General features: G+C 53.4%; 49 protein-coding genes and 2 pseudogenes (1 of these 51 running past the window's edge). 20 read left to right on the forward strand and 31 right to left on the reverse strand.

What is annotated here, in order from left to right:
* Window positions 1-16: 16 nt before the first annotated feature.
* The 8 genes and pseudogenes from AC1RVX_RS17890 to AC1RVX_RS17925 all read right to left on the reverse strand — a co-directional run bounded on the left by AC1RVX_RS17890 (window position 17) and on the right by AC1RVX_RS17925 (window position 5,399).
* On the reverse strand, window positions 17-481 hold the full coding sequence (locus AC1RVX_RS17890; RefSeq protein WP_493217958.1) for a hypothetical protein: 465 nt from the start codon (window positions 479-481) through the stop codon (window positions 17-19).
* A 2-nt stretch (window positions 482-483) separates the two neighbouring features.
* Window positions 484-1,146 carry a hypothetical protein gene (locus AC1RVX_RS17895; RefSeq protein WP_493217959.1) on the reverse strand — a complete coding sequence of 221 codons (663 nt, stop codon included), beginning with the start codon at window positions 1,144-1,146 and terminating at the stop codon, window positions 484-486.
* A 608-nt stretch (window positions 1,147-1,754) separates the two neighbouring features.
* A complete protein-coding gene (gene relB / locus AC1RVX_RS17900; protein ID WP_493217960.1) occupies window positions 1,755-1,940 on the reverse strand; it encodes a type II toxin-antitoxin system RelB family antitoxin in 186 nt (61 codons plus the stop codon).
* 155 nt (window positions 1,941-2,095) lie between these two features.
* A complete protein-coding gene (locus AC1RVX_RS17905) occupies window positions 2,096-2,503 on the reverse strand; it encodes a hypothetical protein (protein WP_493217961.1) in 408 nt (135 codons plus the stop codon).
* Entirely contained in the window at window positions 2,445-2,849 is a 405-nt protein-coding gene (locus AC1RVX_RS17910) for a methyltransferase family protein (protein ID WP_493217962.1), read from the reverse strand. The genes AC1RVX_RS17905 and AC1RVX_RS17910 overlap by 59 nt, the downstream gene beginning before the upstream one ends.
* 57 nt (window positions 2,850-2,906) lie before the next feature.
* Window positions 2,907-2,990 (reverse strand): annotated as a pseudogene (locus AC1RVX_RS17915) (Tn3 family transposase); the annotation flags it as partial.
* A 2-nt stretch (window positions 2,991-2,992) separates the two neighbouring features.
* On the reverse strand, window positions 2,993-4,762 hold the full coding sequence (locus AC1RVX_RS17920; protein ID WP_493217963.1) for an ATP-binding response regulator: 1,770 nt from the start codon (window positions 4,760-4,762) through the stop codon (window positions 2,993-2,995).
* Window positions 4,763-4,778: 16 nt separating this feature from the next.
* On the reverse strand, window positions 4,779-5,399 hold the full coding sequence (locus tag AC1RVX_RS17925) for a response regulator (RefSeq protein ID WP_493217964.1): 621 nt from the start codon (window positions 5,397-5,399) through the stop codon (window positions 4,779-4,781).
* Between the two features lie 305 nt (window positions 5,400-5,704).
* On the opposite strand from AC1RVX_RS17925, the gene AC1RVX_RS17930 reads away from it, so the two are divergent.
* Together AC1RVX_RS17930 and AC1RVX_RS17935 are read left to right on the forward strand one after the other, a co-directional pair.
* Complete coding sequence (locus AC1RVX_RS17930; RefSeq protein ID WP_493217965.1) at window positions 5,705-7,441, forward strand: hypothetical protein; 1,737 nt, start codon at window positions 5,705-5,707, stop codon at window positions 7,439-7,441.
* 159 nt (window positions 7,442-7,600) lie between these two features.
* Window positions 7,601-11,023, forward strand: a complete 3,423-nt coding sequence (locus tag AC1RVX_RS17935) for a hypothetical protein (RefSeq protein WP_493217966.1) — start codon at window positions 7,601-7,603, stop codon at window positions 11,021-11,023.
* Between the two features lie 478 nt (window positions 11,024-11,501).
* On the opposite strand, the gene AC1RVX_RS17940 is transcribed toward AC1RVX_RS17935, so the two are convergent.
* The 4 genes from AC1RVX_RS17940 to AC1RVX_RS17955 are packed head-to-tail and all read right to left on the reverse strand — an operon-like array spanning window position 11,502 to window position 15,649.
* Window positions 11,502-12,437, reverse strand: a complete 936-nt coding sequence (locus tag AC1RVX_RS17940; protein ID WP_493217967.1) for an electron transfer flavoprotein subunit alpha/FixB family protein — start codon at window positions 12,435-12,437, stop codon at window positions 11,502-11,504.
* Between the two features lie 31 nt (window positions 12,438-12,468).
* Window positions 12,469-13,218, reverse strand: coding sequence for an electron transfer flavoprotein subunit beta/FixA family protein (locus AC1RVX_RS17945; protein WP_493217968.1), 750 nt, complete (start codon window positions 13,216-13,218; stop codon window positions 12,469-12,471).
* 8 nt (window positions 13,219-13,226) lie between these two features.
* The gene (locus tag AC1RVX_RS17950; RefSeq protein ID WP_493217969.1) at window positions 13,227-14,459 is read right to left on the reverse strand and encodes a CaiB/BaiF CoA transferase family protein; all 1,233 of its coding nucleotides are present in this window, start codon (window positions 14,457-14,459) and stop codon (window positions 13,227-13,229) included.
* Between the two features lie 11 nt (window positions 14,460-14,470).
* Complete coding sequence (locus AC1RVX_RS17955) at window positions 14,471-15,649, reverse strand: acyl-CoA dehydrogenase (RefSeq protein ID WP_493217970.1); 1,179 nt, start codon at window positions 15,647-15,649, stop codon at window positions 14,471-14,473.
* Window positions 15,650-15,779: 130 nt separating this feature from the next.
* On the opposite strand from AC1RVX_RS17955, the gene AC1RVX_RS17960 reads away from it, so the two are divergent.
* On the forward strand, window positions 15,780-16,691 hold the full coding sequence (locus AC1RVX_RS17960; RefSeq protein ID WP_493217971.1) for a LysR family transcriptional regulator: 912 nt from the start codon (window positions 15,780-15,782) through the stop codon (window positions 16,689-16,691).
* Window positions 16,692-16,716: 25 nt separating this feature from the next.
* Here the strand turns inward: AC1RVX_RS17960 and AC1RVX_RS17965 are convergent, their stop codons facing one another.
* The 4 genes from AC1RVX_RS17965 to AC1RVX_RS17980 all read right to left on the reverse strand — a co-directional run bounded on the left by AC1RVX_RS17965 (window position 16,717) and on the right by AC1RVX_RS17980 (window position 19,646).
* Entirely contained in the window at window positions 16,717-17,310 is a 594-nt protein-coding gene (locus AC1RVX_RS17965) for a malonic semialdehyde reductase (protein ID WP_493217972.1), read from the reverse strand.
* Between the two features lies 1 nt (window position 17,311).
* Window positions 17,312-17,857: a cupin domain-containing protein gene (locus AC1RVX_RS17970; RefSeq protein WP_493217973.1), complete on the reverse strand. Its 546-nt coding sequence runs from the start codon at window positions 17,855-17,857 to the stop codon at window positions 17,312-17,314.
* 10 nt (window positions 17,858-17,867) lie between these two features.
* A complete protein-coding gene (locus tag AC1RVX_RS17975) occupies window positions 17,868-18,977 on the reverse strand; it encodes an alcohol dehydrogenase catalytic domain-containing protein (protein ID WP_493217974.1) in 1,110 nt (369 codons plus the stop codon).
* Window positions 18,978-19,064: 87 nt separating this feature from the next.
* Window positions 19,065-19,646, reverse strand: a complete 582-nt coding sequence (locus AC1RVX_RS17980) for an amino acid synthesis family protein (protein ID WP_493217975.1) — start codon at window positions 19,644-19,646, stop codon at window positions 19,065-19,067.
* A 206-nt stretch (window positions 19,647-19,852) separates the two neighbouring features.
* On the opposite strand from AC1RVX_RS17980, the gene AC1RVX_RS17985 reads away from it, so the two are divergent.
* The 5 genes from AC1RVX_RS17985 to AC1RVX_RS18005 all read left to right on the forward strand — a co-directional run bounded on the left by AC1RVX_RS17985 (window position 19,853) and on the right by AC1RVX_RS18005 (window position 25,165).
* On the forward strand, window positions 19,853-20,704 hold the full coding sequence (locus AC1RVX_RS17985) for a fumarylacetoacetate hydrolase family protein (RefSeq protein WP_493217976.1): 852 nt from the start codon (window positions 19,853-19,855) through the stop codon (window positions 20,702-20,704).
* 35 nt (window positions 20,705-20,739) lie between these two features.
* The gene (locus AC1RVX_RS17990; protein WP_493217977.1) at window positions 20,740-21,291 is read left to right on the forward strand and encodes a VOC family protein; all 552 of its coding nucleotides are present in this window, start codon (window positions 20,740-20,742) and stop codon (window positions 21,289-21,291) included.
* A complete protein-coding gene (locus tag AC1RVX_RS17995) occupies window positions 21,288-22,718 on the forward strand; it encodes an aldehyde dehydrogenase family protein (protein ID WP_493217978.1) in 1,431 nt (476 codons plus the stop codon). The genes AC1RVX_RS17990 and AC1RVX_RS17995 overlap by 4 nt, the downstream gene beginning before the upstream one ends.
* Window positions 22,715-24,346 (forward strand): bifunctional 3-(3-hydroxy-phenyl)propionate/3-hydroxycinnamic acid hydroxylase, encoded by a 1,632-nt coding sequence (locus AC1RVX_RS18000; RefSeq protein WP_493218216.1) that lies wholly within the window; start codon window positions 22,715-22,717, stop codon window positions 24,344-24,346. Before AC1RVX_RS17995 ends, AC1RVX_RS18000 begins: the two co-directional genes overlap by 4 nt.
* A gap of 117 nt (window positions 24,347-24,463) precedes the next feature.
* Entirely contained in the window at window positions 24,464-25,165 is a 702-nt protein-coding gene (locus tag AC1RVX_RS18005; RefSeq protein ID WP_493217979.1) for a GntR family transcriptional regulator, read from the forward strand.
* A gap of 62 nt (window positions 25,166-25,227) precedes the next feature.
* Here AC1RVX_RS18005 and AC1RVX_RS18010 read toward each other — a convergent pair whose 3' ends face one another.
* From AC1RVX_RS18010 to AC1RVX_RS18055, 10 genes and pseudogenes are all read right to left on the reverse strand, one after another.
* Entirely contained in the window at window positions 25,228-25,692 is a 465-nt protein-coding gene (locus AC1RVX_RS18010) for a cache domain-containing protein (RefSeq protein ID WP_493217980.1), read from the reverse strand.
* Window positions 25,689-28,121, reverse strand: coding sequence for an efflux RND transporter permease subunit (locus tag AC1RVX_RS18015; protein WP_493217981.1), 2,433 nt, complete (start codon window positions 28,119-28,121; stop codon window positions 25,689-25,691). The genes AC1RVX_RS18010 and AC1RVX_RS18015 overlap by 4 nt, the downstream gene beginning before the upstream one ends.
* A 2-nt stretch (window positions 28,122-28,123) precedes the next feature.
* Window positions 28,124-29,200 (reverse strand): WD40/YVTN/BNR-like repeat-containing protein, encoded by a 1,077-nt coding sequence (locus AC1RVX_RS18020; RefSeq protein WP_493217982.1) that lies wholly within the window; start codon window positions 29,198-29,200, stop codon window positions 28,124-28,126.
* 20 nt (window positions 29,201-29,220) lie between these two features.
* On the reverse strand, window positions 29,221-30,579 hold the full coding sequence (locus AC1RVX_RS18025; RefSeq protein WP_493217983.1) for a DUF1329 domain-containing protein: 1,359 nt from the start codon (window positions 30,577-30,579) through the stop codon (window positions 29,221-29,223).
* Window positions 30,580-30,597: 18 nt separating this feature from the next.
* The gene (locus AC1RVX_RS18030) at window positions 30,598-32,292 is read right to left on the reverse strand and encodes a DUF1302 domain-containing protein (RefSeq protein ID WP_493217984.1); all 1,695 of its coding nucleotides are present in this window, start codon (window positions 32,290-32,292) and stop codon (window positions 30,598-30,600) included.
* Window positions 32,293-32,630: 338 nt separating this feature from the next.
* Entirely contained in the window at window positions 32,631-32,903 is a 273-nt protein-coding gene (locus tag AC1RVX_RS18035) for a hypothetical protein (RefSeq protein WP_493217985.1), read from the reverse strand.
* Window positions 32,904-32,923: 20 nt separating this feature from the next.
* Window positions 32,924-33,040 (reverse strand): annotated as a pseudogene (locus AC1RVX_RS18040) (transposase); the annotation flags it as partial.
* 684 nt (window positions 33,041-33,724) lie between these two features.
* Window positions 33,725-34,777 (reverse strand): S41 family peptidase, encoded by a 1,053-nt coding sequence (locus AC1RVX_RS18045; RefSeq protein WP_493217986.1) that lies wholly within the window; start codon window positions 34,775-34,777, stop codon window positions 33,725-33,727.
* 107 nt (window positions 34,778-34,884) lie between these two features.
* Window positions 34,885-35,637, reverse strand: coding sequence for a LytR/AlgR family response regulator transcription factor (locus tag AC1RVX_RS18050; RefSeq protein ID WP_493217987.1), 753 nt, complete (start codon window positions 35,635-35,637; stop codon window positions 34,885-34,887).
* A complete protein-coding gene (locus AC1RVX_RS18055) occupies window positions 35,637-36,968 on the reverse strand; it encodes a sensor histidine kinase (RefSeq protein ID WP_493217988.1) in 1,332 nt (443 codons plus the stop codon). The genes AC1RVX_RS18050 and AC1RVX_RS18055 overlap by 1 nt, the downstream gene beginning before the upstream one ends.
* A gap of 620 nt (window positions 36,969-37,588) precedes the next feature.
* On the opposite strand from AC1RVX_RS18055, the gene AC1RVX_RS18060 reads away from it, so the two are divergent.
* Entirely contained in the window at window positions 37,589-39,100 is a 1,512-nt protein-coding gene (locus AC1RVX_RS18060) for an alpha/beta hydrolase-fold protein (protein ID WP_493217989.1), read from the forward strand.
* 62 nt (window positions 39,101-39,162) lie between these two features.
* Here the strand turns inward: AC1RVX_RS18060 and AC1RVX_RS18065 are convergent, their stop codons facing one another.
* On the reverse strand, window positions 39,163-39,600 hold the full coding sequence (locus tag AC1RVX_RS18065) for a hypothetical protein (protein ID WP_493217990.1): 438 nt from the start codon (window positions 39,598-39,600) through the stop codon (window positions 39,163-39,165).
* A 104-nt stretch (window positions 39,601-39,704) separates the two neighbouring features.
* On the opposite strand from AC1RVX_RS18065, the gene AC1RVX_RS18070 reads away from it, so the two are divergent.
* Window positions 39,705-40,073 (forward strand): VOC family protein, encoded by a 369-nt coding sequence (locus AC1RVX_RS18070; protein ID WP_493217991.1) that lies wholly within the window; start codon window positions 39,705-39,707, stop codon window positions 40,071-40,073.
* Here AC1RVX_RS18070 and AC1RVX_RS18075 read toward each other — a convergent pair.
* Together AC1RVX_RS18075 and AC1RVX_RS18080 are read right to left on the reverse strand one after the other, a co-directional pair.
* Complete coding sequence (locus AC1RVX_RS18075; protein ID WP_493217992.1) at window positions 39,995-40,360, reverse strand: AtaL-like protein; 366 nt, start codon at window positions 40,358-40,360, stop codon at window positions 39,995-39,997. The genes AC1RVX_RS18070 and AC1RVX_RS18075 overlap by 79 nt on opposite strands.
* A gap of 24 nt (window positions 40,361-40,384) precedes the next feature.
* Entirely contained in the window at window positions 40,385-41,254 is an 870-nt protein-coding gene (locus AC1RVX_RS18080; protein ID WP_493217993.1) for an SDR family oxidoreductase, read from the reverse strand.
* Window positions 41,255-41,358: 104 nt separating this feature from the next.
* Between AC1RVX_RS18080 and AC1RVX_RS18085 the strand changes: the two genes are divergently transcribed.
* Both AC1RVX_RS18085 and AC1RVX_RS18090 read left to right on the forward strand, forming a co-directional pair.
* The gene (locus AC1RVX_RS18085) at window positions 41,359-42,252 is read left to right on the forward strand and encodes a LysR family transcriptional regulator (RefSeq protein WP_493218217.1); all 894 of its coding nucleotides are present in this window, start codon (window positions 41,359-41,361) and stop codon (window positions 42,250-42,252) included.
* A 639-nt stretch (window positions 42,253-42,891) separates the two neighbouring features.
* The gene (locus tag AC1RVX_RS18090; RefSeq protein WP_493217994.1) at window positions 42,892-43,611 is read left to right on the forward strand and encodes a substrate-binding periplasmic protein; all 720 of its coding nucleotides are present in this window, start codon (window positions 42,892-42,894) and stop codon (window positions 43,609-43,611) included.
* A gap of 320 nt (window positions 43,612-43,931) precedes the next feature.
* On the opposite strand, the gene AC1RVX_RS18095 is transcribed toward AC1RVX_RS18090, so the two are convergent.
* The gene (locus AC1RVX_RS18095) at window positions 43,932-44,309 is read right to left on the reverse strand and encodes a LysR substrate-binding domain-containing protein (protein ID WP_493218218.1); all 378 of its coding nucleotides are present in this window, start codon (window positions 44,307-44,309) and stop codon (window positions 43,932-43,934) included.
* 199 nt (window positions 44,310-44,508) lie between these two features.
* On the opposite strand from AC1RVX_RS18095, the gene AC1RVX_RS18100 reads away from it, so the two are divergent.
* A complete protein-coding gene (locus tag AC1RVX_RS18100) occupies window positions 44,509-46,722 on the forward strand; it encodes a family 78 glycoside hydrolase catalytic domain (protein WP_493217995.1) in 2,214 nt (737 codons plus the stop codon).
* 230 nt (window positions 46,723-46,952) lie between these two features.
* On the opposite strand, the gene AC1RVX_RS18105 is transcribed toward AC1RVX_RS18100, so the two are convergent.
* On the reverse strand, window positions 46,953-48,539 hold the full coding sequence (locus tag AC1RVX_RS18105) for a GH39 family glycosyl hydrolase (protein ID WP_493217996.1): 1,587 nt from the start codon (window positions 48,537-48,539) through the stop codon (window positions 46,953-46,955).
* A gap of 290 nt (window positions 48,540-48,829) precedes the next feature.
* Here AC1RVX_RS18105 and AC1RVX_RS18110 point away from each other — a divergent pair, with 290 nt between their 5' ends.
* The 7 genes from AC1RVX_RS18110 to AC1RVX_RS18140 form a co-directional block, all read left to right on the forward strand.
* Entirely contained in the window at window positions 48,830-51,022 is a 2,193-nt protein-coding gene (locus tag AC1RVX_RS18110) for a beta-galactosidase (protein WP_493217997.1), read from the forward strand.
* A 165-nt stretch (window positions 51,023-51,187) separates the two neighbouring features.
* Window positions 51,188-51,364, forward strand: coding sequence for a hypothetical protein (locus AC1RVX_RS18115; protein ID WP_493217998.1), 177 nt, complete (start codon window positions 51,188-51,190; stop codon window positions 51,362-51,364).
* 458 nt (window positions 51,365-51,822) lie between these two features.
* Window positions 51,823-54,000 carry a glycerophosphodiester phosphodiesterase family protein gene (locus AC1RVX_RS18120; RefSeq protein WP_493217999.1) on the forward strand — a complete coding sequence of 726 codons (2,178 nt, stop codon included), beginning with the start codon at window positions 51,823-51,825 and terminating at the stop codon, window positions 53,998-54,000.
* A gap of 658 nt (window positions 54,001-54,658) precedes the next feature.
* Window positions 54,659-55,129 (forward strand): hypothetical protein, encoded by a 471-nt coding sequence (locus AC1RVX_RS18125; RefSeq protein ID WP_493218000.1) that lies wholly within the window; start codon window positions 54,659-54,661, stop codon window positions 55,127-55,129.
* The gene (locus AC1RVX_RS18130; RefSeq protein WP_493218001.1) at window positions 55,126-55,584 is read left to right on the forward strand and encodes a hypothetical protein; all 459 of its coding nucleotides are present in this window, start codon (window positions 55,126-55,128) and stop codon (window positions 55,582-55,584) included. The genes AC1RVX_RS18125 and AC1RVX_RS18130 overlap by 4 nt, the downstream gene beginning before the upstream one ends.
* A 229-nt stretch (window positions 55,585-55,813) precedes the next feature.
* The gene (locus AC1RVX_RS18135) at window positions 55,814-57,430 is read left to right on the forward strand and encodes a hypothetical protein (RefSeq protein WP_493218002.1); all 1,617 of its coding nucleotides are present in this window, start codon (window positions 55,814-55,816) and stop codon (window positions 57,428-57,430) included.
* Between the two features lie 186 nt (window positions 57,431-57,616).
* Window positions 57,617-57,671: the start of a hypothetical protein gene (locus AC1RVX_RS18140; RefSeq protein WP_493218003.1), read on the forward strand. Its footprint extends 1,406 nt past the window's final position; 55 of the gene's 1,461 nt are visible here — the first part of the coding sequence; its start codon is at window positions 57,617-57,619; its stop codon lies beyond the right edge, outside the window.

The raw sequence follows: 57,671 nt of genomic DNA on the forward strand, positions 1-57,671 counted from the left end.
GGATGAAGAAACAAATTCAAGAGAATCTGGCTGCATGACATTCACCTGATGGTGAACTAATTACCGAGGGAAGCTCATACAACCCTTCCACTTTTAATATGTATTTCAACCCACCTTTGCATTGTGATGCAGAAGGCTTTGCTCCTGACGGAAGGGGTTTATGCCTGGCAGTTTCCACAACTTGAAGATTTGGAATAAGTGCGCAGAATCCTAAAGGCAGATTATTCCCGTCTGGCTGCAATGCACGCCAAACCTGCTCTTGCACTTGAGAAATACACAAACTGTAACGTTGCTCAATCTCAGCGATTTTTTTCCCATCAAGGTAATCGATAATGGCTGCCTTGAAACGGGAGTAACGTTGTTCTTGTTTTTTACTCCATTCAGCGATATTTGGTTCCTGCCATCTTGATGTTTGAGATTGTTCCGGCGTTAAATCTCTGCGCGCTATTCGACGTGGCTGGCGTAATTGCATGGAGTCCATAATCAACTTCCCCGAACGATAGTGTCGAAACCAAACGGTTTTTCTGCCAAATCGGTCTCAATTTCAAGTCTTTGTGCTAGTTGGAAAATTGCTGCAATCAGCAAAGGCTCATTTTTTGTTGGATAGACATCGAGAATCTGTTTGAGCGACATTGGCTTATCGCGCGTAAGAACAATCCGTATGTCATAAATGTAGGGATGCAAATCGTATTGGGCTGCTGCCCACATATAAGCCAAACCGCGGCGCCAATTCTTGATAAGAGTCGCGTGTTGAGCGAGGTCCTTAGCGGTTATCAATCGCCATTTAGCACCATGTTCGGATACCGGAATTTTTTGCTCGAACTTTTTATAAACTAGCTCTTCGGCAACACCCTCGGGTTTGATTTTTCGCCATTCGACTTCGCCCGAACTCATCACACAGATGGCATCTGGAAAATCATCTTTTGAATCCTCTAGATCTTTATCAAGATGATTCGGAATTCGGTATTCCAAGACGTCTGGATCTCCTTCCATCCATATCAAATGTAAGACGTTTGGCGTTCCACCTAGAGAGAATTTGAACTGACCTTTTGATGCGAAGCCTGTCCAGACGCTATATTTGCATAAACCGCGTCTTTTGATCAGGGCGCGTACGTTCCGCCTAACATCTTGCGAGTACTCTGGCATGCTCCCTCCTGAAATGAAGGGTGCAAAAAATCTCCCTTGACAATAGAGAGACAACTGTCTATTGTCATAGCGTGTGAATAATAGTTTTTCTTTCGAGCTACCATTACCGTGGGCGCACGAAAAGATGTGTAATTGGACGCTATCTGATAGGGTGTCTCCTGCACGATTAATAGCCAGCAACCTTGCTGGCTATTGTTATTTATAGATCACCTTTTGGTTGCGTCAAGAAAAAAATGCTAGCAAGTTCGCAGAAAAGCATTTTATGTGATTCTTTTGCGTTCAATTTCTAAACGCAATACCTGCCCCTATTCTGTCTTGAATAAGATTCACGGTATTTGTGATAATTTCAGCTCAGCCCCCTGAAACCAAATCTGTGAAAGATGTGCAAACGACCTCCACAATAAATACATTTTTTGCCTTTTTTGCATTGCAGCCGACAACACACTAAGTAATCCAAAATCTCCCTTTTTGAAACACTTGCTAATCGCAGGAGTTTTTTTCGACCTCCACCAATCTATAAAATCGTCGTCGCCTTGCATCGTGAATTGCCGTTTTCCGACAGTCTCGAATGAACCAACGGCCACGTCGATACAAATAAGGATGGCCATTCAACCAGAATTGCGCTTTGGCTCCAACAATTTACGCATCTCAGCCATTACCTGATCATGCAGAACGCTAGGACGTGGGTCATCAATCGACTTTTGCACCTTGGCACGGAACCATGTGTCATAAGACGACGCAGCCTCTTCCGAAGTTGCAAATTCAGATTCTATGGGTGAAAGTACAGTAGTCATGTGGCAAGATTAGCATAATTTTCGTGATGCGCCATAAAAATGCAAGAAACACAATTTTACGTATGATTGACTGAGCCGCATATACTCCATGAAGCTCACAACATTCAATTGATTTTATGTTTCCACGCAGTCGGATAACTGGGCCGCTTGTACGCTCAACTGGACGATGCTCGACGTCGCATTATTGACAGTAAATACCCGGCCAAAAATAGGCCGGACATCGATATCACGAACGCAAAGAAGTAAAAAGCCAGGTCTTTTTTAAGCTGATAACCCCAAATATTGAAGGTAGACCCGACCGGACCATCATCTTTTTTGACTCCGGCCATAGCAAGCCCTTGATAGTCAAAGGGCTTGTTTTGGCTTAAATAAATTGTGTTATTACGAGGAACCGGCACATGAGGTGGTGGCGGATTTACAGTAGTAAATTGCAAAGGCGGGTCAGGAACACGTACGATTCTAGAAACCGTACTTCCTGGACATTCCCGATCTGTGTATGTTTTCTTACCGTCTGCATCTACACAAGCAGTTATATGAGCACGGCCAAGCAACGGCAGAAACATTACCAGAAACAAGAAAAACCGTACACTGAACATTTGACATAGTTATATCACCTAGGGATATGAAACGATAAGGCACATCTTTCATATATGTCAAGTATTCTGAATCTGTAAGGTGCTGTTCCTCCGTGATGGCACGTTGCGAGTAAATCCACGACCACACGGCTAGCGCGACGAACTGGAAGATGTAAGGTTTACCTGTCGCGGCGTTTTGATAGGCCGTACCTCCCGCAAATATCCACCATGCCAGATTTTTACAGACGTAAGCAGGGTGCCTGATGTACGCGTACAGCCCAGTGTCTACCACTCCCCTACTCGTCAAATTGGTGGCTTTGAATCCCAATGACACAGAGGCCGACGCGTAGCCAAGCTAAAATCAGCGTCGAGTTAGCATCCCGTTCACCGTTTTGCGCAACATCAGCGAAGTCGTGACTGTGCCATGCTTGATCGACGATGCTAGCCTGAGGATTTCGTTCCAATGGGCGCGTAAATTTACTGGCTTATTTCATGTACTTCTGGTTGTTCGTATTTGAATCCATATTGCGATTCATTCAGCAATTCAGTCATTCGCCGAAAAAGTAATGCTGGGGAAACTGGTTTATGCACTAACGGAATGCCAGAGGCGCTTGCTTCCCGAAGTCGTTCCGGGGCAGTGTCGCCAGTAATCAAGAGTGCGGGTATATCGTAGCTACATTGCTTGCGTATCATGTCAATAGCCTGCGCGCCATTGTACAGTTCTCGCAATCGGTAGTCGCTGATAATGATTTCCGGCGCAAGGACTTGTGATGTCATAAGCGCATCTTTTATGGATTCAACGGCGATACAGTTACAGCCCCATGCGTTCAACAATTGAACCATAGCGCTACGCACAGATTCATCGTCGTCGATTACCAATACCCTGGCACTAATTTTGTATGCATTGCTGAGAGTGTCGTCAATGTCACTTTGTGTCAAAACACGGTCATTGGTTAGAGGTAAAATAAGTCTGAATACACTGCCCTGCCCTGGAACGGACTTCAATTCTAATTGGTGTCCAAGTTTCTGCGCCAAGCCGCTCGCAATCGCGAGCCCCAATCCCAACCCTTTGCGACGATCTCGTTCAGGATTACCGAGTTGATGAAATTCTCGAAAAATTTCCTTGTGCTGAGATGCTGGAATACCTATACCAGTATCCCATATCTCAACCACGGCGCAACCACCACGTTTACGGCAGGCCACTAATACTCCACCGTGATCGGTATAGCGAATCGCATTTGATGTCAGATTACGTATGATCAAATCGACCAGTGCGGGATCAGACTGAACGGCAATGCTTGTTTCTCGCAAACGGTACACGATACCCTTGATGTTAGCTTGCGGTGCAAGATCATTTTCAATCTTGTTCAGCAAGGCTTGTAGGTGGAATGAGCGCACATTTGCTTCGATCACACCAGCTTCAATACGCGAAAAATCAAGCAAACTGTCGAGCATTTCAGCCGATGCTGTCGATGCCGAGCGAATGCTCATCAGAATCTGTCGCTGGTCCGCTGACAGCTCGCTACGTGCGAGAACCTCCAGAAACAAACCTTGTGCATGAATCGGCTGCCGTAAATCGTGACTGGCTGCCGCCATAAAGCGTGATTTTGCCAATGTCGCCGATTCAGCTACTTCTTTTTGTATCTTTAGTTCAGCGACTAGTTCAATATTCTCAAAACGTAGTTGTAATGAAGCGCTCACCATTTTACTAAGATAACGTGCGAATACTATAAGCGTAGGAATAAACATGGCAATTGACAGCACCAAGGGCAAAGCGAATGGCTTTTGGCCCCCCATAATGCAAATAGCTGATAAACCAAATGGAAGAAAGGTGCTCAGGAATGCGAGAAAATCATGTGCAAAGTAAATAGCAGTACAGACACCGAGCAAAATGACCGCACACAGAAATGCAAACTGCTCTAAGAGTTGGCCGTAAGAAAAAAAGGCAAACATGCCGACGGCCCAGGCTGTTCCGGTAGTAAAACCAAGCAATCTGATATAACTGAACAGGCGGTTTATCTGTTCAGGGTTCAATGAATGCCCACGAAATTTCCGGACAATGAAAAGCCAGATGACAGTTAAACCAACAAAAAAAACAACCCATTCGAACAAATAAACGTGGGAGACGAAGCCCCAAAACACCCATGCTGTTGCACATACGCCAGTCAGATTGATGAGCGCAGTTGCGAGGAAATTACTTTCCGCATACCGCACGCGCTCGTTGAGAATCGCCTGGCTAACTTGCATCCGTCCTTATCTCCGGCTAACCAACAAGCCCACGGCGATGAGCCACGAAAATTGCTTCGGAACGACTTGTAACCTGCAAAAATGCCAGCACCGCTTGCACATGAGCACGCACAGTATTTTCTGAAAGATTGAGTTGTCGGGCAATCACTTTGTTTGCCAATCCCTGGCAAAGTAAATTCAATACCTCGTTTTGTCGCGGCGTTAAATGTGTTTGAGCAAAACGATCTTCGATCGCACCCGCATCGCCGGGATGAGGGAATTTTATTACTTGTCCACTTAGGACCTGACCGACAAGCTTGAGTATGTTATCAGCCGAGTCCCCTTTGGAGACAAACGCGAGAGCCCCTCGCTCAAGTGCTTGTTGTACAGTTTTTGGTGACGAGTCCGAGGATAGCATGACGATGGGTACTTGTGGCCACCTACGCTTAAGCAGGTCAATTCCATCGAGACCATTCAACCCCTGTAACTGGATATCCAAAAGCACAATACTGGGCACATGAACGGTAACGTGCATGGCTTCAGTGAGTGAGGCGGCTTCCACAATTTGAATCCCGGGAATACCTGAGCACAAAAGCAATGCGAGGCCAGATCGCATCAACGCATGATCATCAATAAGGAGAATGGTGGTTGGCAGCATAGTGGCACACACAGAATCATGGTGGAACATAACAAGTAAATAAACTGCGTTCCTCTAGTCCAATCAGACTATTTAATGAGAATTATTGTCTCACTATAATGAAAATAAATAAATAAATGGATCGTACAACAATCGATAAACAAGCGCAGGTTGTACTGATATCCAGCAAAGAAATCCGATATGCCGGATTAATTCCTGCAGTCGTCTTGTCACCTGGAAGGTAGCGTTCAGTTATTCATGCAGTTGACAGTCGCCATGTTGTTAAATTGAAATTTTAACCGAAATACAACCGTTAAAGGAAAATCATGTCTGCTAATCAATCTTTTCTGTCCAATTCCAAATATGGCTACGATTTTGTCGTTGCCACTACCGAAGCCAGTATTAACGCCAGTTTGAAAGAGTATCTGAGTACGATCTCGCAACCCGAAACGGTGCTTTGTTTTCTTGCTGACGAGTCGGGTAATCCCACCATCATGATCAGTCTGGCTGACCTCAAGGCGCGTACCGATGGTATTGATCCCTTTTCGATACCTGACGGCACCAACTACAGCGACCCCCGCATCACCGCGCTGACGATGCGCCGCTTCATCGTCGGCATCAAAATGAAACTGGGCTTACCGCCAGACATCCTGCCGCGGGACTTGCCAGCCATTGTCAGCCTGGGGTCGTCGGCAAACAATGTTACCTTCAATCTCTTGTGCAGTCAGTTCCAGGTCATCCAGAATACGCCGCCCGGTGGGTTCAGCGGTGCTGGTGTGTGGAATGTCTGGACGCAACCAGCCGACCAATCCTGGCATTTCACGACCAAGGTCAATCTGGTCTACCAAGACCTCAATAGTGAGCTCAACACGCCTTACTTTAACAGCCATCCAGCAGAGAAAGCAGCGCTCCTCAATAAGCTGATCAACCTGGGTTCGGGCGCGTTCAGCCTGCAACAATTACTGTTTGACCTGGACAATGCAGCACTGGAATCTGTCCCTGTGATCAAAGGCCTGGCGCCGACTTCGGATGCCGCCACCGTGCTCACACGTGCCTTCGTGAACGGTTACTTTGCAACACTCAAAGCACAGGGCGAACCTGTGCTGTCCATCCACGCCGTCGCCAACACACCCGATGGCTCCACATTGCGGCTGACCGGCATGGAACGGGAAGTAGGCCTTTTCCTCGATGGCAACGGCGTCGTCATCCCCAATCCCACATCTGAACAAAAAAAAGTCACAACCCTGAATTACCTGTGCGCTGCCAACAATCATGCTTTGCCAGGGGTGGCCAGCTTTGACTGGAACTGGGTCGATCCCGCTGAGATGAACAACGAAAGTGGTGTGATCGCCATCAACCGTAACACGCTTGCAAGCTACTATCAAAACATCCTCATGCCCATCGTGCGCAGTTCCTGTATCGGCGTGAGTGTGTATGTCACTTGCGACCATACCTGGGCACCGATTACCGGTAAAGTCGATTACAACTGGACACTGAGTCCAGGAAAAACACCTCAAACCGTTACGATCCCTGCCACGGGCGACACCGTGCTGAGCATCAGCTATAACAGTTATGCCGAAGACGATACCAGCGCAGGAGCAACTTACGGGCAGTTGAAACTCTGGAGTAATTATGACTGCAACGTCAGTTTCAAAGGCAACCAGATCACCATCGTGCAACACCTGAAAATCAGGGCCCACGTGGCGTGGGATTTGTCGAGTACCACCTACAACCCGTTTGATAAAACCTTGACCGATGTCTACACACTATCCGTCGGGCAAAACGGGCAACTGCAAATCAGCAACCCGGTCAGCACCTCGGCAGACAATTCCGAATCACCAGACGCAGGCTGGTTTGCCAACCATTTCACCAGTGTCAAGGATATTGGCGAAGATATTAAACACAATGTTGCGGCTTACCTGTCCACCAGGATCACCGACATCCCCGGCCTGGGATTGCAAAGCTTCGTATTTCCCGGAGCGCGCGTATTTACCTATAGAGACGTGGCGTTTTCCGAGAACCAGGACCTGGTCACAAAAATTACCTATGTAAAACCGAATTGACGGATACATGGCTCGTGCCTGACCGCAGTGGAAGTGGCCCTGACCAAAAACTGAGCCAGAGCTGAGCGGATCAAGGCAGGACTGGTCTCACAAAATCGGACGGGGGTGTCTACCGTACGCGGACGCCTTACGTCCAAACCATACAGAAAAAGGAACACCATGTCTAACGCAAAACTTACATTTTCATCCGAGTTGATGAAAAATTATCTGCATGCCGAATCAATCTCACCGCAAAAGAAATTTGAAGCATTACAGACCGCCGATGGTCACACCCTGTTGTTTGCCATTGATACCAATGGCGTGTTTAACCTGATCCTCGAGAGCAGCGGCCAATCTGCAACTGGTTGGTCAAAAACCGACCTGAGCTCTGCACGCATCAGACAGGATTTCCCTGGGCAGGTCAGCGCTACTTGCCGCACTTTTGAAGCCGGTCAGAGTGCCAATGACGGCTCGCTCAGTATGGTCATGGTGGTGGCCGAGGATACTGGTGACCAGCTCTATCTTTGCCTGGGTAATTCCAACACGGACATCAGCTGGGCAAGCGCGCCCAACTGGCAGGCAATCCAGTTCGACAACTCGGTCACAAAGCCCTCCACATTAACGATCGTCAATGTTTTCCTGGGTGAGGCAGGCAGTGGTGGACAGTACATCGTTGTCGATATCCTGCGCGACCCTGCCAGTCCAGTCCAGGACGTGACCAGATTTTATATCGACCCCGCAAAAAAAGATGGCTATTACTGGCACCGCCACGATCTGCCCGTAGACATCGAAGCGGATCACTTCAGCAGCTGTATGGGGCGCTTGCCCGGCGGCATGGTGGACGGCATCTATACCGCTGGCAAAGCTGGCAGCAGCGGCCAGCTGGTATTTACTCCCTTGATCAATATTTTTGGTGATGGCCCTCCGCTTCCAACCCGGCTCGACTTGCCTGGCGGAGCCATTGCCGACGCCATCGCCGTAACCCGCAATCCCGACATGTCCACGGATTTATTCGTCGTCAGCGGCAGCGCGCTGTATTATGTTGCCAGCACGGCACAACAAGATTCTACCACCGCGACTTTGCTGTTTGAGCACAGCTTGCTTCTCGGTGTGACACGCCTGTTCGCCTATCGCGGCGACAGTCAGACCACCATCTGGGGCTTGAATCAGGACGACCAGGTGTTTTATTCCGCCTGCCCCAACCAGGCATTGACGACAGCCTCGGCCTGGAGCCACCCGCTGCCGATACTATCCGGTATCGATCAGGTGTCACCCTATGTCAACAGGGTCAATTCTGGCAACACCCTGTTTGCTGTCGGTGACGATGTCGTATTTAAGATGACGCGCTCGTCGCTGACCAGTCTATGGACCAGCAGCAGGATCAACATGCCAGCACCGGCACCCACAATCGCGCCACACAGTTTTTCTTCCTACACGACCCGGCTACAGTTAAGCGACGAGAATAACCGGCCAGTGGTCAATGCGCCCCTGATGCTGAGTGCATTGTCACGCGGCGGCTTCTTCATCAACAACCTGTATTACATACTCGACACCACGCCCGTTGCCGTGAGTACCGACCAGCTCGGCAGCGTCACCATCATCGAAAGCGTAAACAATACCATCCATGGCACACGGCTTAGCGTCTCTGTGCTGGGCGGAACGCCAGTCTCCATCAACCCCATGGACGGGCCGATGAACAAAGTGGCTCAGCTCAATTCCGAGGCCAGCCTGAGCAATGCCGTGATCACAAACGCCGACGGCAGTACACGCCCGCTGGTGCAGCCAGGCACACCGATTATTGACCTCAAGACCGTCGCAACATCCAATGGTAAGTTGATGACGGCCTACACCAGGCTCTCCAGTAGTGCGCCTCCCCACATGACACTCCTGGACCTCCCGATTGACAAGCTGTCCTTACCCAGGCGAACACTGGCGCTGGCCAGCTTCCCGGATGCTATCGTCGCCGATGCCGGTGACATCCTGCAATGGCTGGAATCGGGCGTGGAAAATGTTGTCGATATCGTCGAAGACGTCGCCAGCGGCGCATGGCATCTGATCGCCAGGATCGCAGGCAAGGTTTACCAGGGCCTTCTCGACAGTGCTGAAGCGGTTGTTGGGGCCGTCAAATGGGTGTTTAATGCCATCAAAACTGGAATTCAAGATTTAATACTCTTCCTGGAATTTCTCTTCCTCTGGAAAGATATTGTCTCTACCCATAGAGTGCTGAAGAATGTCTTTACTCAATATGTGCAACAAGCCATCATCAATTTGCGTGCTGATAAAGCAAATATTACAGCGGCCTTCACCAGCCTACAGAACGATATCAATAAATGGGGTGACCTCCCCCATTTTGGACAAACCCCTGACGCGACCGTTGCCGCGCACGGCCCGCTGGAAGGCCAGTACAGTGCAGCAGCTAACTTTGGCCTACACCATTTTCAGGGTAATGCCGGTACTGCTGATTCTGCCTATACTGCTCCCAGCTTTTCCGAGGCCATCTTCAAAGATTTGCTCGACCTGATTTCACGCGAACAATCCACGCTGACCGGTGCTGCCAATGCACTCAAGACCGACATCATCGACCAGTTCGGAACACTGTCACTGACGCAGATATTGCAAAAATTTCTCGCCATCGCCGCCGACGGTCTGTTACAAACCACAGAGAATATTATACTGGCCGTCGTAGACGTGCTCTCCCAACTGGCAGATGGCATAATGGATTTGCTTACGGCAAAAATTGATATCCCGGTGTTGTCGTGGCTATACCATGAAATTGCGGATGAAGATCTGTCCTTCCTTGACTTGATCTGCTTTATCAGCGCCATACCGGCCACCATCGTCTACAAAATCGCGGCAGGTTCTACACCTTTTCCACATAATGCGGCACTGACCAAATCACTGATCAGCGCGATCGGGATGACTGAAATTCAACAGATACTTGCGCCATCACGGCAACCAAGTGCGCCTCCGCAACACATAACGGCTGAAGCACACCTGGCTGCAACCAACCGTACGCCGTTGCTCCATGGAGATGCTTTGGGGACTTTTGCGTTTGTAGCCGGCTTTTGCACCATCGCAGGCGCTCTGGGCATGATACTGGCCTCCTTTAACACTCCGGGCGCGCCAAGCGTCCCGGAAGGTGAAGAACCATTACCGACACCGACCAGCATCTGGCCTAAAATCGCTGCAGTGTCCAACATCGCCTATGTGGCGCCAGATCTCTCGACGGCTCTGATGCAAGGTCAGCGCTGGGACCAAAATCTCAATGGCCTTCTCACCGATCTCTCTCTTCTCAAAGGATTCTCGATCGACATTAAATTTCCTGGATCGGCACTATCTCAATGGTTGGAATTCACCCTCAACCTAGCCTGGAACACACCAGTCATTGCCAATCTCTACTATACCATTGCAGCCAAACCTGGAGCCCCCGATGACGACCCAGCCATCGTACCGAATACGATTGGCAATCTCGCCTTCAACGCAGGCGGCATGCTGTCGCCTTTTACGAAAAATAAAGATGTCCAGGTAGTCCAGGCATTTCTGATGGGTTATTATAGTTTGATGATGGTCATCAGTGGCAAAATCAACCGGTTTGGTCCCTGAACAAACCAGACCGATTTTGCGATAAAACTGCTATATCCATTACAATCTATTGGTTAATAGCTGCATGACACCCGCCAATAGCGGGTGTTTTCTGGCCGCCGACGACCACAAGGAATGACATAGCTTTCCAGGTAACCGAAAGTTCTCACTATTCTGTATGCGCCAAGCTGCATATCAATCTCCCCTTCTACGTGAGTCAACCCGGCGCGAGTTCATCGAAAATTTGGAGTCTTGTGCCAGCCTGGTTCCTCCAATACTGACTCGCAGAAGGCAACCCATTCGCGCTCGTTTTGCAAGCCGCACGGTTTGTGCGTTTTTCCACCGCCAATTCAATGGAGAATCTGCAGGAAGCAGTAGCACGGCTGGCCGCACTGCGTCCTTGATGACAAAAATCGCCAATTTCACTTTCGCAAAAAATTGGCGCGTGTAATTTGACGATTACCTGCGTCGCCATACTATTTCAGTCAGGTCTATAAATTCATACATCAAGCGCCTTCACTAGCATCGGCACAATATCGAAAAGATCACCAACGATGCCATAGTCGGCAACGGCAAAGATGGGGGCCTCAGGATCTTTGTTGATGGCGACAATGGTCTTTGATTCTTTCATGCCTGCCAGATGCTGGATTGCGCCAGAAATGCCGACCGCGATATACAGCGCCGGAGCAACGATCTTGCCGGTCTGCCCCACTTGCCAGTCGTTTGGCACAAAACCGGCATCCACTGCAGCGCGCGACGCGCCCATGGCTGCTCCCAGCCTGTCGGCAAGTGGTTCCAGTATTTTGAAAGCCTCGCCCGAACCAAGGCCGCGCCCGCCAGACACAATAATCTTTGCAGCAGTCAGTTCAGGGCGCTCGGACTTCGCCACTTCACGACTGACGAAAACCGATTTCACCGATACCGCGACCGCCGTACATGCCTCAAGTACAGCATTACCGCCATCTGTTGCCACTGCATCAAAGCCGGTGCTACGAACGGTGATCAATTTCACGCGGTCCAGAGACTGCATGGTCGCGATGGCATTACCGGCATAGACTGGCCTTTCGAAGGTGTCTGCAGATATGACTCTGGTAACGTCAGAAATCTGCGCCACATCCAGCATCGCTGCCACACGCGGCAATATATTCTTACCCCAGGCAGTGGCCGGGGCAAGAATATGGCTGTATGGCCCCGCCAACGCTACGACTTGCGCCGCTATGTTCTCCGCCAGGCCGTCAGCAAATTGTGCAGCATCAACGGCGAGTACCCTGGCAACTCCGGCCAGACGACATGCCGCATCCAGCACGCCATCACAGTCGTGACCTGCGACCAACAGGTGAACTTCGTCAGCGCATTGCATGGCGGCGGTAACGGCGTGAAGTGTGCTCGCTTTGAGCCTTGCATTGTCGTGTTCTACTATAACGAGGGCTGTCATAAGTGTAGGATTTGATGAAATTAAAAAACAGTCAGATTACCCGGGCGTCGTTACGCAGCCGGTCAACCAGCGCGGCAACGTCAGGCAGCACGATGCCAGCAGTGCGCCTGGATGGCTCGCGTACCTGCAACGTGATCTGCCGGGGTGCTACGTCCACATCCAGTACCGCCGGCGTGACGATATCCAGTGTCTTTTTCTTGGCCTTCATGATGTTGGGCAAAGTGACATAACGGGGTTCGTTCAGACGCAGATCAGTGGTCACAATGGCAGGCAGCGTCAACGCCACTGTCTCTGACCCACCATCCACTTCACGACTGACGGTGGCCTTGCCGTGGGCAACCGACAACTGCGAAGCAAATGTCGCCTGTGGCCAATCCAGCATCGCCGCCAGCATTTGGCCGGTCTGGTTGCAATCGTCGTCAATCGCTTGTTTACCCAGGATGATCAATTGTGGCTGCTCTTGCTCCACCACTGCACGCAATAGCTTTGCCACGGCCAGCGGCTGCAGCTCAATGTCGGTTTGTATCAGGATGCCGCGGTCGGCACCTATCGCCAATGCCGTACGCAGCGTCTCCTGGCACGGCAACACACCGCAAGATACGGCCACGATTTCGGAAACCACACCACGTTCTTTCAGGCGCACAGCCTCTTCGACAGCAATTTCATCGAAAGGATTCATCGACATCTTGACGCTGCCAATATCAACGCCCGTACCGTCAGACAGGACACGTACCTTAACGTTATAGTCCACCACCCGTTTTACTGCGACCAATACCTTCATGCTTTCTCCTATACGATATGTTCTCTGCGCAAGGCTGCCAGGTCCGTTTCACTCAAACCCAGCCAGCCGCCAAGCACCTCGTCTGTATGCTGACCCAGCGTCGGTGGCGCCTGCCGGTACTGCACTGGCGACCCCGACAAGCGGATAGGATTGGCAACCAGTGGCACCTTGCCTGCAGTCACATGCGGCATCTCGATGCGCATGCCGCGTGCCTTTACCTGTGGGTCGTCAAACACCTGCTCCAGCGTATTGATTGGCCCGCACGGCACACCGGCTGCTTCCATCATGGCAACCCATTCAGCGGTGCCACGCATCACTGTTACTGCGCGTATCAATGCCACCAGTTCTTCACGATGTCGTACGCGTTCCGGGTTGGTGGCAAAGCGTGCTTCCCTGCCCCATTCCGGATGGCCGACAGTGCTGCAGAATTTGGCAAACTGTCCGTCGTTGCCAACCGCGATGATCATGTAGCCGTCAGCAGTCGGAAAATCCTGATACGGCACGATAGTAGGATGCGAATTACCCATACGCTGCGGTGTAACGCCGCTCGCCAGATAACTTGATGCCTGATTGGCCAGGCACGCCACCTGCACATCAAGCAGTGACAGGTCAATCTGCTGGCCTTCCCCCGTACGTTCGCGATGGGCCAGTGCGGCCAGCACGGCAACCGATGCATACAGCCCCGTCATCACGTCAGTCAGCGCCACGCCAACCTTTTGCGGGCCTGCGCCTTCGCTGCCATCCGGTCGGCCAGTAACGCTCATCAAGCCACCCATGCCCTGTATCAGGAAGTCATAACCGGCACGCGAGGCATACGGCCCTGTCTGCCCAAAACCGGTGATAGAGCAGTAAATCAGGCGAGGATTGACTTCTTTTAGCGAGGCATAATCCAGGCCATATTGTGCCAGCCCACCAACCTTGAAATTTTCCAGCACGATGTCAGCCCTGGTGGCCAGTTGACGTACCAGTTGCTGGCCTTCTGGCCGTCCAAGGTCGATGGTCACAGAACGTTTGTTACGGTTGGCACTCAGGTAATAGGCTGATTCGGAAGTGGGCTGGCCATCTTCATCCTTCAGCCAGGGTGGCCCCCAGGCGCGCGTGTCATCGCCAACGCCAGGTCGTTCGACCTTGACCACATCAGCACCCAGATCGGCCATCAACTGCCCAGCCCAGGGCCCGGCCAGCACACGCGACAGGTCCAGCACGCGCAAGCCAGCCAACGCACCTGCAGGTAATGTCATGCCCGCCATCATCAGAAGGCCGCGATACCAGTTATTGCACGGCCAAGTATCAGCGCATGCACATCATGGGTACCTTCATAGGTGTTGACCACTTCGAGATTGACCAGGTGGCGGGCGACACCAAATTCATCACTGATGCCATTGCCGCCCAACATATCCCTTGCCATGCGGGCGATGTCCAGCGCCTTACCGCAAGAATTGCGTTTCATGATGGAAGTGATTTCCACCGCTGCAGTCCCTTCATCCTTCATGCGGCCCAGGCGCAGGCAGCCTTGCAGGCCCAGGGTAATTTCAGTCTGCATGTCGGCCAGTTTTTTCTGGATCAACTGATTCGCTGCCAGTGGTTTGCCGAACTGCTTGCGATCCAGCACATACTGGCGTGCACGGTGCCAGCAATCTTCAGCAGCACCCAGCGCACCCCAGGCGATACCATAACGGGCGCTGTTCAGGCAAGTGAATGGCCCTTTCAAACCACGTACGTCAGGAAAGGCATTTTCTTCAGGACAGAACACTTCATCCATGACGATCTCACCGGTGATGGAGGCGCGCAGGCCGACCTTGCCGTGGATGGTTGGTGCCGACAAGCCTTGCCAGCCTTTCTCCAGCACGAAGCCGCGGATCTGCTTGCTGTCGTCCTTGGCCCACACCACAAACACATCGGCTACCGGCGAATTGGTAATCCACATTTTGGCACCACTCAACACATAGCCACCATCGACTTTTCTGGCGCGCGTCAGCATTGATCCAGGGTCGGAGCCGTGGTTTGGTTCGGTCAGGCCGAAACAACCTATCCATTCACCAGAGGCCAGTTTAGGCAGATACTTGCGGCGCGTGGCTTCGTTGCCAAATTCATAGATAGGTACCATCACCAGCGATGACTGCACGCTCATCATCGAACGATAGCCGGAATCGACACGTTCAACCTCGCGCGCCACCAGTCCGTAACAAACGGCACCAAGGCCAACACCACCGTATTCCTCAGGGATGGTCACACCCAGCAAGCCCAACTCGCCCATCTCACGAAAAATGGCCAAGTCGGTATGTTCGTTACGGAATGCTTCCAGCACGCGTGGCTCCAGACGTTCCTGGCAGTAGCTGCGTGCCGAGTCACGCACCATGCGCTCTTCATCACTCAGTTGCTGCTCGAGCAGCAGCGGGTCATCCCATTGAAAGGCAGCTTTCTTATGCATTTGGCTCATTCCGAACTCACTCTGTAATTGAAGACAGCTCTAATGTACAATCCACTGGAAGAGGCGACAAACGATTTGTTCGCACTGATCTGTGCGTAAAACGCACTTGTTAAATTGCTGGAGCCATGTCATGCGCAGAAAAATCCCCTCTACTGCTGCCCTGTCAGCCTTTGAATCTGCAGCGCGCCATCAAAGCTTTACCAAAGCAGCGGACGAATTGGCGCTGACACAAAGTGCGATCTGCCGTCAGATTGCCGCACTGGAAGATTTTTTAGGTGTGAAACTTTTTCGCCGTAGCCGCCGTGGTGTGGTGCTGAGCGACGCCGGCATGACTTACAGCCGGCAAGTAACGGCAAGACTGGATGAAGTAGAGCGGGATACACTGGCGCTAATGGCCAAGGGTGGACAAGGCGGCACGTTGGAACTGGGTGTGGTGCCGACGTTTGCAACCAAGTGGCTGCTGCCGCGCCTGCCCCAGTTTGCGCAGGCACATCCTGGCATCACCGTCAATCTGAGCGCGCATACCCGGCCATTCCTGTTCGGGGACACGCAATTCGACGCCGCTATCCACGCCGGTACTTCAACCTGGCCTGGTACCGAGGGTATATTTCTGATGCGAGAAAATCTGGTGGCAGTCGCCAGCCCTGCGCTGGTTGGGGCACGTGCAGTAATCAGTCCTGCAGCATGGAGTCGCCACACGCTGCTACAACAAAGCACACGCCCCTATGCCTGGCGTGACTGGTTTGCCTCACGCGATATGCAGGTAGAGGGCGACATGGCAGGACCACGTTACGAGTTATATTCGATGCTGGCCGAGGCCGCACTGCATGGAATGGGTATCGCCCTGATACCTCGTTTTTTGATAGAAGATGAATTGCAGCGTGGCGCACTGGTCATGGTGGCAAAACACCAGTACCTGAGTGACCGCAGCTATTATTTGATCTACCCCGAACACAAGGGAGAAAATGCGACGCTGTCGACGTTCCGCACCTGGCTGGAAGCCATGGCACGGGACTATCGTGAACCGCTGGGATTAGGCTAAGAGTCAATAATTAAGGCTAGCAAACCTACAGCAATGTGCAGGCCTCTTCAAACGCCAACCTTGGATGGCGCGGAAACAAACCAGTCACATCACCGTAACCAAGACCACATAGAAAGTTCACCTTTAGCGTACTACCGGCAAAGAATTCCTGGTTGACTATCTCTTGATTGAAGCCTGACATCGGTCCGCAGTCGAGCCCCAGCATGCGCGCTGCCACCATCAGATAGGCACCCTGCAGCGTACCATTCCTGAAGGCAGTGCTCTCGCGCAGTTGGGCATCACGCTCGAACATGCTGCCAGCATCAGACCGGTGTGGAAACAGCCGTGGCAACTGTGTGTGAAACGCCGTGTCATAGGCAATCACTGCCACCACCGGTGCGCTGGTTACTTTTTCGACATTGGCTGGTGCCAGTGCCGGCATCAGCCTTTGTCTGGCCTCTGGTGTGCACAAAAACAGCACCCGCATCGGCGTGCAGTTCATGCTGGTTGGCCCCCATTGCAGCAGATCATAAAGCTCGGCCAGCAGCGCATCTGGCACGCCGCGCGCCAGCCAGCGATTCTGACTGCGGGCAGCACGAAACACCAGCGACTGCATTGCATCATTGATACTGGCTGCCATCTCAGCTCCCTTGTCGCTGGGCACCAATCAGCACAAACGCCACGCGCACCGGCTTGTCGGTTTTATTGCGCCAGGCGTGGCGGGTACCATTCTGGATCGCTATATCACCGGCTTTTAGCAGTTTTTGCTCGCCATGATCCAGCTCCAGCCAGATTTCGCCATCCAGCACGATGCCGTAGTCGATGCTGTCTACCGTATGCATGCCTGGGTTATCCGCTTCAAAGGTGTCGACCAGACCAGGTAAATTGACCCCCAATTCTGCACCGACTGCGGCGAAATCCATGGTCGGACTGGCCATGACGGCATCCGGTTGAAAGTCCACCACCAGCAAACTGGTGCCACCTGGTGACGGCACCAGCGAGCCGCGCTCAAGAGTCTGGTCATGCCCTGCATACGGCACCACCGCTTGCGAGCCGGTGGCCCAGACTTGTGCAAATGCATGCCCAGGTATATGCGCAAAAGTATGCGCGCGGGGTGCATCGCCATCAGCCACGAACACCGCACTACCCTGGGCATTATGGCCTGTTACTACGCGTCGTATCTTCATTGCTGGACTCCTATGGGCGAATGACGAAATTACTGAAACCACCATTGCGGTTCTCGATGCCGCCTATGGCTTCGTTGACCTGTTCCAGCGGATAAATCTGGTGCTGGAAAATAGACAGGTCGACGACGCCTGCTTCGGCCAGATCCGCCATCTCTTGCCCCTGCGCAGTAGTGAACCAGGCCGAACCAATCAGTGTGATATCGTTGTCCATCAGGTAATGCAAGTTGACCGGTACATCACCTGCCACCGCACCCACATTGACCAGCTTGCCGCCGCGACGCAAAGTCTTGAGTGCATCCAGTAGCGGGCCATGTGATGCTCCCGGCCCGAGGGCATCGATAACCACATCAACACCTTCGCCTTGTGTCACATCATTAGCCCAGTTTTGCATAACACCATCATCAAGTGAATGCACAGAAATGCGATCCGGTGCCAGCGCTTTGACGCGTTGCAACAGTTCCTTGTTACGGCCAGTACCCAGTATCCTGCGTGCGCCCAGCGCCAGCGCAAACAGTGCGCCACCTATGCCCAGGGTACCGCTGATACCGTTGATCAGTACAGTAGAACCAGGGCCGACCTGTGCAGTGCGCAGCGCGCGATAACAAGTGCCAAGATAGCCCAGCCGCGCAGCCTGTTCAAAAGGCATGCTGTCGGGTATGCGTACCAGGCTGTATTGCGGCGCAGTCATGAATTCAGACAAACCACCATACGGATACTGGTCGTAGATGCTTTGTGAGCGTTTGGAAAAACCGAAGTAACCATTAAACGTGTAATGCGAGCAAGCGGTGGTATCACCAGCGCGGCAGTTACGGCAGCCACCGCAATAACGTGCCGGATTGACATATACGCGGTCACCTGGCTTGAAGCCAATGACCTGTGAGCCAACCGATTCGATCACGCCTGCCGGGTCCAAGCCGAAAATCGCTGGCAGCTTGGGCAACGGCAAATGCGGGAACCAGGTTCCCCAGTTGCTCAGTACATTACCGAGATTAGGAACAATACCGCAAGCCTTAACCGCCACCAGCACATCAGTGGGGCGCACTTCTGGCACTGGGATTTGTTCGATAAGCATTGGTTTTCCGACCTCATGCATCCGTGCTGCACGCATCATCTTAGTCATTTTTGTCTCCTGATTATATAAATTGTGTTTACCTGATTTTGCTTGATTTTATCTGTTTTTTTATTTACCTTGAGCATGCACCGCGCTTCAGCGCAGGCCGTCATTGCCCTTCACATCTGCCGCTGCCAGCCCGCCAATACGTGCATGGATGCGTCCACCCGTAGCCATCGCCAGGCCGAACACGATTTCATCGCGGCGCGGGCCATCCCACAATGTCATTTCTGCCGCACCGAAGTGGCTGCGCACATAGGCCGCTTGTATATGTCCAAGCGGCATGACCAGCCGGGTACCAACGCCGCCTATGGTCTTGGCTGCTGGCACGATAGCCTTGGGGCCACCCAGCGCTTCACGCATCGCCCAGCCACCCGCCTCATGCCAGACGGCGCCATGTTCCAGCTCACCGTCCGAACCGACCACCGCACCCTTGCCATATGCTTGTACGACAGCCGCACCACCAAGCGCCGCGAGCAGGCGTCCCGACAATTCAGCCCCCAGTTGACGCAATTCTTCCATGAAGGGCATCAAGTTTGGTTCGTAACGACCGGCGTAGGGGTTTTTCACCACGGCCATCGCCACCGCCACTCGTAACGGCGTTTCCAGCCGTGGACCACCCTCATGCCAACACTCTTCAACATCCAATTTGTACTTGCGAACATTCACGAGCGACATCCAGTACCTCCAGTCAGACCAATGTTATGTGGGTCGGTCGCCAATCGCCTACCCTATGCATCAAATTATACACATTGATCTTTTTTATGCAAATAAAATATTTTTATGCACAAAATTAAAATTTGACCCTATAATCATCTGGACTGCCTTGACACTGACACACCTTACACACTTACATACTTATTCTTACACCAAAGGAGAACCGCATGAAACTGATATCTTATCGACGCGCTGGACGTGCCCATTATGGTGTCGTCATCAATGATGGCGTCAACGAATTGACCGACCGTCTGACCGGTGCCCCTGATCTGGCAACATTGTTGGCTGATCCACAATTACTGGCTCAGGCGCGTCAACTTGCTGCCACTGGCAAGACTGACTATCCGCTGGCCAGTGTAGAACTGGAACCAACCATCCCCAAGCCTGGCAAGGTCGTTTGTGTCGGCATTAACTATGTCGAACATGCCCATGAAGCGGGTCGTAAGATCGGCCAGTATCCGGTGATTTTCCAACGCTACAGTGAAACGCTGATCGCCCACGGCACGCCATTGCTGCGACCCAAGGTATCGACCAATTTCGACTTTGAAGCTGAACTGGCCGTCGTCATCGGCAAAGGTGGCGCCCATATCGACCCTGTCAACGCGATGGAGCATGTAGCTGGCTATACCTGCTTCAACGACGCCAGCGTGCGCGACTGGCAGTTCCATACTCACCAATACGGCATGGGCAAGAACTTCCGCTCTACCGGTGCACTTGGTCCATGGCTGGTGACCGCTGACGAAATTCCAGACTACCGTACCCTGACCGTCACCGGTCGGCTGAATGGTGAGCAGTTACAATCTGGCAAGCTGTCTGAACTGGCATTCGACATTCCGACGCTGATCGCCTATGTCTCGCAGGCCTTGCCGTGGAATCCAGGTGACATCCTGGCTACTGGCACCCCGAGCGGCATCGGTTTCAAGCGCACACCACCGATTTTCCTTGAGGCTGGAGGCGTCTTTGAAGTCACCATCGCTGGCATCGGCACCCTGTCCAACCCGGTCATCGACGAAGCCTGATACGCTTTCACAAAATACACACTAAGGAGACAAGCATGTCCAAACTTCCTCGCATTCAATTTACGCATACCGGCATCTTTTGTGTAGATCTTGACATGATGGTTGATTTCTACTGTTCAAAGATAGGCTTCATCGTCAGCGACAAGGGGGTGGCATCAACCGGCCACAGATTGTTTTTCATGACACAGGATCCGGAAATCCATCATCAACTGGTGCTGTTCGATGGCAAGCCAACCGGATTGCCATTTAATCCTATCAATCAGTTATCTTTCCTGCTTGGTTCGCTCGAAGACCTGTGCACCTATTACCGTCAGTTACAGGAATTTGGCATCCAGAATATCGATCAGGTTGACCATGGCAACGCCTGGTCACTGTACTTCAAGGACCCGGAAGGCAATCCGGTGGAAATGTATGTTGACAGCCCGTTCTACACGCATCAGCCTTGCCGTGAACCACTGGACCTGTCGCAACCGGCCGCGCAAATCCTGGCGCAGACCGAAGCCATGTGCCGGCGTCGTCCCGACTTCATGTCACGTGCAGAGTGGATAGAAGCCACCCGTGAAAAGATCCGGCAGCAGCGCGCATGAAGCCCAATTACATTGGGGGTGCCTGGCTTGATGGTGCCAGTATCCGCGAAAACATCAATCCATCAGACCTGAGCGACCGGGTGGGCGAATATGCCCATGCAGATGCCGCGCAGGCACAACAGGCAATAACTGCCGCTGCAAGTGCACAGCACGGCTGGGCCCATAGTGGTATCCAGTTGCGCGCCGATGCGCTTGACTTCATTGGCAGCGAATTGCTGGCCCGACGACAAGAACTTGGCACGCTACTGGCGCGCGAAGAGGGCAAGACCCTGCCGGAAGCCGTGGGAGAAGTGGGTCGTGCTGGCTACATCTTCAAGTTTTATGCCGGCGAAGCGCTGCGGTTGCGTGGTGACAAACATGCGTCCGTGCGCCCACAGGTCGAGGTCGAAGTCACGCGTGAGCCGGTAGGTGTGGTGGGCATCATCACACCGTGGAATTTCCCCATGGCGATCCCGGCATGGAAAATCGCTCCAGCCCTTTGCTATGGCAATGCAGTCGTGTTCAAACCTGCTGACCTGGTACCAGGCTGCGCCTGGGCACTGGCAGAGATCATCAGCCGCGCCGGTCTGCCACCCGGCGTATTCAACCTCGTCATGGGACGCGGCAGCGTGGTCGGCCAGGCCATCATCGATGCACCATCCGTGCGTGCGATCAGTTTTACCGGTTCGGTCGATACAGGCCGCCAACTGCTGTTGGCAACGGCACAGCGCCAGGCCAGGGTGCAGCTGGAAATGGGGGGCAAGAATCCACTGATCATCCTCAACGATGCCGATCTGGATACTGCAGTTGATTGCGCGGTGCAAGGTGGCTATTTCTCCACTGGTCAACGGTGCACGGCCTCATCGCGCTTCATCGTTGAAAAAGGTATCTATCCGGCGTTCGTCAAGCGCACAACCGAGGCACTGACAGCATTGCGTGTCGGCCATGCCTTGCACGCCGACACACAGATCGGACCAGTTGCCGACAGCGGCCAGTTTGCCCTGGATCTGGAATATGTCGCCATCGGTAGGGCTGAAGGAGCACACCTGGCCTTCGGCGGCGAAGCATTGCGGCGTGACACCGAGGGCTACTTCATGAGCCCGGCACTGTTCACTGACGCTGAGCCAGGCATGCGTATCGCACAGGAAGAAATCTTTGGCCCGGTTGCTTGTGCCATTGCAGCCGACAACTATGAGCACGCGCTGGCCATCGCCAACGACACGCCGTTTGGCCTGTCTGCTGGCATCTGCACTACTTCACTCAAACATGCAACGCATTTCAAACGGCATATGCAAAGCGGCATGGTGATGGTCAACGTACCGACTGCAGGTGTAGATTACCACGTGCCGTTTGGCGGCACCAAGGGTTCCAGTCACGGTTCACGCGAGCAAGGCAGCTATGCCGCCGAATTTTTTACTAGTGTCAAGACTGCCTACACCAAGGTATAGGCGACAGACACAACAAGGAGACAACAATGGATGTAGATGTATTGATCGTTGGCATGGGGCCGGTGGGTGCTGTCGCCGCCAATCTAGCCGGAAAATGGGGCTTGAAGACACTTGCCGTCGACAAGGCATTGGCAATCTATGACAAGCCGCGCGCATTTGGACTCGATCAGGAAGTAATGCGGATTTTTTCCAACATCGGCATCGCTGACCAGATCACCGACTACGTAATGCCTTACCGGACTTCAGAATACCGTACCACTGGCGGTGCCGTACTCAAACGCATTGCCCCGGCAGGTGCACCCTATCCACTGGGTTGGGCACCGAACTACGTGTTTTCCCAACCGGCAGTCGAAGGCGCATTGCGCAGTAACCTGAGCAGCTTCCCGACTGTCAGCACCGAACTGGGTACCGAAGTGTTATCAGTAGACCAGGATGGCAACATCGCCAGCGTGCTGCTGCGCGATCAATCTGGCAAGGAACGCCGCGTCAACGCCCGCTATGTGCTGGCATGCGACGGTGGCACCAGTTCCCTGCGGATGACCCGTGGGTTGGAAATGGAGGATATGCAGTTCGATGAACCATGGATGGTGGTCGATGTGATGGTCAAACCAGAGGTGGCTGAGCGCTTGCCTGTCGTGAACATCCAGTTCTGCGAAAGCGAAAGACCATGCACCTACATCGTCGGCCCCGGCATGCACCGGCGCTGGGAATTCATGATCAATGCTGACGAAACACCTGCCAGCATCCAGCAACCAGACGCCATCCGCAAGTTGCTGGCGCGCTGGATGGAACCTGGCGAGTATGAACTGTGGCGTGCATCGGCCTATCGCTTCCACGCGTTGATCCTCAAATCCTGGCGACACGGCAATCTGTTCTTCCTTGGCGACGCTGCCCACATGACGCCACCATTCATGGCACAAGGCATGTGCCAGGGTATACGTGATGCGGCAAACCTGATGTGGAAACTTGCCATGGTTAAGCAGGGGCTGGCCACATCTGCGCTGCTGGACACCTATCAGCAGGAACGCATTCCGCATGTGCAGCAGACCACGTTGGTTACCCGCGAGCTAGGTCGTGTCATTTGCGAGCGCGACCCTGTCAAGGCCGCAGAACGGGATACGCGCATGCTGGCAGACATGGCCAGGGAAACCGGGCCAACCGTGCGCCAGTCACTGATCCCTGGTCTTGGCACCGGCTTGCTGGCACCGCAAGATACCAGTGGTGCGCGTGGCTTGCTGTTTCCGCAACCGCTGGTGGAAAACAGCGCCGGCTTGACAGCCCTGCTTGATGATTTTACCGACACACATTTCCGCCTGGTCGCAGCACCAGGTGCCGGACTGGCGCCGTTGCAAGAAGAAATCCGCAGTTGGGACAGTCTTGCTGCCCTGCCCCTGTCCGTAGTCGCATTAGAGGACGATGGTGATACCCTGCCACGCTCACCTTACGGCATGCGCGAAAAACAAGGCATCCTGGGTCAGTGGATGAAGGCGCATGATTGCCAATTCGTACTGGTGCGCCCGGACCATTACGTCTATGGCGGTGCGGCCACAGTTGCAGAAGGTCTGGCGCTGCTCAAATCGCTACGGCTTGCCCTGGCTGGCGCTTCTCAAGACAACATGGTGTTTTAAACTGATCAGGTCAACCTGGTTGCAACGCCGGGCATTTTCCATGTCCGGCGTATTTATTTGCATTATTTCCATTTTATGCATAAAATGAGAAGTACCCATCTGTCAGGACCAAAAGCCATGGAAAATTCCCCCTCCGCACCAGAGACAGGTAGCTCGCTGATCGACATCGCGCTACAGAAGATGAAGCACGCCATTGTCAGTTGCGAGTTGGCACCTGGCTTCAAGCTCAAGGTGGACAGCCTGTCGAAAGAATACGGCATCAGCAGCTCCCCCATTCGCGAAGCATTGAATCGTCTGGCGCAAGAAGGCGTGGTACACGCCAGTGACAACAAGGGTTTCCGTGTTGCCCCTATCTCGGTGGCAGATTTCGAAGAAATCACGCGCCTGCGTGTCCTGCTCGAAGGTGAAGCACTTGGCGACGCCATTGAACATGGTGACGACGCCTGGGAAGGCGATGTGATGGCCGCTTTCCACCGGCTCAGCATTACAGAAAAGCGTCTGGGCGAAGGTCCGGTCGCGCTGGATGACGACTGGGCAGAGCGTCACAAACATTTTCACTTCACACTGTTTTCAGCTTGCCCTTCCAAGCTGTTGCTGAGTATGGTCGATTCCCTGTTCGACCGGGCTGAACGCTATCGCCGTTTTTCTGCCCTGCATCGCCAGACCGAGCGACACAAAAGCAACGAACACCAGATCCTGATGAAGGCGGTATTGTCACGCGACAAGGAAAAAGCTGTTGCTTTGCTGCGTCGCCATATTGAACGCACTAAAGATAGCGTCACCGAAGCCATACAAAGACAACAGGCGATGCTGCAATAAAGCAGGACCGCCTGTTCAGATACCGAGCGAGCACGCTTGTTGCAAGCCGTGCTTCCCACTTCCTAGTTGTAGATACCTGTCACAACAATAATATTGTCCACCCGTTCAAAATAAGATGAACGGGCTGCCATTGCCTTGGTGACAGGGTTGATCCACTTGAAATCTACCCAGCCAGATCCTTTCTTCTTTGCTATCTCGATCTCTTCACGGACAAAGGCCCTGCCTTCCATATCCTTGATGTCCAGCAAGGCTTTGCCAACCAGTTTGGGCTTGCTGCCATCGGCCAGCAATACGCCGTTCATGTCCATCACGACTATATACAATTCACCATTGACGAACTGGCCGGAAGTATTATTGAACTCTGCCAGCGACTTTTCCTGGCCGTTTTGTTTGATATAACTAATCGCTTTCTTGACAAAGGTGACGGCCTCATCTTTACTGGCTGCCATCGCTGGCGCTTGCAATTGCAGTGCCAGCAGCATTGCCGTCATCATGTGTTTCATGTGGGGTTTTATGCGGATTTTCATGCTACCTCTTTCTGTAATTCACGGTGTGTGACCGTCTCCTTTGCCGACGAAGCCAAGCGTCGCGGATTCAACAAAAAATACGCCAGTGCCGGCAACAGTATCAGCGCGCCCAGCATGTTCCAGATGAACATGAAACCCAACAAGATACCCATGTTCGCCTGGAATTTGATCGGTGAGAAACACCAGGTTGCCACTGCAATACCCAGTGTGACCCCAGTCAGCACCACTACCTTGCCAGTAAAAAGCAGGGCCTTGTAGTAAGCTGCCGACAGACTTGCGCCACGGCGCAATTCAACCAGCATGACCGACACCACGTACAGTGCATAGTCAACACCAATGCCAACACCAAGCGCAATCACCGGCAATGTGGCGACCTTGACACCTATGCCAAGAACCACCATGAGTGCTTCGCACAATACCGATGTCAGCATGAGCGGCAAAACCGCACAAATCACTGCACGCCACGAGCGAAAGGTGACGAACGCCAGCAAGATCACTGCCGCATACACCCACAACAGCATCTGTGTATTGGCTTTCTTGACGACGATATTGGTTGCCGCTTCGATACCTGCATTACCTGCCGCAGACAAGAACTGGATATCCTTGCTGTTGTTGGCCGCTGCAAAGGCTTCCACTTCTTGTACGACAGCATCCAGCGTATCGGCCTTGTGGTCTTTCAGGTAGACGTAGACAGTCAGCAAATCGCAATTCTGGTTCAGCAACTCACGCGGGGCGCGGGTGGTGATGGCGTTGAGCATGTCTTGCGAGCGCGGCAAGTCAAACCATTTCAGGCTGCCCTCGTTCATACCGGCTGATGCACGTTTGCTCAAGGTGGCATAGGAATTGGTTGATTCGACGCCGGCCAGTTGCTGCAGACGCCATTCCAGCGCTTCGACCTGCACCAGTGTGCTGTAGTTGGCGCACATGTATTGCGGTGTGCGTACCATGACTACGTAGTTGTCGCTGCTGGCGGCATAATGGGCAGCCATGAAGGCACTGTCGAGGTTATAGCGTGAATTGGCACGCAGCTCTGGCGCACCGGGGTCAAGGTCACCTATTTTCAGATGGGTGCTGACTACACCACCCACTGTCGCCAGCACAAGGGCGGAAGCAATCGCGATACCAGCCCAGCGGCGACCAGTAAAACGGTCAAGAAAAGCCCACAGGCCATGCTTGCCCTGAACACCGCCAGTGTTACTTGCTTCCTCGTCACGCAGGCTGCGTTGTGCCGCTTTGGCGCTGACGCCTGTGTATGACAGCAGGACCGGCAACAGGATGAGGTTGGTGAAAATCAACATGGCAACACCGACGCTGGCAGAAATCGCCAGGTCGTGGATCACCGGGATATCAATCACCATCAGCACGGCAAAGCCAACCGCATCCGCCAGCAAGGCCGTCAGGCCAGCCAGAAACAGTCGGCGGAAGGTGTAACGGGCAGCAATCAGCTTGTGCACACCACGGCCAATGTCTTGCATGATGCCGTTCATCTTTTGCGCACCATGGCTCATGCCTATGGCAAACACCAGGAATGGCAACAGGATGGAATACGGGTCGAGGTCAAAGCCCAGCAAAGGCAAGGCCCCCAGCAGCCAGACGGCAGCCACCAGCGAACATGACACCACCAGCAATGTGCTGCGCACACAGCGTGTGTACCACAACAACACGGCAGTGCAGATCGCCAGCGCCACGGCAAAAAACAGCAGCACCTGCCGCATGCCTTCGATCAAATCGCTGACCACCTTGGCGAAACCTGTGATGTGGATACGTACGCCCCGGGCCTCATACTTGGCGCGCAATTGTTCCAGTCGTGTTCCCAGTTGGGCATAATCGATACGTTGTGTACCGGTAGTTTCCATCAAAGGCAAGACAATTACGCTGGACTTGAAATCCGGCGCTACCAGCGACCCGATCTCGCCTGAACGCTCGATATTGGCGCGCAACTCTTCCAGCCGTTGTGGTGAGCCATCGTAGCCATCCGGGATCACCGGGCCGCCGTCCAGGCCTTCTTCTGTCACCCCTATCCAGCGTACCGACGGCATCCAGATCGACTTCATGAAAGAGCGATCCACACCCGGCACCAGAAATAGTTCGTCACTGAGCAGGCGTAGCGTTTCCATATAACGGGCGTCGTAAATGCTGCCCTGCTCGTTTTCGACAGCAATGCGCAGCGTATTGCCCAAACCAGCAAGGTCAGCCTTGTGCTGCTGATAGTTGAGCACGTAGGGATGGCGTGCCGGTATCATGCGCTCAAAGCTGGGATTAAGGCGTACGCCCAGCGCCTGCCAGCCAAGCGCGACTGTCACCATCACAAACAGTATCATCACCGCAATACGGTGATTAAACAGCAGGCGTTCGACGACAGAACCGGAACGGGAATCGAATTGATCCAGATGAGCGATCACCGGATGATCAGGAGTTGAGGTATGCATTATTACTTGCCTTCAATAGCGTTCATAGTAATCTTGGTCACGCCGCGCACGCCAGAGACGAACAGCGTGCCATCACCGCTTTGCACGACACCGGTCAGCGGCGACGACGGTGAACCAGGCTGTGGCTGGAAGCTCTTACCGCCATCCTTGCTACGGAACAACTGGCCAGTTTCATCAGTCAGCAGCAAGCTGTCATCTTTCAGTCGCAAGCCAGAAGTCAGTGAATGCGTGGTAGAAATCTCGCTTTTGTTCCAGGCGCTGGCTGGCGCATCTGACCAATACACGTTGCCGCGCATGCCAAACACCACCACACGCGCCCCCGCTGTGATGGCACCAAAATAGGTGCCTTCATATGGCGTGGTGACAGCCGTAAAATTGCGACCACGATTGGTCGAATAAAACACGGCCCCCTGTTCGCCAGCGATAACGCAGGTATCACCCTCAGCCTCGATGGCGTACAGATGTTTGGCCTTGGGGTTATCGATGCGGTCCAGCGCAGCCTGCCAGGTGGCACCGCCATCGCCAGTGGCGAGCGCCAGCCCAAAAGCACCAATCAACAAACCGTTTTTATCGTCAAAAAAATGAATGTCGAGAAAAGGTTTGCTCGGTCCTTCGACCAGCAAACGTTCGGCATCAGCCAATGCCCGGGTCGGGTCGGCACCGGCAGCAATCCGCCCTTCGCGGACTGCTGTCACCACCAGTTGAGCTGCCATCTTGCCATCCAATTGCTTGTTCCAGCTCTTGCCACCATCACGGGTACGCAACACCACCCCGCTATGCCCGACCGCCCAGCCGTCTTTTGGATTGACGAAACCGGTGCTGACCAGCGATACACTGACCGGCACCGCCGCCTGATGCCAGCTGCCACCAGCATCGTCCGAATAAATGACGATGCCGCGCTCACCAACCGCGACCAGACGCTGCCCTGCCTGAGCGATGCCCAGCATGACCGAGCTGGCGGCTTTGGCGCTGAGAACGGCTGGCCGCTCCAGCACGTCTGGCTCAGCACTGGCTTGCGTCAGCATCGCGCCGAGCGCCACCAACAGTGCCGCACGGCGCGCAAATGGGATAAGTTTCATGGCTCGTTCCCCAATGCCGTCTAGCGGCTGCCCTTGGCGGCCAGATTTTCAGGCGTGAAATAGCTTTCGTTCCAGTGTGGTACCTGCTTGAACTGATATGTTTTTTCAGCCGGATAATTGCCCAGCACATAGGTATTGGCCAGCAGGTTATACAGGCCAAAACTTTGCGCTACCGAGCCCGGTACGTCAGGCATTGCCATCGGCAGTGTGTAGCCTATGCGCCACAACTGACCCTGACCATCCCACATGTCAGCCAGCACGGCAGTGTAGGTATCTTCATCCAGATAGTAGCGGCGTTTGGGGACAGCATGGCGTTTGCCAGCTGCCACCGTGGCTTCCACTTCCCAGACGCGATGCAGTTCCCAGCGCAGATGGTCAGGATTCAAGTGTTGAGGTCCAAGCAAATCACTGGTTTTTGCCTGCCAGGTACGGTTAGTGTTATACGGAATATAGACTTCTTTCTTGCCGATGATTTTCCAGTCGTACCGGTCCAACCCACCTGAGAAAACAAATGCCTCGTCAAAATAGAATGCACCTGATGCCACGCTGTCCGGTGTGTCATAACCCAGCGTCGGTGCCTTGCGCGTGCGCCGCTGGCCAACCAGATATTGCCAGGCCTGGCGGCCTTTGTTGGCATCAACAGTGTCACGCAGCAGGATAGATTCGCCTGCCTTGAACGGTGGCCCATACGTCACCAGCATCAGGTTGTTGTAGTCTCCCTTGAAACTTTCCAGCGAACCGTCCTTGAACCAGTACGGTGACTGCACTTCGTTCAGACCATCTGACGCCATCGTCGATTTGCCATCAGATGTCGTAACAAACAAGCGGAACAACATGGAACTGGCCTGCCCCTTCCATGCCAGCATATGATTCCACATCAACTCGCTACCGGTCTTGGGGACAGGAAATGGAATACCGCCATAGCAACCTTCCAGTGATTGACCAGCATCCGCAGTCTTGCAGCGTGTGGCGTTCTTCAATGTATTGTCGTAGGCCCATTGTGGCATTGCTGCCGTACGGTGGGTTGGATAGACATCAATGCGGTAGCTTGGGTATTTCTTCATCAGCGCCCTGACACCTTCAGTCAGTTTGTCGGCATACTGGTCCATATTTTTGGCATTGATCGAGATCACCAGCTTGTCGGCAGCGAAAGGATCAGGACGTGGGTCGCCATCCTTATAGCCGGCGGGTACTTTGCTGTAACCACCATCCCAGGCAGGAATGGTACCAGCCTTATTACCAGCCTTTTCTGCACCCATCGGGGTCAACTCACTCTTGAGTTTATTAGCTTCTTCCTGACTGACTGCCGCCGTCGCACTGTGTACCAGGCCCAGCATCAGGGAAGCCAGCGCTGCGCGCTTGATCATATTGTGGTTCATCTGCGTCTCCTACTGTAATTAGAATGTGCTCTGCAACGAGAACGAGATAAAGTCCCGGTCCTTGCTGGTTTGTTGATATTGCAGGACAGTTGCCTGCGGTAAGGCGTTAGGCGTGATGAAGGTGCCTTGCGCTCCCAGGAAATGCACCAGATTGATGCCAAACTTAAACTGCTTACGATAATCAAATGTGGCACCAATACTGAAATCGCCACCATGCTCAGCACCACCGGCAAAACGCACACCAGTCGATGAACGACCGCTGAGCGCGTAGCCCAGACCTATCGGCACGCTCAGATCAACACCCGGCGCAACCTGGTAGTACTCTGGCGTGAACAGCAAGCGCATGCCGGTAGCATCACGCGTGCTGCGCGGATCAAGTGCCCCTGGATTGGCAGTGGTGCTCAAGCGACGGTTCCATGCCAGCTCACCAAGAATGGCACCACCGTTCCAGAATGAGCTGCCGTTAAGTACATAGATCGCCGACAAGTTGGCGTGCGCGGTATTGCCGATTGCGTAAGCAGCTGTACTGGTCGTGTTGCCTGCGCCAAAGGCGACTACAGGATCACTGACAAGCGGCGCATCACGTCTGGTGGATATCTCCATCGCCACGTTGGCACCGCCCAGGGTGGTGCTGGCGCTGACACCAAAGGCTTTGATGTCCTGACCATACACTTGCCGGTAACTGCCTATCGACGGTAGTGCCGGATTTGCAGATGGCGTCAGGTACAGATTGAAATCTTTGTCATGATAACGGGTCAGGTAGACACCGAATTCGGCAATTTCACTGTCAGGACGAAAACGCAGTTGCAACCCGCCCTGCCCGCTGTTTTTAGGTGTGATATCGTCCACACGGTTAAAGTAGACATGACCAAAAGAACCAGGCGCAAAGAAACGTTCGGCACCAGTGCCTACATAATCAGCAAAAGAAAAATAACTGCCAGAACCAGGAATGCGGTTGGCACGCCATTCAAACTGGTAGTAACCACCCAGTGTGACATTGGGCGACAGTTGCAACTGGGTCGACAGTTGGTTGACCGGCATCAACAATTCCTTGAACTGCGTGCCCGGCACCGACAACAGCTTGATCACATCGACCGGTGCCTGACCGGCTGCAATGCCGTTATCACCAAAAAACAGTGTCTCGCCGTACAACAAGGTGGTACGACCAAGACGGACACTGACACCCGTACTGCCAAGATCAAAACGGCTGTAGACAAAGGCATCCAGCAATTCAGCCTTGTTGCCGTGCAACTTGCGCGTGGCATCAGTGAATGCATTACCTGCAACACTAAGCTGGCTGGCGGTGGCCGCCGAATTATTGTCGTTGCTGCGATTGTAGACACGGTCATACCAGGCAGCACCAGATATCCGCAACCCCGCATCCTTGTAGCTCAGGTCAAACTCTGACAACAGATCAACCCGGTTCGAGATCAAGCCAGTGCCAAAGTTACGGTCACCATCGTCGGTATTGGCATCGACAATCAGGCCGGGTGCTGCACTTTTCAGGCGGAATGCATTGCTGTACTTGATTGTATTGTCCCACCTGGCCTTGAGATCTGCATTGCCAGTGTCGATTTCCACTGCACTGGCAGACGGCGTTGCGATTTGCATCAAGGCCGCAATGGTGGCCGCAGTCGCTACGGCAAGTCGGCACTGTGGCCGCGAAGAAGCGTGGGGCGGCAACCCCCGCCCATGGGTACCCTTGGTTGTCATGCTTGTCTCCTGTTTTAGCGGCTTGGGCCGCAATTGTTGTCGTTCATCTTCATTATGCATCAATAATATTTTTATGCATAGTTTATTATTTTACGCATATAAAGTAATAACTGCGTAAATACAACAATTTTGAAAAGATATCGTCAATGCAATAAATGCATCAGACATACAGGTCTGCCCAAAGGAGGAAATTCTGGCGTGATTGATCACCACATACATAAAGGCGTGCCGTGTGGAGACTAAGTTTGTTAAAGCCTATGCGTGTTGAAACAAGCTTGCTGTATCCATTCAACCGATAAAAGAGGCTCTCCCAGAACTGATATTTCAGGATACTGCTTTTATGAAAGAAGAAAGAAATGCAAAAAAGTGCAGAAGGACAATAGCCTGGGAAAGAAAAACAAGTGTATCTTGCAGGACAAGATCACTATCAAGAAAGAAATCTGCAATAGATTCCTGTTTTCCTCGATTGCTTTAGCAATCATATTGCGTGTTGCGGGGCGAATTGCATAGTTTTTTGATAATGTTTTGAATTCCCCAGCGATGGCCGCAAACCGCTCGATGGTGCCGGATACCCAAGAGGTGTCAATGCCGTTTGTAGAGGCCAGCTTCATCAGGTCCGCCTTGCTTGGGTTACCGCTTCAACAAACTGACGATTGTTGGTCGCGGGCCTGCCGCGTTCTCCTTTCTTCCCTGGAATAAGCTTTTCAATTTTCTCCCACTGATCATCTCGCAGCATCATTCTTAGCATCCTTGATTCGCCCAAATTCAAGGATGTAAGCACATTTCAGAAAAAGTTAACAGCTATATTGATAAATAAATATGTCAACAGACCCTAGTTCATTACATACTTACTTCGTTTTTCTATTGACGCTTTTTTAGTAATACGATTCGGTGTAGGCTTACTGGCCATGTGAAATTCTGGGGATGTAACTTTGCTTGGCATTTTCCTGCGCCCTGGAATTCGAATCACCGCAACATTTCTAGCTTCGGTGTCGCCTTTGAATTTGATCTCCTCTAACCAACAATTCTCATCTATTGATAGCGCGCCATTTATCTGAGAACACAAATCCGGCACTACGAGGAATCCAATTTTAGGTTGAGTCGCTTGATATGTTGATGTTTGCCCCAAATATTGCTTTGGTGATTCTCTTGATGAATTTTCAGTTCTCGCTTCACTTCTATTACGGACCTCCACGTTGGGAATAATCGGTCGGTCATAGATTTACTTAGATTTCCATTTCCCTGCGGATCGATTGGAATGACAGTCCTTCTAACGGCTGCGATTCGTTCGAGTGTGGGTATTGCCCTAAGCCAGCTACGCTCTTCGAGTGAGGTGGATAGACCTTTTAGTTCTATAGCAAGCAGGCACCATGAAATCTCTGCATTTACGTGACAAACATGAATTTTGCACACAGCACGTTGATATTAGGTTTTAGTGATCTGTAGTAACACGTGGTGCGCCGCTATTAAGTTGTCGCTGCATCAGATCTTTGGCCGCCGCGAGTGCATCGTCCACCTTTGCCGCAACATCCGGGGTGACGCCCGTGCCCTCCCAGTTTGTATGGGTGATTGGGCTGATCGAGCGCTTGCTTGGTATGAAGGCAACAAAATGCTCGCTGAGACGATATGGCCACGAAGCGTTGGCACCGCCCCAAGTGCGTTCGCCGACCACCGTTGCGCGTTTCAGCACCTGCATTTGGTACGCGAATGATTCGGCTGCGGACTTCGTGTTGGGGCCTGCCAGGATGAGGACCGGCTTCTTGCCACCATAGCGTTTGCCTTCAAGCTTATCCTGCGTCCAATACTGCGTGGTGATGCCGGTCGCACGTTCCCATGTGTCGTTGAGGCGGGTGCGCTCGTCAACCAGATAGCTGATCAGTAGCGCCACTGAGTCTCCCCCGCCACCACCGTTGTTGCGCAGATCGATGATGAGGCCATCGGTGTCTGCGAGTTCATTCATCGCTGCGGCGAACTTGTCGGATACGAGGAAAACCGGCCCGAAAGAGGATATCTGCAGGTAGCCAATATTGGGGCTAAGGCGATCAACTTTTTCCACGCCAAGGTTTGATGCGAGGACCCTTTCAAGCACTGCAGGCGGCACCTGTTTTTCCCACGCCGCCCGCGTCTGGGGTGGTGGCGGCATCGCATCATCGGGCGGTACCGGGCGGGCACTGACATCTACTAGCATGTGCTTGTCGTGGACAACACCCTCAATGTCATCCAACAGCTGTTTGGTCAGCTGTTTACCGTCCATGATCCCATCGTACTTGCCCTCGCGCTGGCGCTGGCGCAGGACGACCTCGACTTGTTGGGCTTTGTCTGGAAAAACGTAGTGGGCATTCAGCTTGGCAATCAGCGTATCGATGACCTCCAACCGGGTCGCCCGATCGACCTCTACTGTCGGCGGCGATGGGGGCGTGCTGGCGATTGTCCCAGTCACGGTCAGCAATAACAAAGATAGTGTGACCATCCTTTTCTTTTTCATTATTTTCCTTTCACCTCAATATGTGGAAACGATTAATTGCGAACTGACTAAAAAACGCGCCATTGGCACGAGGGCGGCCGATCAGCAGAAGGGCTTTAACGGCCCTGCTACATTTGGCGGAACTGCTTGGTAAACCCTTCACTAACGGTCAAGCGCTCGGTCCGGCCTTTCAGGATTACCTCCAGCCCGGTGCCGCCGCGCGCCCCGTATTCACTGCGTTCGATCCTGTCAACGGCCTGCAGATTGACGATGGCGCTGCGGTGGATTTGCGCGAACAGCTGCGGGTCCAGTTGCTCGAGCAGGGACTTGAGAGGCAACCGAATCAGCGAATCGCCGTTCTCCGTCACCACCCGCGTATACTTTTCGTTCGACTGGAAGTACAGCACTTCGCTCACCATCACCAGCCGCACCGAATTGCCGCTCGAAGCCTTAATCCACTTGAGGTACACCGGTGCACTCTCCTGTTCAAAAAGCTGTTTCCACACGGTCGGTGGCGGGCTTGGGGTCGTGCGCGACTTCAGACGGCGGATCGTCTGCAGCAGGCGTGTGGTCGTCAACGGCTTGACCAGATAGTCGGACGCGCCGGCATCGAAAGCGGCCAAGGCATAGTCCGCATGCGCCGTAACGAACACGACTTGGCACGACTCGGGAATATGGCGCGCCACCTCCATGCCGTTCAGGCCTGGCATCTGTATGTCCAAAAATACGATGTCCGGTTTCAGTGCATCGATGCCTGCCACCGCGTCGATGCCGTTTTCGACCTGGCCGGCGATTTGCAGTTCGGGCCACAAGGCACGCAGCTGGTCCATGAGCTCCGCCTGCAGCAGAGGCTCGTCTTCGACGATCAGAGCGCTTGGCATCAGGCGTGGCTCCCGACAATAGGCACCACCAACACTGCGCGTACGCCTTGTCCGTCGCCCGGCTCCACAAAAAGGCTGGCCTTCCGCCCGTATAGCAGCAGCAAGCGCTCTGCGATATTCGCCAGCCCCGTGCCTTGCCCGGCTTGTTCGGTCAAACCGACTCCGTCGTCGACCACAGACACGCTCAGCAGCGCGTCCTTCCCGTCGCTATCATACCTTGCGCTGATGGTGATCAGGCCCGGTCGGCTGGCCCGCTCCAAACCGTGTTTGACGGCGTTTTCCACAAGCGAGATCAGCATCGCCGGCGGGAACGGCAGGCTGCGCAATTCCTCGGCCACTTCGACTGCGAAGCGCAGGCGCGCGCCCATGCGGATGCGCATCACCGCCAGGTAGTCGTTAACCAGATCCATTTCTCGCCCCAGGGTCGAGGACACTGAGCGCATATCCGGCATCGCGCTCTGCAGGTAGCCGACCAGGTGGTCAAGCATGTCCTGCGCGGCCTGCTGGTCGGTACGGATCAAGTACTTTAGATTTGCCAGGGTATTGAACAGAAAGTGCGGCTCAACCTGGGCCTGCAAGACTGACAGGCGCGCCTGCAGCGAGGTGCGTTCCAGCTCGCGTTCACGCCGAGCCGCGTCCAGTGCGTTTGCATGGCGCGTGAGGTGCTGGCGCAGTTGAGCAGACACCACCTCGGCGGTCTTCAGCGACTCACCCTGCTGGATCGCGAACCAAGCCAGGCCCGGGCGGCAGCGCAGCTCGATGCGGCAGTTGGGGCCCAAATCGGACGATACCCTCACCTCAACATGGCGCCCCAGCGCCAACGGACGCCAGCGGCCCAGCACGATCCGGCCCTTGAAAGGGTCGTGGACGAACGCCGGCGGGCCGGAGTAGCCAAGTGCAGTGCCGAGCGACAGCCCCGACAAGGATTCGGTGCACAGGTCGAAGGTAGTATAGGTATTGAACGGCGCATCGATGCGACGCGTCACCGAAGAAGCCATCACCTCCGCACACAGTGCCTTGCCCTCCTCGCCCAGCCGGGCGAGAAAGCTGCGGGCGATCCCGCTCGAAATCAGCGCGAGCCAGGCCATCACCGCCAGCGCAACGCCACCGACAATGTACAGAGTCAGCTTGTGGTGCTCTACTTCGCCCGGCGCATCCGGACCGAAGTTCAGCCAGAGCGGCAGCAACGCGATCGCCAGCGACAGGAACAACAGCGAACCAGCGTTGAAGCGCAGCGCCGACTGCAGCAGGTAACGGCGCACCAAGCGGCGGTCATGCTCGACTTCCGATACGGGAGGCGCGTTGAATGGCAGAAATGGGGGAGAACTCATTAAATTCCTCGTGTAGAACTTGCCCGCTATTCTAACGGCTCGGGTGCGCGTGTTTTCGCCCATGCGATAAATGCCCGCAAATCGGGGAGGAAACCGGCGCCGGCAGGATGAATGCCGCCGACCCAATCGCTGCCGGGGCCTGGCGATCCAGAAGAATATAAGCGTGTGCCCCAATTTGGCTGGAGAGGCGCGACAGGCACGCGCATGGGGTAACCGCACTAATACAAACGGCTGGTCAGGATGGCGCTATTGACTAGGCCATGTCAGCCTGGCAATGGAAGTCGCATACCTTGGAAGACATATTTGTAGAACCAGGACCTGAATAATGAGGCCAGCTTAGGCGGTTGAAGTGGTACCTGAAGGTCTGAAAATGGCCGGTCTCGGCCTAAGACAACAGGATACCAGCTTGCCGAAATGAAAATATCACACATTTCCATAATTTGGCGTGGAGGGCCGCCCTCCGCATCTTGCTACGCGAGGGTGTTCGCGTGGCCGCTTCGGTCCAGAAGGCGAATTTCATAAGATCGTTTCCTCAAAAAAAGAATTGACAAAAATACATTTAAATAGAATAGTCCAGAGTAGATTATCAATCCACTTCCCTGACTGAGGACTACTCATTGATGAAAAACTCTTCCATCCTCTTGCGTTGCATGTTGTTCGTCCTTGCGCTCCTGGCATGTTCTGTGAATGCGATAGCCCAGAATCTGCCCGGCAAACGTATCGCACTGCAGTCAGAAATTTTGAAGGAAGAAAGAATCATCCAGGTGCTGCTGCCTGAGGGTTACAAACCCGGATCACAAGAAAAGTACGATGTGTTGTACCTTTTGGATGGCGATTCGAACCTGCAAACCATCGCCGCTATCCAACAGTTCATCCAGAATCATACCGGCATGCCGCCCGTCATTATGGTGGCCGTGTTCAATACCGATCGCAATCGCGACCTCTCGCCCACCCATATGGCGGTCGTGGCTTCATCGGGCGGAGCGGATAAGTTCCTCGCATTTTTGAAAAAGGAACTTGTCCCCTACATTAATAAATCCTACCCCGTGAGCGACAATGCCATCTTGTATGGTCATTCGTTTGGTGGCTTGTTCGCGATGTATGCGCTGCTTGAGGAGCCACAGCTCTTTAAATATTACTTGGCAATTGATCCGAGTTTTTTTTGGGACGGCAATTATCTGAACAAACTTGCGGTTGATAAGCTGAGTGCATCTTCGGGAAAATCACTCTTCATCGCCGGACGCGACGAAGGTGGCATCAAGCAGATGGGGATTTCAGCCATGGACGCTGTCCTGAAAGAGAAGGCGCCGAAGGACCTGAACTGGAAAATCGCATCGTATCCTGAGGAGGACCATGGATCCATACGACTGAAAAGTGTGTACGACGGGCTGAGGTTTTTCTACGATGGCTTCGGCAATCAAGGCATTCAGTTTCATCCAATGAATGGCATCGTTCTGAAGGATAAGCCTTACAAAATCTATTATTTCGGGCCGCCGCAAGAGGTGCATTATACCAGTGACGGAAGCGAACCTACTTCCGCAGCTCCAATCATGGGCGTTGAAACCACTTTAACGAACGGCGCGAAATTTTCCGCCAAGTCCCTCAGCCGCAAGGACCGGTATAACAAGGCGACTGTTGGTGAGTTCAAACTTGGAACAACGCTCGCTGCAAGCGCCAGGCCGGCGAATGCGAAGCCGGGCGGCTACCGCTATGCCTATTACGAAGGGGAGTGGGACGAGCTGCCGGACTTCGGGAAGTTGAAACCCGTTCAGTCTGGTATCGCAGACAAGGATTTCAGTGTGAATAAACTTCCAAGGCAAACCAACTTTGCATGTCTGATCGAGGGTTATATTGAGATTCAGAGGGACGGCTACTACATTTTCGTGCTGGATTCGGATGATGGCTCGAAACTGTTCTTGGGAGACACGCAACTGATCACCTATGATGGGCTGCACGGTGATGGGAAGCCGAAAACCTATATGCTTCCATTGGAGAAGGGCTTTTATCCTATTCGGATTGAGTACTTCCAGAAAGGCGGCGGCGCCAATCTCAAGCTGGATTATGTGGTGCCTGGTGAGGAACCACCACGTCCAGTTCCTGTTCCGTTTGAGCTCCAATACAGCGGTCATTGACAACTAGCTGGCGCAGTCAGTCGGCCGGGGGAGTCCATGTATGGATTGCTCCTCAGGCAACTTCAGAACGGCTCGCCGTTTTGCTCTGCGACCGTCAAGTGCCCCTGCTCTACACGGTTGCGCCGGTAGTACTCCTGGATCTGTGGTGCGTAATGGCGGACGATTTGTTCGCGCAGGTCGTCGATCAGCTCAAAGACGGCCACCGCCTGTTCGGTGCTCAAAAAGGGTTTGTTGGTGGTGACGATGGTACTTTTGGATTCATACGCTTCGGCCGCCTTACGCGGACTGTGGCGCGCTACCTGACGCCGGAAATAGTCGGGGCCGCCCACATAGCCGCGTTCACGCACCATGCCGTACAGACGGCTTGCCGTGAGCTGCGGATATTTCTCCAGCGTCTGCAGGATAAACGGCAGGTAGTCGTCGATCAACGCCACCCGCTGCGAAGCAATACGCGGCAGACCCGCTTGCGCCAGCACCCGTTCGACAGGGCTGTGATGCACGGCGAGAATGCAATTTTTAACACGGCTGAGCAGCTTTGGTTGTTTGGAGATAGGCGGAATTTTTTCACCTTATTTGAAGTTAGACGTCGAAGGAGACACCCACCATGCCCAATCTTCGCATCACCGAGATCAAGGCCTTCGTTCCATCGAAGGACTTCAATCTCTCCAAGCAGTTCTACAAGGACATAGGATTCACTATGGCTTCGGAAGGAGGCGGTGTCGCCTACTTCCAATTTGATCACGTGAGCTTCTTGCTTCAAGATTTTTGTGCCGAGGGGTTTGCCGAGAATTTCATGATGCACATCCTGGTCGAAAATGTAGATGCCTGGTGGAATCGCATCCACGAGAGCAGCGTAAGCACAAAGTACGGTGTCAAGGTCTCAAACATTGAGAGTCAGCCCTGGCGGATGCGAGACTTCTGTCTCACAGATCCCTCGGGCGTGCTGTGGCGCATTGGCCAGAACACAGAGTGAGCCTTGTTTCTGGCGTGGTTACTATGCAAACCGCGACGCCTAAGCTGAAGAAAAAACAAAGCACTCGCTGGATACTTTCGTCTTGGTGCTTTAAGTCTTGCCCTTCCTCTGTGCATTTTGCTCTCTTCGATGACGTCACAGCGGATACAGACCCCGGGAGGCAAGAACGATCGAGCGTCGCGGGCTTTAAGTTCTAGGCCTGCCCATACTTGCGCACGGTTCAACTTGGTCTCGCCGTCCGGATTAACAGGGACTGTGGCGGTCGAATAGATCATAAGGCTTTCCATGTAACGAGGACGAATTACTTGACATCAGGCCGCAGGAGCAATTTCGGAAACAAAGTCGCGATAGGTGTGCAGCGGGCGACCCAAAATCTTGGTCAGGCGCTCGACATCACCAGCCTCCGGGATCATGCCGTCGCTGACATAGCGCTCTGCCATCAGACGCATCTCGTAGGCCATCCACTTTGGCATGAAAGTCGCCAAATTTTGCTCGAATGTGGATGGATCATCGCCGCCATAGGCAACTGGTCGCCCCAATACACCAGACCAGATCGCAGCCACGTCCGGACCAGTCAGTGTGTCTGGACCAACCAGGTTGATGGTTTCGATCGGAAGCTTGCCTGGGGCTTGCTCGCGACGGATCAGCTCAATCGCTGCGACCTCGGCGATGTCGCGGGCGTCGACCATGGCAACACCTTTGCTACCGATTGGCATCGGATAGAGGTTGTAGTTAAAAATGACGTCTTTGACCATGTGCTCGTTGTCGATGAAGTACGACGGGCGAAGGATCGTAGCGCTGAAACCCATCTGTTCAATCATACGCTCGGCACCCAGCTTCACCGCAAAGTGCGGCACGTTCACGAAGCGATCGCTGTGAAGCACGGACAGGTAGACGACGCGATCGACGCCGGATTCACGGGCAACGTTCAGCGTGATGAGGGCCTGGGTAAATTCGTCCCCAGCTACGGCATTCAGCAGAAACAGCGTGCTAACCCCGGTGAACGCGGTACGCAGCACGTCAATATTGAGGAGCTCACCCTGAACAACCTGTACGCCAGCCGGAAAGTCGGCCTTCGAAGGGTCGCGAACGAGAACGCGTACGTCGGCGCCGCGTTTAACGAGTTGTTTAACGACTTGGCTGCCTACGCGGCCGGTGGCGCCTGTAACGAGAATAGTCATGATATTTTTCCTTGGTTGTGGTTGAAAGACAGGTTCATGTTAGCGGACTCATGTATGATCCGATAGATATCATAATGAGACATATCGTCTCACTGGCGGAACACATGGACCTGCTTGCACTTACCGATTTCAATCTCGTCGCCCGGCACGGAGGATTTGGACGAGCATCACGCGCCACCGGACGCCCCAAAGCCACGTTATCTCGCCGTGTTGCGGAACTGGAGAGTAGCCTCGGCTTGCGCCTGCTTGAGCGCGGAGCAAGTTCCCTGAAATTAACCGAAGAAGGCCGGGCGCTCTATGAGCGGACATGGGCACTATTGGCTGAAGTGGAGGAGACGGCAGCCATTATTGCCTCAGGTGGTGAGAACCCACAGGGCAGGTTGCGGATCAGTGCGCCCCTGCTGTTTTCACAGGCCGCAATGGGGAAGCTGGCCGCTGGGTTCGCGGTGAAATATCCCGAGGTCAGGCTAGAGGTGACAACGGAAGACCGCCCCGTCGACATGGTCAACGAAGGTTATGACTTGGTGATCCGGGTCAATCCAGATCCGGACGAAAATTTGGTCGGACGGATCTTTTTGCGTGACAGACTGGTGGTTGTCGCGCACAGGGATTTGATGCGTCCGAACAACAGTTCATCCGTTCCCGCCGTTTTACGTGGAATGGGCGACCGGACTACAGCTTGGAATGTAACCGCATCGACCGGGAAAGCAAGTATCGCCATCGAGACGGTCCTTCGCTTGTCATCGCACTTCATGGTCCGAGATGCAGTTCGACAAGGTGTCGGCGCAGCATGCCTTCCATTGTCATTGGTAACTCATGATTTAGCCGCTGGCACGTTGGTATCCTGGGGCGATATAGACGGCCCCGATACTGCACTGTGGGCGCTCTATCCGTCTCGGCGGTTGTTAAGTGCTCGTGTCTCGGCCTTCTTGGGATATTTACGGGATGCTTTTCCTATGGGAACGCCAGACGAACTGGCCTCCTACATCGCCAGTTGATGGGCAAATGAAATGCCACTTGAGAACTAAAATCCAGGAAATCATATGCACAGTGCGGCTCCCTGATGGACTCCAGAGATACGCGATACACAATCAGATAATTGGGTGAGCGACTATTTCCCGCGTGCCTGGCACTCTGCCACGCCGGTACAAATAAGGATGTTCAGGAACACAAGATGTCGCATCATAAAATCGGATTCCCGATCTTCCCGAGCCTGCTTTTTCCGAAGGCTCTTGGGCGATTTTTCCTCCAACTGCAGAGGTTAGCGCCGACGCATCTCTCACAGCCACGCCCGATGTACCCGTTTCTCCCAGCGCTGGATGAATCTCAACTTGCAAATAAAAATGATGTAAACTCAAAGCGACTTTAAAGTCTGCAAATGACAGGACATGACATCGAAACGCCCGAGCCGACTGGATTATTAGCAATACTTACTGGTAAGCCAAATCAATTACACGATCACCAACTACGCCGACCATGTGCCAACAGAGATGAGCCATGTGATATGATCAATCGCCACCTGCGAAATGACCGGCTAACGCCACGTACCGTGCTGGTCAAGAATTTCTCGCACAAAAAGCAGATTGATTGCCAAATCAATCCACCAATTGATAGCCAAACGCGACGGAATCATTTTCATGCGCATTGATACATTGATTGTGGCCTTGAGCAGTTTTTTTTGCCTTGCTGCCTCAGCCCAGACCCTGATATTGACGACGGAAGATTATCCTCCCTTCAATTTTGTTGACCCCAAGAGCGCTGCGATTAGCGGTATCGCCACCGAAAAAGTGGTCGAGCTGATGCGTCGTACCGGCGAGAAATACACGATGAACGTCTATCCCTGGGCCCGGGCTTTTCAGATGGGCCGTTTTGAAGCGGATACCTGTGTTTTTTCCACCGCCAGAACTGCCGAGCGTGAAACCATGTTCAAATGGGTGGGCCCAGTGGCCACAAGCAACTGGTATATCTTTGCCCGCGCCGACGACAAGCGCAACCCCAAGACTTTGGAGGATTTGCGCCCTTACGTGGTGGGCAGCTATCGTAACGCTGCAATAGCTGAAGTGTTAAACCAGAAGGGCTACAAGACAGACTTGGCCAATAACGATATGGACAATCCACGCAAGCTGCTGTATGGCCGCTTTGACTTCTGGGCAACTGGCGAATTGCTCGGCATCGCCATCTTAAAAAGTCAGGGGCTGATGGATAAAATTGTTCCGCTGTTTCAGTTTCAACAGTCAGAAATGTATCTCGCCTGCAATGTAGGTATTGCGCAAAGACGCATAGACAACCTGAATCAGGCGCTGAAAGACATGGAACACGACGGCACCACAGCGGCGATAGAGAAAAAGTATAGATAGCAGGGAAAATCAGCGCGGCTTGCAGACTTTAGCCCTGCCCTTTTTTACCTCCGCCTGACTGCCGGCGGACGATTATTCCAGATTAGTTACCAAGCTCCGTTGTAAGCGCAGATAACAAGACACGACATAATCTCGATTATGACTATTACCCAAATGAGGCGTAACTCAGGATAAGCGTCGGGCGTAGCCTCCATCGCTCCTGCACCATCATTGCCGAGTTGGTTTATCCGAACCTTCCTACAACGCTTATAGGGGCGAACATGGAGATAGGGAATTAAGCCCGGGCAGCCAGATCTTGCTCAACAAATTCTCGCATTGAGTCATAGCCTGGTATGGCCCAAAAGAACAAAAAAGCATATCAGCGACAACGGGCTTACCAATACAGGTTCGGCACTGTCTTGCCAACGGCTGATCAAGAAATCGATCAATGTTCGTGCTGCCAGTCCGATTGGCCCTGCCGGGCAAACGCAATAGACACCAGTTTTCCACCTAGGCCACTGTGGCAGTATTTGCACCAGGTCGCCCGACTGTATTGATTCAGCCATCGTCACTGCTGAATGAAAAGCGATGCCATGCCCGTCAATACAAATTTGCCTGACCGCATCCCCGTTATCAGCACGGATTCTTCCGCGTGGCCGAAAAGGAATGTGCACCAGTCGAGCCAAACAGTCGCCAAACTTCACCATCTTTAATGACATAGGCAAACAGGCCGGCTAAGGTGACAACCCATGATCCGTTCAGAGAAAATATACACACACAAGACTTTGACTACGTCAGCGCGACTCGGCACTCAGTCAATTTGATCCAAATGAGTCTTGCTAAATATCATTTGCTTCGTTGGTGATTTTCACAATTGTGGCGTCATGGGATAATATTAAAGTATGTGACCACAGTTCAGTGCTGTCTCACAACATCGTCTTTGCCAAATACAATAACATCCTCAATCTCTGCTATTCGACAATGACATTGTACCGAAAATCCTTTTTTATTGGGATGCTGCTCCTGCTCTCCAGCACGGTTGCCAATGCTCAGGCACATGCGACATGGATCTGGTATCCCGGCGACTTCGAGATCTGGTTGAGTAATCAGATGCAAGTTAAACGTATAGAACGCGATGCCTATTTCATGCCGTTCTGGCGCCTGTATGGCCATCAGCCCCAGATCAACTTCACCTGCGAGGTGAACTTACCCATAGCTGAAGACATCACGGTGCATGTCGAAGGCAAGCACGCTGTGACCATCGACGGTCGTTTCGTACAGGGTGACCAGCATCACATTCATGTCCCAGCGGGCAAGCATACGCTCAACTTCCAGGTGTTCAATGCCGCGACGCCACCTGCTATTTTTGTGCAAGGCCCAAGCATCCAGTCCGACGACAGTTGGATCGTGGGGCCTCGACCGAACGCCAGGTCACCTGAGCTCGGCGCTGCTTATGCCGCGCGTTGGAATTTCGACAGTGAGAACCAGCGTCCATCGCAATTCAAGCTGTCAACACGGGAAATAATGCCAGTCAACCTAAAGCCGGGAGCACAGTCGCTGCTGGTAGATTTTGGTCAGGAGACGATAGGTTTCGTCAAGCTGAAGCAGCTTAAAGGCAGCGGCAAACTTACCTTTCACTATGGCGAGACGCTGGAAGAGGCCATAGCAACCGAGACCGGAGAGACGCTGGACCGGTTCAGCATCAATGGACACGATGGTGAATTCGTGGCACCCGAGTCGCGCGCGTTGCGCTACGTGAACATCCAGTTCGGCGATGGGCTGAGCCTGGAGGGTGCGTCGCTACTATACGAATACCTGCCACTGACCCGCCACGGCAGTTTCAGAAGTTCGGACGAGGAATTGAACCGCATCTGGGATGTATCTCTGCGTTCGCTGGAATTGAACACGCGCGAATTCTTCCTTGATGGTATCAAACGCGACCATTGGGTCTGGGCTGGCGATGCTGTGCAGACCTATTTGATGAATTACTACACGTTCTTCGACAACGAAGCCGTCAAGCGAACAACTTGGGCGCTGCGTGGGGCAGATCCAGTCGACATGCACATCAATACAATTCTCGACTACTCACTTTATTGGGTCATTGGCATTCGCGACTATTATCAGTATACGGGTGATGCCGCGTTCTTGAAAAGCGTGTATTCGCGTATGGTCACTTTGATGGACTTCGTACTCAAGCGGCGCAACGCTAACGGCATGCTGGAAGGCAGGTCGGGTGACTGGGTATTCGTTGACTGGGCCAAGATGCCCAAGGATGGCGAGCTGAGCGTCATCCAGTTGTTATTCGCACGCAGCCTGGAGAGCATGGCAGATTGCGCCGACATCGCCCAGGACCGGGAGCATGCTGCCCAGTATCGTCAGTTGGCCCATGAACTCAAAGCCAAAATCATGGCCACGTTCTGGGATGCAGAAAAGCAGGCTTTCATCCACAGCCGTCAGAATGGCGAGTTGAACCGTTTGGTGACGCGCCATCCCAATATGCTCGCGCTGACGCTGGGCTATCTGGATGATGACCAGGCGATGGCGGTGAGGCGTAATGTGCTGCTGAACGACAATGTACCGGCGATCACCACACCGTATATGCGTTTTTATGAGTTGGCAGCATTGGCCCAAAGCGGCCAGCACGACTATGTCATTCGTCAAATAAAGGATTACTGGGGTGGTATGCTGCGCGATGGAGCGACCTGCTTCTGGGAGGAATACGATCCCAAACAGACCGGTGTCGAACGCTATGCGATGTATGGAAAAGCTTTTGGCAAGAGCTTGTGCCATGCATGGGGTGCCAGCCCGCTTTATTTACTTGGAAAATACTACTTAGGGGTTACACCGACCCAGCCGGGCTATGCAGAGTATCTTGTCGCACCGCATTTGGGTGGCTTGAAATGGATTGAGGGCAAGGTGCCGACACCGCACGGCGATATCGCAGTCTCCGTCAGTGAAAAACGAATCAAGATCATCAGTGTGGGTGGTAAGGGTGCGCTCCGTTTCAATAGCAGAAGTAAGCCGCACAGTGGTTCCGGTACATTGCGCAGCCTGGGAGGCGATTTGTTCGAACTGCCCTTGGAACACGCGGGAGAGTACGTGGTGGATTACACTGCAGCGACGCACCAGTAATTCGTTGTGTAACCTAAGCGGCGCGGGCAAATCAGCGATATCAAGCACGACCTTAATGCCAGCCGCTTGCATTTGATCCATAATCCAGTCGAAGGTGGCGAATTTGAACTTACCGTTAGATCGTTCGAGAAAGAGAGACAATTGCGAAATTGCGCAAACTGTCACCCAAAAAATGAACAGTAAGTGCAAAGCTGGCCGTCACAGCTTGTGGCGGCCAGCCCCGTCTTGTGTCAGCGTTGGTCCGCCGGCTGCAAAGTCACCAGCACCACATCGTTGCTGTTCATGGGAACGGTGAAATCAATCGTACCGCGTTTGCCGATGCTGACCATGCGATCAGTCTGCGGCACATCCCGCGTCACAGACTGGAGTTGCTCAAGCTGCGCGGGTGTCAAGGTTTTGGGCGCACCCATTTCCTGATAGGCTGAGTAGGCGTCGTTGGCATGGAAGCCGGTGCGGCGCACTTGCAGGCGATAAGTGCCCGGCTTCACATGGCGGAACTGCAAGGTCACCGGCGTTGATGGCGTCGATGGTAGCACGCGACTGTAGAAGGGCCGATTACTGACGGCCTGCTGCGGCTGTTTAAAATCCCAGACCAAGGCACCAAGGGATGTTCCATCCGTCGCCGCCATCGACTGCCCGTCTTTCAGTGGAACCTCTTTGCCCTGTAAGCCATGCAGGTACTTGTAGGCGAAGTAAGCACTCTTGCGTATCCCCTGCGGATTCAGCAAGCCGAAACCACCCTCGAAAGGTTTACCTGGCGGACCTGGCTCTTCGAACAAGTCGGTGTAGGTCCAGTAGCTCATGCCCTGCACCATACCCTGCGTTCCTTTCAGCTTGCTCAGGATATAAGGTGCGCTGACGTAGGAATCGTGTACCAAGTCCCGTGGTGTGTAGCTTGTACTCCATTCAGTGAAATACAGAGGCAGCGTGGGAAAGGCAGAGGCAGCGATCTGTGCGCGCACCCGGCGCACATCGCCAATGATCGCGTCTGGTGATGGTGACAACTTGGTGTCGCCCTCACCTTTTTCGTCAAGAAAACCGCCATCGACGCCATACGTGTGTGTACTGACGAAGTCGACTGCGGCACCGCTCTTGGCCACATGCTCGAGAAATTCCGGCACCCAGGCCGCACCTGCAGTTGACGGTCCACCCACCGGCAGCGCCGGATCGATCCCCTTGATCGTGTTGGCCGTGATGTCATACAGTTCGAAATACGCCTTCTGGTCGGCACCTTCCCAGAAGCCGTCCAGGTTCGGCTCGTTCCAGACTTCGAAGAACCAGCTGCGCACTTCTGCCTGGCCGTAGCGTTGTTCGATGTGACCGATGAAGGCGGCGATCAAATCCTTCCACGCCATAGGATCGGGATGCGAGGTGTTGCCTTCCCAGTAAAATATTTTGCTCTTCGAGGTGGCCAGCGCCTTGGGCGTGAAGCCCAGTTCGACGAAGGGTTTGATATGGCGCGCAAGCATGTCATCGTACAATTTGTCGAGTTTAGTCCAGTCGTAGACCGTCTTACCGTTCTCAACCCGCACGGTACCGAGCACATCATGGAAAATCGCGTGAAAACGCAGGTAGCGAAAGCCAAGTTCATCGGTAGTCGTCTTCAATTGCGCCATGCTATCGTCGCGCATCAGTGTTCCTGGATAGTCGGAACCGACGGACAAGTCGAAGAAGCGGTCAAGTGGCTTAACCGCCAAGGCCACATCGACAACGATTTGGCGCGGAACCGACTTGAGTGGCACGGCCGCGTGCGCTGGCACAATGGAAAACCAGGCTGTGCCGAGCACTGTCAGGCAGGTGTTTTTTATGTTATTCATTCAAGTCGACTCCTTATTTTATTTTGTAGTGTGCGGATGCTATCACTATCGATTTGCGTAGAGAATGGCAAGTGGGGTGCTTGAGGCAAATTATTGAGGAACTTGGCGATTTTCGTAATTGCCATTGCGATGGTAATTCTGCAAAGATGCGAATGAGTCAACGCGTATGGCGATAAATAAAACTACTGGGGACAACAATGCGAATACGGATACTCACCCTGCTCTTGCCGGGGAAAGCGGCGTGCGCGCGCATGTACCAACCAAAATGTATCTGCCTGAGCACGGTGGCCATGGCATGGAAACGCGCGCAAGGCTTGATACTGCATCGGGCAATTAGCCGCGCTGCCGAACCGGTATTCACCAGGAGATTTTCGATGTTTATGCGGACCGTTTTTTTATATGTATCGTCGTGGGCGATAGCTACCGCAGCACTGGCTGCGCCGCCCGAATTCCCGACCGTCCTGTATGGCACGGCCTACTACAACGAATACATGCCTGGCGACCGTCTGGAACAGGACGTGGCCATGATCAAAGCTGCTGGGTTCAACGTGGTACGTCTTGGGGAATCGACCTGGAGTTTGTGGGAGCCGGAGGATGGCCGCTTCGAGTACGCGTGGATGGACCGCGTGGTGGACGCCATGGGTAAGGCCGGAATCAAGGTTATCATGGGTACCCCGACCTACTCCCTGCCTGCCTGGATGGCGCACCAGCATCCAGAAATCCTGGCACGCAAGGCTAACGGCACGCGCAACACCTACGGTATGCGGCAGAACATGAACACAGACGCACCAGCCTACCGCTATTATGCCGAACGGCTAATCCGTCGCATGGTTGCACACTACAAGGACCACCCGGCGGTAATCGGCTGGCAGGTCGACAACGAAACCTCCAGCTACGGCGCCAGTAACGACGAAGTGTTTACCGCCTTCCAGCACTATCTTGAAAGGAAGTTCGGCACGCCTGAAAATCTCAGCAAGGCCTGGTTTCTGAACTACTGGGGTCAGAATCTGCATACTTGGGAAGACCTGCCCACGCCCGACGGTGCCCAGAGCACAGGCTACAAGCTGGAGTGGACGCGCTGGAGTCAGCTACGTGTCAGCAACTTCCTTCATTGGCAAGCGGAACTGGTACGCGCCTGCGCGTCGCCACACCAGTTCATCACCCACGACTTTGCTGGTTCCATGCACAGCGATGTCAACGAGGAAGCCGTGGCTAGTGCACTTGACGTCGCAGGTGTTAACATCTACCACTGGTCACCACAGGAACAGTACGATGGTGCCCAACAGACACTGCAGGCAGATTTCACACGCTCGCTTAAGCGCAGCAATTTCCTGGTGCTGGAAACCAATGCACAGACGACAGACTGGAGTTCATCGTTCCAGTATCCACCCTACGACGGCCAGTTCCGTGAGGATGTCTACACTCATCTGTCGAACGGTGCCAACATGATCGAATACTGGCATTGGGCTTCAATTCATGCAAACCAGGAAACCTACTGGAAGGGCGTGCTGTCACATGACCTGCAACCGAACCGCGCCTATGCCGAAATGAGTCGCACCGGGCACGAGTTGCAGCAAATAGGCCCCCGCCTGGTCAACCTTCAATTGCGCAACGACGTTGCCATTCTGTGGAGCCGCGACTCGCTGAACGCACTCAACGACATGCCGTTCGCCAAGGACGCGCAGTGGGGCGGCGGCGGTAGCAAGGCTGATTACGGTTCACTGGTACGGCAACTTCATCGCACGCTGTACGATCTGAATGTCGGCACCGATTTCGTGTTTCCGGAAACCCAGGACTTCTCGAACTACAAATTACTGGTCGTGCCGTCCCTGTATGTGGCGGACGATGCGCTGCTGCAGCGTATTGCCGACTACATCCGCAAGGGCGGCCACGTCCTGATGACTTTCAAGAGTGGCTTCACCAACGAAAACACTGCCGTACGCTGGACCATGGCACCGGGGCCATTGCGCGAAGCACTCGGTTTTCACTACCAGGAATTCTCCAACCTACCCCAGCCGCTGGCGCTGAAGGGCGATCCATATCACACCGGCACAGACAACAAGGTGCAGTACTGGGCCGAGTTTCTACAACTGGACACGGCCAAGGCACTTGCTCATTATGATCACTCATTCTTCGGCCGCTGGCCAGCTATCACGTCCAACCAGTATGGTGCTGGCAAGGTAATCTACGAGGGCACCTATCTGTCGGACCAGTTGCAGGCCGGGGTGTTGCGCTCGTTCCTGCAGGAATTGGGCATGATTGGTGAAGACCAGCAATTGCCAAGCAAGGTGCATGTGCGCAGTGGTACAAACCGCTCAGGCCATCTTGTCCACTACTACTTCAACTATTCCAACGCTGAAGTCAACTTCACCTATCCCTACCGGGCCGGGACCGACCTGCTGACCGCGCGCCATCTCATTACTCAAGACAAATTGGCTCTGGCTCCGTGGGAGCTGGCCATTATTGAGGAGGATGCAAAGTAATTGCCTTGATCATTACCATGCCATTTCAGGAGAAGTCCTGGCATCCGCCCCGGATGACAGTGACTTGGCCGAAATTTATCAGAACAGCACGCTCCTCCTCTCATGGCGCTGCCTTGTTTGCCAGGTTCCACGCCGCAGTGACTTCACGGAAGCACATCGAGTGTAATGCTGTATATCGTTCTGGACGATGCAGCATTGATCGTCATGCCTTCGACAGCAAACGTCTTTGCCATTGATGCTGTCATTGCATTGTTGGCGGTTTTGTACGTTGAATTGTCTGATGCTGATGATTGCTGCATTGTTGCGATCAGGATTCATGTGCTGCTCAACATACTCATGTAGCATGAGTACATTGCGCTTTTTGCGCTGCGCTTAGTTACCCTGAATGTTGGTCTGAGCCCGCTGACGCACGTTGGCTACAGATCGTAAACAGATTCCAAGGAATCAGAACAATCTCCAGAGACTGGATGAACGCTTTTTCATGATCTGATTGCTGGGTTTGGTCAATGTATGACTAGAACTCATTTCATCAATAGGGATGAGCGCGAGCAAGGCGATTCGGGATGCAGCGGTTCCCCCTATAGTTGACCTGAATCGAAACGTAGTTACTCTCTTTGTGGGAGAAGTTATATCAAGCGGTATGATCAAAGGTGCTGCTATTCAGCGCGTAATGCCAAATTTTCGGTTCCTGCCGAGTAATTTCGGGAACTTGCGGTGTTTCATTTCTCCCCATATCTAAGATAGTTCCGATATTCCTGAAATCGCCAGCTCGGCTCTCAAATTTTTTGGATCGAACTACAATGACTAACTTAAAAGTAATCTCTTCCCCTCCCCCTGTGATCCTCGATGCTGGCGGCGTTGGCGTGCCGACTCCAACCAGGTCACCCCCGAAGCCAACGGAAAATCAGAATTACTTCACTCAAGGTCCGCTGACCAATCTCGCCGCACGCAGCCGACTGCCCTCCATGCCTCCTGGCGATCTGGCAACGTCAATACTGGCCAAACATGATTCTCCGCAATTGCAGGCCAAGAGTAATGGGTTCTTTGGCAGAGCGGGTGGAAAAACATTGGTGGAGATCGATCATTACGGCGCGCACGCAGAAGAGGAATTGATTGCGCGACGCATCGTCCTGGACAGCGTTCAGGACAAGCTCACTAAGACCCCTGCGATTCAGGCGCTTGCTAAAGATCATCCAATGGCAAAGTTGGCAGCTGGCAAATTGGATCACGCCTATGTTAGCAAGGCAAGCTACGACGCACTTGCCAAGGACGCCTTGACAAAGAATCCGGAAAGCGTGGTGGGGAATCCCAAAAATCATCCAGTCTTCATCGATGCCCGTCAAGGCATATTGGTGGTAGATATTGATCGCGCATTCTCGGAAGGTGACGCGCTGAGTAGCGGGGCAAAAAGTGGGATAGCCAGCATGCTGCGTGACGGGAAGGTGAAGCTTGCCGACAGTGAGTGGATGCCTGTGGAAGGCAAGAACACATCAGCAAAAAAATCAACACTTGGCAGGCGCCTGAAAGTCGCGGACACGCACGGAGAGCCCAAATATTTTGCTGGCGCCAAGGGGGAGTCCCGGCCCACAAGATTGAGCCGGCCGCAGAAGGTCTTGCATGGATCCCTACTATACAAAGCCAATTTGCATCATGGTCTTGATGGTCTGGATTCAGAAATTGCCGATAGCCGCACAACGTTCACCCATGCCCGCGATTTTAACGAAGTCAATGCGCAGGATAAAGTACCGAAGGAGATTCTGGTTCACCGCGGGCTCGTCGACAATCGTGAAGGTATCCCGGAAAATTCCATCGCCGCCATCGACAACGCGTACAAGAAAGGCTACTTTGGTATAGAGATCGATGTGCAGGTGGCCGCCGACGGCAAACCGGTTCTGATGCACGATTTCACTGCAGGGCGCATGACTGCTGACGAGGACAATAAACTCGTGAGCCACATCAAGTCCGACGATATATTGAAACGCAACTTGATCATCCGCAACCCGAAAGACGGCAGTTACTCGATCACGGATCAAAAAGTCCCAAGCGTCGAACAGGCGCTTACGCACGTACTGAAGAACAACCCTGGTATGACGGTCAACCTCGACTGCAAGGAATCAACACCGGAAGTGATTGTCGCTCTTCTTATGGAGCACCCGGAATTCCGCCCCATGACAGCTGTGAAACTCTATGGGCGGACGTATTTCGGTGGATACGATCAAATGCAAGGTGCATTGATGAAGCATTTTGGAATCGACACTGCGAGTCAGGGTGACTACTATCGGCGCAAGCAGTTGCGCGAATCGCTCAAGTCGATCAATGTCGTGCCCATCCTCAGCCAAGGTTTTCTGAAAGATCCTCAATTGATCAAGTTCTTTCCCCCGTCAAGCGGAGAGACCAATCCCGGAAAAATGACGGCGGCTGATCTGGCTGAAGTCGGCATGGGCTGGCTGCAAAGCTGGAAGGGCATGAAGCCCGCAGTCCTGGAAGTCGTGCAAACTGAATCAGGCACACCCGAGGGCGAGGCAATGGGAATGATTCGCCAGCAACTGCGCGACCCGGCCAGCGCCTTTGCAAAGGTACCGTTCTCAGGTTCTTACCGCTACGAAGATTTCTCGGTGCCGCAAAAGGACGGTTCGAAGAAGTATTTCACCTGGAACGTGCACGGTGGCATGGGGGAAGTGCCGCACGACGAAATCAACCGCCGTCGCGGAACCGCCGGCGCATTCCGCAATGACGCCGAGACTCTGCTAACCGATCAGCCCGACGAAGAAGTTTGGGCCAACACCCGCGATCAGGAAATCGACCGCGGACATTCGGGTTACGAACTTGATCTGAAACCAGGTACCGTCATTGACGTAGAGCAGAACAAAGCCAATGTGAAAAAGCGCGTCAATCAATTCCTCTCGGAAAAACCAGTAATCGACGAAAAATTGATTAACAGCGTGCGCAAGGGACGCGCCGAAGATAGAGACATCTAAATATGTGGAGCCATGCGATCGGCACTACTTCTGGCGGAGTTGCTTTTTGAGTGTGTATTGCCGTTAAAAGACGGCCTTACGCCCATTCTTGCAGTGATTTGGAAGACTTGCCGATTGCGTTCAAATCGACGGCTGCGATGAGGGTTAATCCAGGGATTGCTTTGCAATTGTCCAGTACGATTTGGCGTTTTCTTGCTCCATAATTGTGCTGACAATCCTTGGTGCTTCTGGTAATGAGGCCGTCTTGACCATCAGGAAAACTTGACAATTTGGGGAATGCAGTCTTGAAATTTCCTGCCACGCTGCGGATATTACCGATATACCAGTGTGACGCCAACAAAAAACCTCACCTCGTTTTGAACAGGCTGCGACAGGTCTGTCACACATTGCCCATCCCCAAAAACATCCCTCCTAATGCAGCTTCTGGCAGCTCCTATTCGATTGGGAAACACAGATGTCGCGCACAACATCCCGATTGTCCCTGGATCATTTTTTTCACACCCAAATAGCATCGTGGACAAGCTGATGAGATTTCATGCCAAGAGCCTGCACGATTCACGATCTTCGCATAGCGGAGCAATCTTTCGCAGACGCGTCGCACTGCACTTTCGTTTAGGAATGTAATAGAAGTCATCTGATCACCATCAAGGAGAACCGTATGTTCCAAGTTTCACAGCCCGGAGATACACCCTCTTCGGTTTCTCATCCAGGCCCGACCGCATTGCTGCAAGCGACTGCTGACGTCATGGGGCTGAACGTCGAAAGCAAGCAACTATTTGCTCAATCCGGCCGGCTTTACAGTGACGGCATCGAGTTCGAGGTTCACATCAAGGATCTACCTGACACTTCACTGCACATCGTGACCTCGGCCACTATGAGCAAGCCGGAAGGTGTCGAACCGATTATATGGCATAACGCGATGTTGCGCGCCAACTCTGCAGCAATGATCGTCGCGGATTGGGGCTTCGCCGTGGATGAAGGCGACACCGCCTGCCTGCTGATGAATGTTCCGTCAGCCATGCATCAACCAGAGCTGCTCCGCGCTGCATTGGAAAGCATGCATGATCTGTGCATGGCGGTACGCACAGGTACCACGAATAACACTGATACCAAAGGGAGCCTGCAATGAAATTTGGCAATACAAATCAATTAAAGAAGACAGCACAAGCCAAGACGTCACCAGCCGCAGTGCAAGAATTCGAGGCAACCCGGGAAGTGCTGGTTTTGATTGCCGAAGTGATGCTGCTGCTCGGCACAACGAAGGAAGTGGCGAAAGAAGTAGCACGCACAGGCCGCATCTTGATTGGCGAACAGCGTTTATTACTCGCTTGCGCACCGGACGAATCCGCACTGATTGTAAGCGCCCTGCTCGACCCGGCCTGGGCGACTCCGGCCGCACGCAAAGCGCTGCTACAGGCCAACGTCCAGTTGCTACTGTCATCAGGTGTCGTCGCCACAGACGGCTATGGTGGTCCAAGCCTCATGCGCCGCTGGCCACTCGGTGAACGGCAGCCAGTTGCACTTGCGCGCTGGTTGCAGGAACTGGCCGAGTTTGCGATCGAAATTCAGGCAAAACGCCATTAATCCGGCACAACAATCATAACGACAATCGATCATCACAATTTTTAATATTTAAAGGGAGAAATTCATCATGGCGGGAGAAATAGGAGGAGTATCTCGGGCGCATTCGATGCCACACACAACCTTGCCCCCTGAAGATACTTCAGGGAGCAAACTGTCGTCGACCCGGGCGCAGTCGAGCCTGACGACGACGAGCGCCGTCCTTGAACAGCTAGGGCCGAGGCCAGACTTCTTGGTTACGGGCCAATCCAAGACGGGCAAAACGATTAATATCAAGGGAACCTCCTCATCAGGCACTAAGCACGCGGAAGACCCCGATCCAAATACATCCCGCTCCAATCATGAAATTAAAACGGCGACACCTTCAGCGTCAGACCTGGAAAGTGACAGGGGTTCGGTCAGCGCCCACGGATCCACCTCCTATCGCCAGATGATCGGGGCACCAGTCTTCACCCCAAATTCGCCGTTTCACGATATCGCGATTGAAATGGATTTTTCTCCACCACCGCCTGCATCGAGTTGGAAGGCAATGGCAGCAGCATCGCTGAAAAGCGGTGTCGGCAAGCTGAAAGAAGGCGCTGGCAAGTTGAAAGACGGAGTCGTTGTCGCAACCAAGTATGCAGGGGAAAAAACTGCTGCGGGTTGGGGAAAAGGTAAGGAAATTGGCGCTGCAGGTTTGGAGAAGGGCAAGGAAATTGGCGCTATCGGCGCAGCAAAAGGCAAGCAAGCAGCCCAGTTCGTAGGCGGGCAAATCGGCCAGGCAGCCACAAGCGCTGCCTCTGGTCTTCAGGTCATGGGTCTCGAAAAACAATTTATCGGCGCTACGGCGGGCCATCTGATCCATCAGACGATCGCGGTCGGCGTACCGACTTTCCTTAGGGAAGTGATGAACGAGGCCCTGTTCGCTGCGCTGCGCCAACTGCCCCATGAGCATGTCATGGGCTTGCAGGTTGTCTCTGGCTCCGTGTCGATCGGTCTGCATCGCTTGCGTCAGTATCGCGAACAGCGCAGCCCCGAAACCGCCGCGCGCGGGTTTCACAATCTCAGCGAAGAACAATGGGCTGCGCTCTCTCCTGGAGACAAGGAAGCGAAAATGGAGCAACAACGCCGCTATTCTGATGCTGTTACCACACTGGCCACTGCCAGCATAATAACCAACATTGCACTGGGTGCCTCCGGCCCTCACATCGGGAAACCAGAACTTGCCGCGAAGCTGGTAGCGTCTGATACCAAAGTATTGGTTTACGCAGCAATGCGCGATTCCATACAGGCATCATTCCGCATGGTAGGCACAGAAGCAGATACCAATGGCGGCGTTAGTGGAGCGCATATGGATGCCTCGGGTGCATTCTATGGAAAAGCAAACATCGTGGCCAATTATGCCTTCGACGCGTTTGTGCCGGAAGCATTGGGTGAAGCCAGGCTTGCCCTTGCCGGACAGCATTCCTCACTCAATCACCACGAAGCGCAAAATGTCGTATTCCACTCGTCTGCCATCAAGGCAACGCTCAACACGCTCCTGGAGACGGCGGACTGGACCAATGTGACACAGGAAGAAGCCAAGGAAGCCGGCACCAGTCAAAAATTTGATCCCGTATTAAAAGGAAAACGCGAGGATTACATGCGCGTATTTGATCAATCCATTGCCCGCACATCAGCCATCAACAGCAACATTGCGGCCAGCAATGTGCTATCCGTCGTCGGTGAGCAACTGAAGTTGCCGGCAGCAGCCACAACGCTTATCTCCAATGCAGGCTCAGGCATCATGGCCGGCCTGGGTTACAAGGTAATTGGCGGTACATGGCAAGCCGAAGGCGCGGTACGTTCGGAATTGGATAGCCGTCCCTGACCAGCAATCGAAGGCGCACCGGCAATTGCCTGAACAAATCGAAAAATCTGAACTCTCTGAAAATAAAAAAAGGAGCCTCACATGTTGACTGTACCTTCACCCACGATCAGTGGGGATACTTCTCATCTGCAACTTGCCGAGCATACCCCGCCCCCGCCTCTGGCGCGCGAAACGGCGCAGGAAAACATGTGGGGCACAGGTCCGCTGGCAGGTTTAAGCGATTTGTCCGCGTCCACCTCGC

The sequence above is a fragment of the Undibacterium sp. GW821-FHT11B02 genome (assembly GCF_058808955.1).

Coding starts and splice junctions, on each gene's coding strand:
- AC1RVX_RS18095 (WP_493218218.1), bottom strand. CDS start 44,309: ATGTCATTAAAGATGGTGAAGTTTGGCGACTGTTTGGCTCGACTGGTG.
- AC1RVX_RS18130 (WP_493218001.1), top strand. CDS start 55,126: ATGAAATTTGGCAATACAAATCAATTAAAGAAGACAGCACAAGCCAAG.
- AC1RVX_RS18030 (WP_493217984.1), bottom strand. CDS start 32,292: ATGACAACCAAGGGTACCCATGGGCGGGGGTTGCCGCCCCACGCTTCT.
- AC1RVX_RS17930 (WP_493217965.1), top strand. CDS start 5,705: ATGTCTGCTAATCAATCTTTTCTGTCCAATTCCAAATATGGCTACGAT.
- AC1RVX_RS18075 (WP_493217992.1), bottom strand. CDS start 40,360: ATGGAAAGCCTTATGATCTATTCGACCGCCACAGTCCCTGTTAATCCG.
- AC1RVX_RS18125 (WP_493218000.1), top strand. CDS start 54,659: ATGTTCCAAGTTTCACAGCCCGGAGATACACCCTCTTCGGTTTCTCAT.
- AC1RVX_RS17940 (WP_493217967.1), bottom strand. CDS start 12,437: ATGACAGCCCTCGTTATAGTAGAACACGACAATGCAAGGCTCAAAGCG.
- AC1RVX_RS17990 (WP_493217977.1), top strand. CDS start 20,740: ATGTCCAAACTTCCTCGCATTCAATTTACGCATACCGGCATCTTTTGT.
- AC1RVX_RS18045 (WP_493217986.1), bottom strand. CDS start 34,777: ATGAAAAAGAAAAGGATGGTCACACTATCTTTGTTATTGCTGACCGTG.
- AC1RVX_RS17965 (WP_493217972.1), bottom strand. CDS start 17,310: ATGGCAGCCAGTATCAATGATGCAATGCAGTCGCTGGTGTTTCGTGCT.
- AC1RVX_RS18090 (WP_493217994.1), top strand. CDS start 42,892: ATGCGCATTGATACATTGATTGTGGCCTTGAGCAGTTTTTTTTGCCTT.
- AC1RVX_RS18070 (WP_493217991.1), top strand. CDS start 39,705: ATGCCCAATCTTCGCATCACCGAGATCAAGGCCTTCGTTCCATCGAAG.
- relB (WP_493217960.1), bottom strand. CDS start 1,940: ATGACTACTGTACTTTCACCCATAGAATCTGAATTTGCAACTTCGGAA.
- AC1RVX_RS17905 (WP_493217961.1), bottom strand. CDS start 2,503: ATGTTTCTGCCGTTGCTTGGCCGTGCTCATATAACTGCTTGTGTAGAT.
- AC1RVX_RS18105 (WP_493217996.1), bottom strand. CDS start 48,539: ATGAATAACATAAAAAACACCTGCCTGACAGTGCTCGGCACAGCCTGG.
- AC1RVX_RS17955 (WP_493217970.1), bottom strand. CDS start 15,649: ATGCATAAGAAAGCTGCCTTTCAATGGGATGACCCGCTGCTGCTCGAG.
- AC1RVX_RS17995 (WP_493217978.1), top strand. CDS start 21,288: ATGAAGCCCAATTACATTGGGGGTGCCTGGCTTGATGGTGCCAGTATC.
- AC1RVX_RS17985 (WP_493217976.1), top strand. CDS start 19,853: ATGAAACTGATATCTTATCGACGCGCTGGACGTGCCCATTATGGTGTC.
- AC1RVX_RS17935 (WP_493217966.1), top strand. CDS start 7,601: ATGTCTAACGCAAAACTTACATTTTCATCCGAGTTGATGAAAAATTAT.
- AC1RVX_RS18060 (WP_493217989.1), top strand. CDS start 37,589: ATGAAAAACTCTTCCATCCTCTTGCGTTGCATGTTGTTCGTCCTTGCG.
- AC1RVX_RS18010 (WP_493217980.1), bottom strand. CDS start 25,692: ATGAAAATCCGCATAAAACCCCACATGAAACACATGATGACGGCAATG.
- AC1RVX_RS17950 (WP_493217969.1), bottom strand. CDS start 14,459: ATGACATTACCTGCAGGTGCGTTGGCTGGCTTGCGCGTGCTGGACCTG.
- AC1RVX_RS17970 (WP_493217973.1), bottom strand. CDS start 17,857: ATGAAGATACGACGCGTAGTAACAGGCCATAATGCCCAGGGTAGTGCG.
- AC1RVX_RS18050 (WP_493217987.1), bottom strand. CDS start 35,637: ATGCCAAGCGCTCTGATCGTCGAAGACGAGCCTCTGCTGCAGGCGGAG.
- AC1RVX_RS17945 (WP_493217968.1), bottom strand. CDS start 13,218: ATGAAGGTATTGGTCGCAGTAAAACGGGTGGTGGACTATAACGTTAAG.
- AC1RVX_RS18115 (WP_493217998.1), top strand. CDS start 51,188: ATGCTGTATATCGTTCTGGACGATGCAGCATTGATCGTCATGCCTTCG.
- AC1RVX_RS17920 (WP_493217963.1), bottom strand. CDS start 4,762: ATGCAAGTTAGCCAGGCGATTCTCAACGAGCGCGTGCGGTATGCGGAA.
- AC1RVX_RS18025 (WP_493217983.1), bottom strand. CDS start 30,579: ATGAACCACAATATGATCAAGCGCGCAGCGCTGGCTTCCCTGATGCTG.
- AC1RVX_RS18005 (WP_493217979.1), top strand. CDS start 24,464: ATGGAAAATTCCCCCTCCGCACCAGAGACAGGTAGCTCGCTGATCGAC.
- AC1RVX_RS17975 (WP_493217974.1), bottom strand. CDS start 18,977: ATGACTAAGATGATGCGTGCAGCACGGATGCATGAGGTCGGAAAACCA.
- AC1RVX_RS17925 (WP_493217964.1), bottom strand. CDS start 5,399: ATGCTGCCAACCACCATTCTCCTTATTGATGATCATGCGTTGATGCGA.
- AC1RVX_RS18015 (WP_493217981.1), bottom strand. CDS start 28,121: ATGCATACCTCAACTCCTGATCATCCGGTGATCGCTCATCTGGATCAA.
- AC1RVX_RS17980 (WP_493217975.1), bottom strand. CDS start 19,646: ATGTCGCTCGTGAATGTTCGCAAGTACAAATTGGATGTTGAAGAGTGT.
- AC1RVX_RS18120 (WP_493217999.1), top strand. CDS start 51,823: ATGACTAACTTAAAAGTAATCTCTTCCCCTCCCCCTGTGATCCTCGAT.
- AC1RVX_RS18110 (WP_493217997.1), top strand. CDS start 48,830: ATGGCATGGAAACGCGCGCAAGGCTTGATACTGCATCGGGCAATTAGC.
- AC1RVX_RS17895 (WP_493217959.1), bottom strand. CDS start 1,146: ATGCCAGAGTACTCGCAAGATGTTAGGCGGAACGTACGCGCCCTGATC.
- AC1RVX_RS18085 (WP_493218217.1), top strand. CDS start 41,359: ATGGACCTGCTTGCACTTACCGATTTCAATCTCGTCGCCCGGCACGGA.
- AC1RVX_RS18055 (WP_493217988.1), bottom strand. CDS start 36,968: ATGAGTTCTCCCCCATTTCTGCCATTCAACGCGCCTCCCGTATCGGAA.
- AC1RVX_RS18080 (WP_493217993.1), bottom strand. CDS start 41,254: ATGACTATTCTCGTTACAGGCGCCACCGGCCGCGTAGGCAGCCAAGTC.
- AC1RVX_RS18020 (WP_493217982.1), bottom strand. CDS start 29,200: ATGAAACTTATCCCATTTGCGCGCCGTGCGGCACTGTTGGTGGCGCTC.
- AC1RVX_RS17890 (WP_493217958.1), bottom strand. CDS start 481: ATGGACTCCATGCAATTACGCCAGCCACGTCGAATAGCGCGCAGAGAT.
- AC1RVX_RS18035 (WP_493217985.1), bottom strand. CDS start 32,903: ATGAAGCTGGCCTCTACAAACGGCATTGACACCTCTTGGGTATCCGGC.
- AC1RVX_RS17960 (WP_493217971.1), top strand. CDS start 15,780: ATGCGCAGAAAAATCCCCTCTACTGCTGCCCTGTCAGCCTTTGAATCT.